This is a genomic window from Okeania sp. KiyG1, from assembly GCF_014132355.1.
Classification (GTDB): domain Bacteria; phylum Cyanobacteriota; class Cyanobacteriia; order Cyanobacteriales; family Microcoleaceae; genus Okeania.
This window is the reverse complement of sequence record NZ_BLZO01000053.1, coordinates 57,672-115,342: the sequence shown is the minus strand read 5'-3', so window position 1 is coordinate 115,342 and position 57,671 is coordinate 57,672. Positions and strand designations below refer to the sequence as shown.

At 36.2% G+C, this 57,671-nt stretch carries 40 protein-coding genes and 1 tRNA gene; 26 read left to right on the top strand and 15 right to left on the bottom strand.

The genetic code is table 11. From position 1 onward, the window contains the following. Window positions 1-58 precede the first annotated feature (58 nt). Window positions 59-2,551 carry a dynamin-like GTPase family protein gene (locus tag SAGCYANO_RS09885; RefSeq protein ID WP_202219914.1) on the bottom strand — a complete coding sequence of 831 codons (2,493 nt, stop codon included), beginning with the start codon at window positions 2,549-2,551 and terminating at the stop codon, window positions 59-61. Window positions 2,552-4,566: 2,015 nt separating this feature from the next. Here SAGCYANO_RS09885 and SAGCYANO_RS09875 point away from each other — a divergent pair. From SAGCYANO_RS09875 to SAGCYANO_RS09865, 4 genes are all read left to right on the top strand, one after another. Next, the gene (locus tag SAGCYANO_RS09875) at window positions 4,567-5,268 is read left to right on the top strand and encodes a glutathione S-transferase family protein (RefSeq protein WP_237396028.1); all 702 of its coding nucleotides are present in this window, start codon (window positions 4,567-4,569) and stop codon (window positions 5,266-5,268) included. Between the two features lie 781 nt (window positions 5,269-6,049). Beyond that, window positions 6,050-6,739 carry a glutathione S-transferase N-terminal domain-containing protein gene (locus tag SAGCYANO_RS09870; RefSeq protein WP_202219912.1) on the top strand — a complete coding sequence of 230 codons (690 nt, stop codon included), beginning with the start codon at window positions 6,050-6,052 and terminating at the stop codon, window positions 6,737-6,739. A 1,179-nt stretch (window positions 6,740-7,918) separates the two neighbouring features. Next, entirely contained in the window at window positions 7,919-8,086 is a 168-nt protein-coding gene (locus SAGCYANO_RS50190; RefSeq protein WP_375339910.1) for a hypothetical protein, read from the top strand. A gap of 3 nt (window positions 8,087-8,089) precedes the next feature. Further along, the gene (locus SAGCYANO_RS09865) at window positions 8,090-8,803 is read left to right on the top strand and encodes a formylglycine-generating enzyme family protein (protein WP_375339909.1); all 714 of its coding nucleotides are present in this window, start codon (window positions 8,090-8,092) and stop codon (window positions 8,801-8,803) included. 807 nt (window positions 8,804-9,610) lie between these two features. Here the strand turns inward: SAGCYANO_RS09865 and SAGCYANO_RS09860 are convergent. The 7 genes from SAGCYANO_RS09860 to SAGCYANO_RS09830 form a co-directional block, all read right to left on the bottom strand. After that, entirely contained in the window at window positions 9,611-9,760 is a 150-nt protein-coding gene (locus tag SAGCYANO_RS09860) for a hypothetical protein (RefSeq protein ID WP_202219911.1), read from the bottom strand. Between the two features lie 1,833 nt (window positions 9,761-11,593). Continuing rightward, entirely contained in the window at window positions 11,594-12,604 is a 1,011-nt protein-coding gene (locus SAGCYANO_RS09855) for a DnaJ C-terminal domain-containing protein (protein WP_202219910.1), read from the bottom strand. A 447-nt stretch (window positions 12,605-13,051) separates the two neighbouring features. Further along, complete coding sequence (gene dnaK, locus SAGCYANO_RS09850) at window positions 13,052-15,067, bottom strand: molecular chaperone DnaK (protein WP_202219909.1); 2,016 nt, start codon at window positions 15,065-15,067, stop codon at window positions 13,052-13,054. Window positions 15,068-15,485: 418 nt separating this feature from the next. Then, window positions 15,486-15,665 carry a transposase gene (locus tag SAGCYANO_RS09845; RefSeq protein ID WP_255502519.1) on the bottom strand — a complete coding sequence of 60 codons (180 nt, stop codon included), beginning with the start codon at window positions 15,663-15,665 and terminating at the stop codon, window positions 15,486-15,488. A gap of 264 nt (window positions 15,666-15,929) precedes the next feature. Beyond that, entirely contained in the window at window positions 15,930-16,283 is a 354-nt protein-coding gene (locus tag SAGCYANO_RS09835; RefSeq protein ID WP_202219906.1) for a transposase, read from the bottom strand. A 147-nt stretch (window positions 16,284-16,430) separates the two neighbouring features. Further along, window positions 16,431-16,610, bottom strand: coding sequence for a hypothetical protein (locus SAGCYANO_RS44490; protein WP_237396032.1), 180 nt, complete (start codon window positions 16,608-16,610; stop codon window positions 16,431-16,433). Beyond that, window positions 16,571-16,825 carry a helix-turn-helix domain-containing protein gene (locus SAGCYANO_RS09830; RefSeq protein WP_202219905.1) on the bottom strand — a complete coding sequence of 85 codons (255 nt, stop codon included), beginning with the start codon at window positions 16,823-16,825 and terminating at the stop codon, window positions 16,571-16,573. The genes SAGCYANO_RS44490 and SAGCYANO_RS09830 overlap by 40 nt, the downstream gene beginning before the upstream one ends. A gap of 594 nt (window positions 16,826-17,419) precedes the next feature. Here SAGCYANO_RS09830 and pds point away from each other — a divergent pair. Both pds and crtB read left to right on the top strand, forming a co-directional pair. Then, window positions 17,420-18,877 (top strand): 15-cis-phytoene desaturase, encoded by a 1,458-nt coding sequence (gene pds / locus SAGCYANO_RS09825; RefSeq protein WP_237396025.1) that lies wholly within the window; start codon window positions 17,420-17,422, stop codon window positions 18,875-18,877. Further along, window positions 18,861-19,799: a 15-cis-phytoene synthase CrtB gene (gene crtB / locus SAGCYANO_RS09820; RefSeq protein ID WP_202219904.1), complete on the top strand. Its 939-nt coding sequence runs from the start codon at window positions 18,861-18,863 to the stop codon at window positions 19,797-19,799. Before pds ends, crtB begins: the two co-directional genes overlap by 17 nt. Window positions 19,800-20,843: 1,044 nt before the next feature. On the opposite strand, the gene SAGCYANO_RS09815 is transcribed toward crtB, so the two are convergent. The 6 genes from SAGCYANO_RS09815 to SAGCYANO_RS09790 all read right to left on the bottom strand — a co-directional run bounded on the left by SAGCYANO_RS09815 (window position 20,844) and on the right by SAGCYANO_RS09790 (window position 30,651). Beyond that, entirely contained in the window at window positions 20,844-21,317 is a 474-nt protein-coding gene (locus tag SAGCYANO_RS09815) for an RNA-binding protein (protein WP_202219903.1), read from the bottom strand. 710 nt (window positions 21,318-22,027) lie between these two features. Continuing rightward, entirely contained in the window at window positions 22,028-23,230 is a 1,203-nt protein-coding gene (locus tag SAGCYANO_RS09810; RefSeq protein ID WP_237396023.1) for a transposase, read from the bottom strand. Window positions 23,231-25,187: 1,957 nt separating this feature from the next. Next, window positions 25,188-26,981 (bottom strand): M48 family metalloprotease, encoded by a 1,794-nt coding sequence (locus SAGCYANO_RS09805; RefSeq protein WP_202219902.1) that lies wholly within the window; start codon window positions 26,979-26,981, stop codon window positions 25,188-25,190. A 293-nt stretch (window positions 26,982-27,274) separates the two neighbouring features. Then, complete coding sequence (locus SAGCYANO_RS09800; RefSeq protein ID WP_202219901.1) at window positions 27,275-27,754, bottom strand: tetratricopeptide repeat protein; 480 nt, start codon at window positions 27,752-27,754, stop codon at window positions 27,275-27,277. Between the two features lie 926 nt (window positions 27,755-28,680). Next, window positions 28,681-29,028, bottom strand: coding sequence for a hypothetical protein (locus SAGCYANO_RS09795; protein ID WP_202219900.1), 348 nt, complete (start codon window positions 29,026-29,028; stop codon window positions 28,681-28,683). A 915-nt stretch (window positions 29,029-29,943) separates the two neighbouring features. Next, window positions 29,944-30,651, bottom strand: a complete 708-nt coding sequence (locus tag SAGCYANO_RS09790) for a sulfotransferase (protein ID WP_237396022.1) — start codon at window positions 30,649-30,651, stop codon at window positions 29,944-29,946. A gap of 1,221 nt (window positions 30,652-31,872) precedes the next feature. Here SAGCYANO_RS09790 and cysS point away from each other — a divergent pair. The 9 genes from cysS (at window position 31,873) to SAGCYANO_RS09745 (ending at window position 46,618) form a co-directional block, all read left to right on the top strand. Next, entirely contained in the window at window positions 31,873-33,342 is a 1,470-nt protein-coding gene (cysS, locus tag SAGCYANO_RS09785; RefSeq protein ID WP_202219898.1) for a cysteine--tRNA ligase, read from the top strand. 309 nt (window positions 33,343-33,651) lie between these two features. Further along, entirely contained in the window at window positions 33,652-34,761 is a 1,110-nt protein-coding gene (locus SAGCYANO_RS09780) for an AI-2E family transporter (RefSeq protein ID WP_202219897.1), read from the top strand. Between the two features lie 13 nt (window positions 34,762-34,774). After that, window positions 34,775-34,945: a hypothetical protein gene (locus SAGCYANO_RS09775; protein ID WP_202219896.1), complete on the top strand. Its 171-nt coding sequence runs from the start codon at window positions 34,775-34,777 to the stop codon at window positions 34,943-34,945. Between the two features lie 1,047 nt (window positions 34,946-35,992). Then, window positions 35,993-36,370 carry a response regulator gene (locus SAGCYANO_RS09770; RefSeq protein ID WP_202219933.1) on the top strand — a complete coding sequence of 126 codons (378 nt, stop codon included), beginning with the start codon at window positions 35,993-35,995 and terminating at the stop codon, window positions 36,368-36,370. After that, window positions 36,367-37,425, top strand: coding sequence for an adenylate/guanylate cyclase domain-containing protein (locus SAGCYANO_RS09765; protein WP_202219895.1), 1,059 nt, complete (start codon window positions 36,367-36,369; stop codon window positions 37,423-37,425). Before SAGCYANO_RS09770 ends, SAGCYANO_RS09765 begins: the two co-directional genes overlap by 4 nt. Before the next feature lie 425 nt (window positions 37,426-37,850). Then, on the top strand, window positions 37,851-38,381 hold the full coding sequence (locus SAGCYANO_RS09760; RefSeq protein ID WP_202219894.1) for a Ycf51 family protein: 531 nt from the start codon (window positions 37,851-37,853) through the stop codon (window positions 38,379-38,381). Between the two features lie 685 nt (window positions 38,382-39,066). Continuing rightward, window positions 39,067-40,383, top strand: coding sequence for an AAA family ATPase (locus SAGCYANO_RS09755; protein ID WP_202219893.1), 1,317 nt, complete (start codon window positions 39,067-39,069; stop codon window positions 40,381-40,383). A 1,294-nt stretch (window positions 40,384-41,677) separates the two neighbouring features. Continuing rightward, window positions 41,678-44,041: a tetratricopeptide repeat protein gene (locus SAGCYANO_RS09750; protein ID WP_202219892.1), complete on the top strand. Its 2,364-nt coding sequence runs from the start codon at window positions 41,678-41,680 to the stop codon at window positions 44,039-44,041. Between the two features lie 1,038 nt (window positions 44,042-45,079). Continuing rightward, window positions 45,080-46,618 (top strand): carboxypeptidase M32, encoded by a 1,539-nt coding sequence (locus SAGCYANO_RS09745; RefSeq protein WP_202219891.1) that lies wholly within the window; start codon window positions 45,080-45,082, stop codon window positions 46,616-46,618. Between the two features lie 519 nt (window positions 46,619-47,137). On the opposite strand, the gene SAGCYANO_RS09740 is transcribed toward SAGCYANO_RS09745, so the two are convergent. Then, window positions 47,138-47,317: a hypothetical protein gene (locus SAGCYANO_RS09740; RefSeq protein WP_202219890.1), complete on the bottom strand. Its 180-nt coding sequence runs from the start codon at window positions 47,315-47,317 to the stop codon at window positions 47,138-47,140. An 88-nt stretch (window positions 47,318-47,405) separates the two neighbouring features. On the opposite strand from SAGCYANO_RS09740, the gene SAGCYANO_RS09735 reads away from it, so the two are divergent. The 11 genes from SAGCYANO_RS09735 to SAGCYANO_RS09695 all read left to right on the top strand — a co-directional run bounded on the left by SAGCYANO_RS09735 (window position 47,406) and on the right by SAGCYANO_RS09695 (window position 57,582). Further along, complete coding sequence (locus SAGCYANO_RS09735) at window positions 47,406-48,662, top strand: RNA-guided endonuclease TnpB family protein (RefSeq protein ID WP_202219889.1); 1,257 nt, start codon at window positions 47,406-47,408, stop codon at window positions 48,660-48,662. Beyond that, the gene (locus tag SAGCYANO_RS09730; protein ID WP_202219888.1) at window positions 48,662-49,591 is read left to right on the top strand and encodes a peptidoglycan-binding protein; all 930 of its coding nucleotides are present in this window, start codon (window positions 48,662-48,664) and stop codon (window positions 49,589-49,591) included. The genes SAGCYANO_RS09735 and SAGCYANO_RS09730 overlap by 1 nt, the downstream gene beginning before the upstream one ends. 236 nt (window positions 49,592-49,827) lie before the next feature. Then, on the top strand, window positions 49,828-50,019 hold the full coding sequence (locus SAGCYANO_RS09725; protein ID WP_202219936.1) for a hypothetical protein: 192 nt from the start codon (window positions 49,828-49,830) through the stop codon (window positions 50,017-50,019). 144 nt (window positions 50,020-50,163) lie between these two features. Next, a complete protein-coding gene (locus tag SAGCYANO_RS44485; RefSeq protein WP_237396020.1) occupies window positions 50,164-50,364 on the top strand; it encodes a hypothetical protein in 201 nt (66 codons plus the stop codon). A gap of 134 nt (window positions 50,365-50,498) precedes the next feature. Further along, a complete protein-coding gene (locus SAGCYANO_RS47455; RefSeq protein WP_255502517.1) occupies window positions 50,499-50,624 on the top strand; it encodes a hypothetical protein in 126 nt (41 codons plus the stop codon). Further along, the gene (locus SAGCYANO_RS44480; RefSeq protein WP_237396019.1) at window positions 50,611-50,871 is read left to right on the top strand and encodes an IS200/IS605 family accessory protein TnpB-related protein; all 261 of its coding nucleotides are present in this window, start codon (window positions 50,611-50,613) and stop codon (window positions 50,869-50,871) included. Before SAGCYANO_RS47455 ends, SAGCYANO_RS44480 begins: the two co-directional genes overlap by 14 nt. Beyond that, a complete protein-coding gene (locus SAGCYANO_RS44475; protein WP_237396018.1) occupies window positions 50,847-51,056 on the top strand; it encodes a hypothetical protein in 210 nt (69 codons plus the stop codon). The genes SAGCYANO_RS44480 and SAGCYANO_RS44475 overlap by 25 nt, the downstream gene beginning before the upstream one ends. A 344-nt stretch (window positions 51,057-51,400) precedes the next feature. After that, window positions 51,401-51,562 (top strand): hypothetical protein, encoded by a 162-nt coding sequence (locus SAGCYANO_RS09715; RefSeq protein WP_202219887.1) that lies wholly within the window; start codon window positions 51,401-51,403, stop codon window positions 51,560-51,562. Window positions 51,563-52,032: 470 nt separating this feature from the next. Further along, on the top strand, window positions 52,033-53,376 hold the full coding sequence (locus SAGCYANO_RS09710) for an RNA-guided endonuclease TnpB family protein (RefSeq protein WP_202219886.1): 1,344 nt from the start codon (window positions 52,033-52,035) through the stop codon (window positions 53,374-53,376). A 510-nt stretch (window positions 53,377-53,886) separates the two neighbouring features. Then, window positions 53,887-57,207 (top strand): ammonium transporter, encoded by a 3,321-nt coding sequence (gene amt, locus SAGCYANO_RS09700; RefSeq protein WP_202219884.1) that lies wholly within the window; start codon window positions 53,887-53,889, stop codon window positions 57,205-57,207. A gap of 293 nt (window positions 57,208-57,500) precedes the next feature. Next, window positions 57,501-57,582 (top strand) — tRNA-Leu (locus SAGCYANO_RS09695). Window positions 57,583-57,671: the final 89 nt, after the last annotated feature.

Sequence of the window (57,671 nt, the reverse complement as noted above, 5' to 3'; positions counted from 1 at the left end):
CTATAACTGTAGGATGCTTCAACAACACACCCTACATTTCTCTGAAATAAAACTACCCCTAACTATTCAAATTCATCTGCTGTCTTAAATCATCAAGCGGGGATATTTCTGCACTCTCCAATAATTTCTCATTTTCATCACTTACCGCATCCAAATCATCCTCACCTTTCCCAAAATTAAATCCAGAAATAATTGGCAACTGCCGCTCATTCAATAACATCGTCTGTAAACAACTATTAATATTAGAAACCGCTTGATTATAAACCCCAATCTTTTCCTTAACCTCAGTTTGTAAACGCAAATTTCGTTGAATTTTATCCCCAGCTTCGGTCTCCAAACTTTTCTCTAAATATTCCCGCGCTTGATTATATTGCTGCATAATATCTTCCCCTTGTTTTTCCGCCATAGGTAATAAATGAGTCTTCAAAGTTTGATTCACAGTTTGCCGAAAAGTCTGCCGAATTGTCTTAGAAACTTTCGGCTCAAAATCCAACTTCAACAATTGTCTAATTGCTGGTTCCGCCTCTACCATACTGCTACAGTCAAAACTTTGAGAAGTCTGTAATAAAGTCTGTCTAAACTGATAGATAGAAAAAGTTCCTTCATCATAAAAACGAGGACTTTCTCGCACAAACCTGTCACATTCTATCCGCGCCGCACTTATTAATGCTGTGGTAACTGCTTTTTCTACTTCCTTTAAATGTTGTTCAATACCTCCATCATTCCCCAACAAACGATAAAGTTGCCGATAATATTCTGACTTACGAACTCGGTCAATTAAACGTTGAAAAAATCCACTTACCACTGACTGGGTAGAATCAACTAAAATATCCTCCAATTGATTCGCTAAATAATAAAGTGCTTCGACCAAAACTGCTAATAAAGGTGCCGTTGCATTCCGTGGATGATTAATAGTTGCCCGACTATAAGCAGCTTCTACAGAAAAAGTATCTAATAATTCATCTAAACGACGAATCATCCGAGATTGGAGTTGATTAAAATCTGCTTCAAAACCATCACATTTATTTGTGACTAGGAAATTTACTTCCTCAGAAATATGCTCGCTAAACTCCTCCCCCACTTCCTGAAGTTGAGAATTCAACAATGATAATTCCTGGATTTTCATTGCCTCTATTTCCTGGGGTTGACTTGCCAAATTTTGTTGAGTAGCTAAATAATTTTTCTGTAATTGAATACAGATATTTTGTAAATCATCTGCCAAATTGGCAAATAATTGTGGACGTTTTTCCTCCTTCAGATACCGAGTAATTCCATCCCTAAATTCTTCTATTCCACTATCTTTGATTAATTGTTCGATTAACGGTTTTCCCCACTCACCTAAAATCCGGACATAATTTTCATTAGGTGACTCAAAACCATTAATACTTATCCGAAAATTACTCGGAAGTTTGCGAGAAGTCCCACAATAATTGTTAAAAGCATAGACAAACTGTGGTGTTTCCTCCTCCTCATCTAAACCTTTAACACTATTAGCAAATATACTATCTAAACCAAAGCGATCGCCTGCACTTGCTTCTTTAATTGAGCTGCCATAAAAACCTAACAACCCACTGGTTTTATAAATCCTTTCCGTCTCCCGAAAATCAGAAATAATCAAACTTTCTAATCGTTGTCTGAGTTGAGAATTGTACCAAGTTTCATCAATACGATTAAACACATAAAAAACCCGGTCTCTAATACCAGGATTTTCTCGCATTTTTTCCAGTAATTCTGTTTCTTCAGTTGTCATATCTCCCGCAGCAGCAGCTTTTAAAACACAAACAACTGCAGAAGTTTCTGGGTTTTCTATTTTGTCATAAGTAACTTGAGCATCTTTTTCTACAGGCGCATCAATTCCTGGGGTATCAATAATCACATTTCCATCTTCTAAAAGAGGATGATGACAATAATATTCCACCCGCTTCAACACAGCACTATTCATCCCCCGTCGGGCATAACTTGCTGCTTCTTTCAAGTTAGAAAAATTAAACTGCTCCATAGAATAAATAGCATTTTCGGCAGAATGAATACATTCTTTATTAACCTCAAAACCATCTACTAATAATTTCAATGCTTTTGCTTGTTTAGCCCGCTCCGATTTATTTTCGCCACCTTCATTTTTAATAATTGCGTCGCATTGTTCCCGGATAATTTCGATGACTTCTGGTTGTTGAATTTTAGCACTGGGGTCTAAACCTAATTCCTTTCGTAAAATTGCTACTTGTTCTTGAATTTCTGCCCCGCTTAAAAATGTTAAAACTACTCGTTCTTTTTCAGGTTCAGCATATTCAATATAACATTCTGTTCCTGTGGCGTGACCTTCTGCACTATAAAGTAATTCTCTTCCTAATAAAGCATTAATTAACATCGACTTACCCGCACTAAAAGCTCCCGCAAATACTATTTCAAATTTGGGAGAAATTACTTTATTTAAAGAAGCACGAACTGCTGTTGTATCTTGTTGCCTAAGAGTAGATTCTTGATGCAATAATTGAAGTAAACTTTCTACCTGATTTTGTAAGTCTTGACATTGGGTGGGAATTATATTCATTTTGTCTTGATGATGTGAGCAAGTATTTGTGATTTTATTATTGATTATTTGTTTCTACACAACAATAGTATTTTCACTGATTAAAATTTTATTTTGATCGGGACAAGGCTTTCATTAATTGATAATTGATAATGGATAATGGATAATTACCTCTGTTTCAAACCGTTACGGAATTGAATATAAGGAAATATTACTTCTTTTTTTCCCCTTGTAGAGCGACAGCTCGCGGTGCAGCCAAGGGGAGGCTAATAAAGCTGAATAATTAATAATTATTAGTGATTAATTATTCGGTAATTTTAGGGATAAATTCAAAAAATTATTAGACTTATCCGAAAAAGAATAGACTTTTTGCAGAAGTAGGCAACAGTGAAGAAAATTTATGAAAAAAGGCACAAAAAATTCTCTACATCTGTAATTTATACTTCTATGTCTGTGAGTAATTGTCAAGCCAATTTAAAAAAAGAATGCTACAAAAAGGTGCATCTCAATGGGAGAGACTTAAAAAGAGTTTCTCTAATTCATTTTAGATAGTTATATAGCAACGAACAAGTTGCTTAGGACTTATGTTGATGATGAGCTTCAGACAGGGAAATGCTTTTCTCCTGTTCCCAGTTAAGTGTTCCCTGTTCCCTGCTATATTTATTATTTTTACTTTTTTATTCAATACTTCTTTCTTCTTCCAAATTCTGTCTTCCCTCTGACTTACGAAAGTTCCATACAACTACCATTCTTAAACAATTAATAATTACCTCTTCTGTAATAGAAAGATTGGCTAAAAAAAAATTTTTTCTTCTCTTGGTCGATTGGATATGGCGAGGTCTCCTCGCCATCCCTCAACCGCTTTTTTCTCCATGAATGGAGAGGCTCTATACTACCAAGCGTGAAAAAAGAATGTTACAAATAATAAGCAGTATTAAAATAATTTGTAGGAAATATCTATTGGACGAAAAAGATAAATTACTACATAAAAAATGGTATAAAATCTATTCATTATGAGTCGGTATTCGCCCTCCTGGAAGGGGCGCGGGTGGGTTGACTTTTAAGCAGTAACCTAAATATTTGTAGCAAAGATTTATCAAACTGGTATACCTTAATTTTTCGGTAACAAACAAGGATATAAAGCGCTAGAAACAACATTTTTATCAGAAAAAAACTCAATCTATATTTACATCTCAAATAAAAACACTATATTGGCGATCGCCATTTTTATCGGCAATATATTGGCACAATATTCAGCCAAAAAAAGCGGAAGCTCTGACCCAGCAAAACTGCCGTTTGCCCTGAAGTAGTAGGGAATAAAAAATATATTTGTTTAATTGAGCAATGAATCTAAAAATAGTTTCTCCTACCTGTTTGACCTAACCATCAAAATTAACTGTAATTTTGATTGAATACTGATTAATTATTATTGTTAAATATACTCAAATGACTGACCATTATTTAACCGATAAAAATGATTGTTAGAAAAATTTTGCTAAAAACAATACTAGCATCTCTAAAATTATCTCTATTTTTCCATTTATCATTTATCAAGAATAAGAAAGCCTACCTTCTGAAAGGCGAAATCAACAGAAATAATACTATAGCCTTTCTCAAGTTACTGAGGTACAGTTGCTTTTCTTTCTTACCTGATGGAGCTATTCCCTACAACCTAAAATTTTCTACCTCACGCTTTTTGATAATTGCTATAGTCAGTTTTAAGTAGTAGAAAAATCGAAGATTGCAAAAATTAGTTAATTATTGCTGTAAAAATAACTCGATATTGACAAAAATATTATTTATTAACAAGCCAAAATCTAGCCGGGAACAGGGAACAGTAGGAAAATCATTTCCCTATATAAAGATAATTGTCAGTCTATATCCTAATCGCTATGACTATTGTTTTAAGTAGTAGAAAAATCAAAGATTGAAAAAATTAGTTAATTATTGCTATGAAAATAGCTCCATATTGACAAAAAAATGACTGATTAACAAGCAAAAAATCTGTTATATTTGATAGAGAAGTTGTAAGTATTATGGCATCTATGAAAATCAAAATGTATGACCTAGTGGGGGCAGAAAATAACAGAGCTTTTAGCCCCTACTGCTGGAGAATTCGTATGGCTCTAGCCCATAAACAACTTGAAGTAGAAAGAATTCCTTGGCACTTTACTGAAAAAGAAGCGATCGCTTTCTCAGGTCAAGAAAAAGTACCTATAATTGTTGATGGCGAACAAGTAGTTTTTGACTCTTGGAATATTGCCAATTACTTAGAGAAAACTTATCCAAATCAACCTTCTTTATTGGGTTGTTCCCAAGCAAAAGCCCAAGCTTTATTTATCAAAAATTGGGATGAAAAAGTTTTGACCCCAGCCTTACTACCAATCCTCATCTACAATGTATTTGAACATATAGATGCCAAAGATAAAGCTTATTTTCGAGAAAATCGCGAACAAAAATTAGGCAAAACACTAGAAGAATTTAAGGAAGTAAAACAATCTCAAATTGATAATTTTAGAACCATCCTCTCTCCTTTAAAAGAAACTTTAAATCAACAGCCTTTCCTGGCAGGGGAAAAACCAAACTTTGCCGATTACATTATATTTGCTAGGTTTCAATTTGCTCGTTCTATTTCCCCCATAAAATTATTAGAAACCAACGACCCTGTTAATATGTGGCGGGAAAAAATGCTCGATTTATTTAACGGTCTGGCACGTCAAAGTCTTGGTTACAATTAACTAGCTATCAGCTATTAGTTGTCAGCTATCAGCCTAAAAATTTGCGCATATAATTAGGTATCTGTTTGCGGAGCAGTCCGTCAGGAAAAGCTTAGGTTTAAAGTAAGCATTGAGCTATTAGTAATCAGCTCTCCGCTTTGTAAGCATTCAGCAGTCAGCCATCAGCTATTAGCTATGTGTTATAAACTAATTATCATACTAGAAGGGAATTATCTACCAAGTAGAATTAAGTAGTCGTGTAAAAATAACTTGAACAGTTTTTTTAATGGAAGCTATATTTCACAATTTATCACAGATAAAATTTGTACAACTTATTCTTACATGGCTCCTAAAGTTCATTAATTAAATTGCCCATAACCTAACCTCAGTTATTGTTTGAATATTTTCATGCATCTGATTGTTGTTTGCGGAGCATGACAAACGGAAATGCGAGCTAGCTGAATGCTTACTAGCTTTTTAATGAATGAAGCCAGCTTTATTTTAACTTCTACTACATTTTTAACCAGAGTATTGAAGTACAAGAAAGACTCGCTTGAGTTGTGGACCCATGCAATTATGTGGTAAGAAATGAGTTAATAATTCATCGCTGATAGCTGAATGCTGACGGCTGAATACTTACGGTTTAAATATCCGACTTCTATTAATTCGCTTAATTTTAGGAAGGGTTTAAATCCCCTACTAAAAAGCTGACTGCTGATTGCTGAAGTCCTGTTTGCGCAGCATTCCGTCAGGAAAGACTTTTTAATAGCAAACTTCAAAAAAATTGGAGCTTTTTTAAATTATGACTATCGACTTATATTACTGGCCTACTCCTAATGGCTGGAAAGTTTCTATTATGTTAGAAGAAACAGAAACTCCCTATAACTTAATTCCAGTTAATATTACCGCCGGAGACCAATTTCAGCCAGAATATTTGAAAATTAGCCCTAACAATAAAATGCCAGCCATTGTTGACCCCAATGGACCCAATGGCAATCCTATTTCTATCTTCGAGTCAGGAGCTATTTTGCTTTATTTAGCTGAAAAAACAAGTCGTTTTATTCCCCATAACCCAAGCGATCGCTACACAGTAATTCAGTGGCTAATGTTTCAAATGGGAGGTGTTGGCCCAATGTTAGGGCAAACTCATCATTTTCGTCAATATGCACCGGAAAAAATTCCCTATGCAATTGAAAGATACACCAATGAAGCATCCCGTTTATATGGAGTATTAAATCGACAATTATCTCAAGTAGAATATGTCGCGGGAGATTATTCTATTGCTGATATGGCAATATATCCTTGGATAGTACCCTATGAAAAACAAGGACAAAATTTATCAGACTTTCCTCATTTAAAACGATGGTTTGAAACTATTAGTCAGCGACCTGCAGTGACTCGTGGTTTAGCAGTTTTGAGTGAGAGTCGGACAAAGAAGTTTGATGAAAAAGCCAGGGAAAATCTTTTCGGCGCTCGTCAATTTCAGCAGTAATTAATTATTAGTTTTTGTAGGGTAGTTCAACAATAAATAATTAATAATTATGGTTTGCTGAAAAAGTCTGATGGTAATGATAGGCAACAGGCAATAGCTCCTTCATTAATTGATAATTGATAATGGATAATTGATAATTACCTCTGGTTAAAACCGCTACGGAATTGAATATAAGGAAATATTATTTCTTCTCTTGGTCGATTGGATATGGCGAGGAGACCGCTCTTATCAGAGCCGCTCCGCTTTTAGCGCAGCTTTGCGATAGCAAACGCCATCCCTCGACCGCTTTTTCCCCGATCAAGGGGAGGCTTCAAGGCGCGAATTATTTAATTATTAATTATTAATTATTAATTATTAATAATTCGGTAAAGCAACAGTTTAGACTATCTACTACTGCAAAATTTTCGGCATTTTCAGGAAAAAAATATTAGCATTTTTATACTACAAGAACAAAAAAATGCACTTTTTCAGCAATATTTAACCCTGGAATTATTTAGATTATTTTGAAAAAATAATGTTACGAATAATAAGCGTGATTAAAAGATTTTAAAGGAGATGTCCCTTTGACATCAAAGAGAATTTCCTAGCTCAAAACTGGTATTGAAGTAATTCATTCTGACTCCTGACTCCTGACTCCTGACTCCTAAGAAATATCCTAACTATTTGTAGCAAAAATTTATCAATTTGGTATTACAGGTATTGATTACAATTATATTCAGCAAGCCCTAATTACCTCTTCTTTTCAAGGAGAGGTAATAATTAATTATTTATTGTTGAATTTTCCCCTACTCCCCCGCTTAAGAAAATGTAGCAAACATTTATCAAATTGGTATTAGCTAAAATTCTGGGTAGGCTAATTAGGGTTTGCGCTCAAAAGTCTTTTTTAAGGAGTAGGGGAGTAGGGGAGCGGGGAGTAGGGGAGCGGGGAGTAGGGGAGTAGGGGAGTAGGGGAGAATTTTTTGCCCAACTCTCGCCCAAAATACGCTCTTTCTTTGAGCATGAAGGGCTGAAAACCAAGGTATTTCAGACCTAAAAAATCTAAAACCTTTACCTGTAAATGCTTTGAAATTTATTCAGCAAGCCCTAATTATCAAAAATATTTCAAGTCAAGATTTTGAAGCTTTGGTTTATCCAAAAAATTAAATTATATGCCCTACTACCTAGTTTTTCTCGTAGAACGTGGCACAGTATTATGTAATATTTTTACCAGTTCAATTTCATAGCTATTCTAAAGAAGAAGTATTTAATTTTGAGGTAGTTACTATCAACGACTCTGGCAAAATTATTAACCGTACCCAGGGAAATGCCAGGCAAAAAATAGAAAACTTGGGTAATCATATTCAATGAGAAATGGTTTATATTCCTGCAGGCAGTTTTCTCATGGGGTTGCCCGAAGATAAAGCAGAAAGACACAGTGATGAAAACCCTCAACATTCACTCACCCTTCAACCTTTTTATATGAGTAAATATCCCATTACTCAAAACCAATATCAAACCATTATGGGAGAAAACCCTTCTCACTTTAAAGGAGGAAACCGCCCAGTAGAAACTGTGAACTGGTACAACGCTAAAGAATTTTGTCAAAAGCTATCTCAAAAAACTGACAAAATTTACACACTGCCCAGTGAAAGTCAGTGGGAATATGCCTGTCGTGCTGGGACAACTACTCCCTTCTATTTTGGCGAAACTATAACGTCTGACTTAGTTAATTACCACGGTAATTTTCCTTATGGCAATGCCTCTAAAGGAAAATATCGAGGAGAAACAACTGATGTGGGAAGTTTTCCTCCCAATGCTTTTGGTTTATACAATATGCACGGAAATGTATATGAGTGGTGTCTGGATGTTTGGCATGATAATTATCATAATGCTCCTACTGATGGAAGTGCTTGGGAAAGTGGGGGTAATAGTACTGGAAAAGTGCTCCGTGGCGGTAGCTGGAATTACTATTCTTGGTTTTGCCGGAGTGGGTGTCGCGACTGGGTCAATGGCGACTGCTGTAGCGACTACTGGGGTTTTCGGATTGTCTGGTTTGCCTCTTTGGTTTTTCCTGTTCGTTCCTAAGATTCTTCCCCTTTGTCCTTTTTTCCTATTTTTTCTTCCTTTCCCGAGTTCGGCGGTCGCGATTTTTTTTAGAGATTTAGGAGTTTTGGGAGGGGTGTAGGAAAAAAGATTGCTTCGGGGGTCTTATGGCTAGGCGTGAGAAATTATGGTGAAATATTTCCTCGCAATGACAGCCGAGCTTTGGCTTTTTAATTTAATCCCTAGAAGTAATCTCTAAGCAAAGCTAATAGGGTAGCCAAATACTTATTGTTTTATATTCATGGTTAACCTATTTAGATTTTCCGAACCTACCTTGACTTCCGTAAAAGTAAAGTACCAGCTAATAGGGGTCTGTCTACTTATACTAGGTGAAGTGTTGATAATGTCAGCATCTAGCTCGCGCACCGAAGCAAAATACTCCTACTGCTGAAAAATTGAATTTTAACAAACCACAGGCAAGTTTCTAATACAGATTTCCACCTCATTACCACAAAACGCTCAATCTATCAACCTACCGAAAAATGAGGAGAGAAAAATTAGTCATTCATCGTCAAATAAATTCAGGCGATCGCCTCTAAAAACAACGACACGATAGGTATTTGCAGCCTCAAAATTCTTTTAAGCAACACTTACCCTTGGATTTTACTACCATTTAGAGTATCACACAATCGAGTAAAAGCGCTAAAAATATTGAAACTTCGTTAGCTGATTGGGAAAACTTTTCTCCGATTTTGTCAGAGGTTGATGACAAAATTAAAAATTTTCAAACTAAAAGACTAAAAGCTATAACTAAAACTTACCGAATAATTAAGGTTTAAAGCCTCTCCTTTAAAGGAGAAACAAGCGGTCGTTTGCTTTTGCTTTTGCTTTTGCTTTTGCTTTTGCTTTTGCTTCGCAAAGCTGGCGCAACGCAAAGCTGGCGCAACGCAAAGCTGGCGCAACGCAAAGCTGGCGCAACGCAAAACTGGCGTAACGCAACGCTGTCGCGTTTCGCGTATCTCGGAACGGAGTTCTATCTTCGGAGCGCACCCGTTGGGTGGGATGGCGATCTTCGGAGCGGGTCTGCAAGAACAAGTCTCGGAGCTGTCCCACCATCGACCAAGAGAGAAAATATTTTCCTTTTATTCAATCCTCTTCCTTTTAGGGAAAGGTAATTATCAATTATTCATTATCAATTATCAGTTATTGAGATACCAGCCTAATTTTCGGACATAAGCAGTTTTTTTGATTTACTCATCAAAATTTTTCGGTAAGTGGGAAACTAACTTCTTTGACAGCACTTTTTAGGAAGCGTGAGGTAAAGTTTATTAATTCTCTGTTGCCTTCCGGAGCTGTTGCCTAAAGTCCTAAAATTTTGTACCTCACTAACTCCGAAACTGCTGTAAGAGCTGGAGAGACAAGATACCTGTTTATCAACCCACATTCCGCACCAAAAAATGTAGCAACCGAAGAAGGAGTCAGCAGTCAGGAGAGCTCGAGACAGAATTTTAGAAGAAAATCATAGCTGCCGCGATTGAGTAATCAAATATAGCAAGTATTTATACGTAAATTTTTTACTCGGAATTTGGTGAACGAAAAAAGTAATTGAGATGATTTGCATAGTATAAATACTTACCAAACTACAGATTTATATACTACTTTTAATGATACGCTCTTGAAGTGCGGAATGTGGGTATCAAAATAATATGGGTTTAAAACCCCGCCGGGAAATGGCGAAATATTTTTGGAGAGTTGCTCAAATCCCCGTTACAGAAATAACTTCTGACTTCTGACTTCGTTAAATGCCGATAATTCAACTGAAATATAGTTTTAGTGGTAAGCGAGTTAACGGGACTTTAGCAAAAAAACGCCTTAAAAAAAGCCTTAAACTCTTGCTATGTAATACTTTAACGTCAAAATAGCTTATTTCTTGATATATCTAGATTTTCCTGGGTCATGCTACGCAAAAAGCAATTTTTAGCCTGAGTTTCGTATTTTCCTTGCTACCGTTGAGTTTGAAGCCATTTTCACCGTCAAAAATATCAAAGTCTCGTTAAGCGTGGTTTGTACAAAATTCTCAATTCTTTTCCAAAACTTCCTTCCGCTTCAAAAAAAATCATCCTAAATAATAGACAAGTAATAGAAAGATTGCCCGATCGCTTCCTACTTCCTAACTTCCTATGACTATATATAGTCAAAATATTTAACTTTGTCATTTTCTGAAGCTCAAAAAAATTAGGAGGAGAATGAGGTTGCATCCACTCAAAAACCGCGATAGGATATATATATTGGGGTTCGTTCGCCCCTACGCATGACTTTTTATTCAACTAAAAAAGTGAAACAGATTTTTATTTGCTCTCAAAAATTCCTCCCGACCCTGAATCAGCAGATAAAGCGCGGGACTCCTCTTGAAATTTAAGTTGAACCTAGTCATTTTCTGAAGCTCAAAAAAATTAGGAGGAGAATGAGATTGCATCCACTCAAAAGCCGCGATAGGATATATATATTGGGGGTTGTTCGCCCCTACGCATGACTTTTTATTCAACTAAAAAAGTGAAACAGATTTTTATTTGCTCTCAAAAATTCCTCCCGACCCTGAATCAGCGGATAAAGCGCGGGACTCCTCTTGAAATTTAAGTTGAACCTAGTCATTTTCTGAAGCTCAAAAAAATTAGGAGGAGAATGAGGTTGCATCCACTCAAAAACCGCGATAGGATATATATATTGGGGTTTGCTCGCCCCTACGCATGACTTTTTATTCAACTTAATAAGAAAAAGAGACATGAAAAATAGTTATAAATCTTCAAACCAACCGCACAGCTAAAACTCAAATCAAACAGGCAAATCCTTCCTCGGCTTAAACCTCTCAACCTCCCGTAACTTCTGATAAATCTCCAACTCCTCCTGAGTTGGCTCCTTCGGAGTCACAATCTTAATCTCCACCAACTGGTCCCCACGCTCACCCCTCCCATCAGGATACCCCTTACTCGCAAGCCGCAAACGTTGACCAGAAAAAACCCCCGCCGGCAACTTCATCTTCACCCAACCATCCAAAGTCGGCACCTCAATATCCCCACCCAAAACAGCCTCCACAGGAGTAATAGGCAACTCACAAAAAATATCCGGTCCCTCCAACTGATAAAAATCATGAGGAGCGATCGTAATCTTCAAATACAAATCTCCCCCACCCAGACCTTGATTTTTCAGACGAATTCTTTGACCATTAACCATCGCCATCGGCATATTCACCTCTATCGAACGCCCATCCTCCAAACGTATTTTTTCAACCCCTCCCACATAAGCCTTTTCCAAAGGCAAAGTCAATCTAGCCTCAATATCCTTTTTTATTTCCCGTTTTACTTCCCGTTCTGCTGCCTTATAAGTATTCTTTTTCTGACCAGGACGATAAACATTAGAAGTCTGAGTTTTTGGTACTGTCGAAGCAACTGGAGTTCTAACTTCACGGCGACGACCTAATAGTTGGTCTACAAATGTATTAAAGTCTGAAAAATCACTAACATCTGAATTTTTTTCATTTCTTCGCCCATTTTCATCACGATTATCCCAATTCCTAAAATCAGGAACTCGTATCCCTACCCTACCCCCAATTCCTTTAGGTTTCCAATATCGAATAAACTTATCGTATTCTGTCCGTTTTTCTATATCCGATAAAATATCATAAGCTTCATTAATATCTTTAAATTTTTCTTCTGACTCTTTATCACCAGGATTTACATCTGGATGAAACTGTCGCGCCAGTCTCCTATATGCCTTCTTAATTTCATCCACCGAAGCATCTCTAGAAACATCTAAAATCTGATAATAATTCCGAAAATTTTGCATTTGCTAACTTAAACTTATAAGTTTTAACTATCAATATTTTCTATAACTTTTTGAGGCAAAACGGTAGGATACTTAAGAATTCTTACCGAAAAATTCTGGGTATGCGCCTCCCCTTTTAAGGGGATAAAAAAAGAGAAGATTCCAAATTTCAAGCCTCATTATTGCAAAAGGTACTGTTAACAAAGTTCCGACCACAGGAGGCTAACTGATAACTGAAGTCCGCAGTTGCGACCTTATGAAGCTAACTGTTAGCGTAGCTCCGACCTTATGGGACTAACTGATAACTGAAATGACCTTCTCACTTTTAGAGAAAAATAATAGAAAGTCACTAATTTACCCAGAAAATTCTCCAATCTTCACAACTCATTCACAGTAATAAATTCACTTTTAATTTTAGCCATATCTTGCAACTAAGTACAAAACTACCCCCCGTCAAATCCAAAATTGTTACAACCAATCATCATCATCATTCCAATCATCACTCTGATAATAACGATTAGGTCTAGTCGGTCTGCTATAATTAACTCGATCCGAAGACCTACGATCTATCCTACTATCATAATCATAACGTTCCCTGCGATTGCGGTCTTCTCCAGAAATACTCCGACGTACAGACCCAAAGAAATCATCATCCTCAGATTCAGAAGTATAAATTGAAACTTCACGATTCAGATCGTACAGAGCATCCTGTAAATCAACTCCCACCCGATCAATACCCCGCTCATCATCCCTCTCCAGACTATCCCGTAACTCTCTAATCAACATCTCAATCCGTTGACGACTCCTAGCAGCAAATTGCATACCATAATCTAAGGCCACCTCCCGGAGCTGTCGTTCAGCTTGAAAGGCCAAAGCCTCTGCACGATTACGCTTTTCTACTTGCTCCCTTCTGAGTCGGTCTGTTTCAGCAAATTTTTCAGCATCCCGAATCATCTGATTAATTTCTTGCTGAGTTAAAGTCGATGCCCCTTGAATAGTAATACTTTGAGCCCTACCAGTAGTTTTATCCATTGCAGTCACCTGCAAAATACCATTAGCATCAATATCAAAAGCCACCTGTACCTGTGGCACACCCCGTGGTGCAGGAGGAATACCCGTCAACTTAAATTTTCCCAGAGACTTATTCTCCGCCGCAATTTCTCGTTCTCCCTGAATAACATGAATCTCAACTACAGTCTGGTTATTTTCTGAAGTAGAAAAAATATCAGAACGTCGCACCGGGATAGTAGTATTCCGAGGAATAAGTTTTTTCATCACCCCACCAATAGTTTCTAAGCCAAAAGATAATGGAGAGACATCCAACAACAGCACATCTCGTACATCCCCAGCTAAAATTCCGGCCTGAATAGCCGCTCCCACAGCCACAACTTCATCAGGATTAACCCCTTGATTTGGTTCTATATCTATCAGAGAACGAACTAAATCTTGGACAAAAGGAATCCTAGTTGAACCACCCACTAATACTACTTCATCAATCATAGAAGGATTAATACCTGCATCTTTTAATGCCATTTTTACAGGGCGTCCAATTCTGGGAATTAAATCTCCACAAAGTCCTTCAAATTGAGACCTAGTCAGCCTAGTTTCCAAATGTTTAGGACCATCTTTTGTGGCCGTAATAAAGGGTAAGTTAATCTCCGTCACTCCGACCCCAGATAATTCTATCTTAGCTTTTTCCGCAGCCTCCATCAACCGTTGTAACGCCTGGCGATCGCTCGTTCTTAAATCTATTCCTTCCGTCTCTAGAAATTGTTCTGCCAACCAATTTACTATCCGTTGGTCAAAGTCATTACCCCCTAATTGGGTATCCCCACTCGTGGACTTAACTTCAAATACTCCATCTCCTACCTCTAATATTGATACATCAAATGTACCTCCACCCAAGTCGAAAACCAAAATTACCTGATTCTCTGTATTCTCTAACCCATAAGCCAAAGATGCAGCCGTTGGTTCATTGAGAATTCTTTTGACTTCTAGACCCGCAATTGTCCCTGCATCACGAGTGGCCTGTCTTTGAGAATCATTAAAATAGGCTGGTACGGTAATTACTGCTCCTGTAACTTCTTCTCCCAAATAGCGACTTGCTTCATCTGCCAGCTTCCGTAATATCATTGCTGAGACTTCTTCCGGAGCAAAATCTCGTTTCATCCGAGGACATTTAATTTTGACATTGCCATATTCATCCCGGCGAATTGTATAGGGAACCCGCTTTGACTCTGGAGATAGTTCAGAGTATTTACGTCCAATGTATCGTTTGACCCCGTAGAAAGTGTTCTGAGGGTTCAGAACAGTTTGTCTTCTGGCCATTTGTCCTACTATTCGTTCTCCTTCCTTGGTGAAGCCAACTACAGATGGAGTTGTCCGCATTCCTTCTGAATTAGCTATCACTATAGGTTTTCCGCCTTCCATGACGGAGACTACGGAGTTTGTTGTACCCAGGTCTATGCCGACTACTTTGCCCATGGCTTCGTTTTCTCTATTCTGTCCTTTTGTTGATTATTCTATCCTGTCAAATTTCTTAAGCTTTGAGGATAGCCTCACCGCTCAACTAAACTTACTCAAACTTACTCAAAAACCTGAAAACTTAGTTATTTGTAGTGGATCGACTTACTCTTTTTCCACTAAATTTCGGTTTTGGATCTTCTTGTGTTGGCAAATCATCCCCATCTAAAAAGCTTGAAGGAATAATTAAATATATTTTTGCCTTCTGTCTGCCTATAAACTTGAAAATGGAGTGACATACTCCCACACTAAGCTGACGCGCATTGTGTGGACTTCTCGTTTCGCTGCCCCGGTATCCCGTCGGGCAAGCGCGTGCTTTAAAGATGTCTGGGCCCTACCCCCTATTTTTTATATTTATCGCTGCATTTCCTAGGTTATGCTACGCAAACAAGTCGCGGTCAATCACAACACCACAATGTGGGCAAGAATGAGTTCGTATATTTAATTCTTTATCGACTTTTTCCCCACAGTTTGAGCATTCATGGCTAGTATTTTTGGGGTTCACTGCTATGGTTTTCACCTCCAGCATTTGCCTCCTGGGTCGGAGCTGCGCTAACAGCTTTAACAGTTAAAATATACAGGAATTGACCCCCAAATCGCATCGTTAATTGATTTACTCAAACGAGTCAATGCTTGCCCTTTAATGTTTAAGTTTGCCTCCGGCACGCCGCTCCGCGTCTGGGCGATAACTTCGGATGAGTGATAACAATTCATTGGCTGTTTTAAAATGAAAATCTTTACGTTGATCGGCAACTTTTTTATGTTGTTTAGCTACAGCTTTGACAGCTTTGAGCCTCCTTTTACTTCCTTTTTTCTTTCGAGATCAACGTTTTTGTAGAGTCTTTAATCTCTGCTGAGATTTTCGATAGTATTGAGGTATGGGGATAGACTCTCCTTCACTTGTTACTAAGAATTTATTCAGCCCCATATCAATTCCTAGAGTGTTTTTTAATGTAGGTTCAACTTTACTTGTTAAAGCTGGAACTGATTTTTCTTCTAGGGATAAAGTTACATAATAACCATCTGCTTTACGACTCATTGTCACTATTTTAATTTGAAAACCATCAGGTAACGGTCGATGTTGAATCAACTTTATATTGCCTATTTTAGGTAAGTTGATTTTATTTCCTTGAATGCAGTCAAGTTTTATTTGAGCATAACATTCATCTCCGTTCATTAATTGATAATTGATAATGGATAATTGATAATTACCTCGGGTTTTAACCGTTACGGAATTGAATATAAGGAAATATCCTAGCACTTTTTTTCCCGTTAAAAGGGTCGGCTTCAAGGCGCGAATTATTTAATTATTAATTATTAATTATTAATTATTAATTATTCGGTAACGTCCAATTCCATTAAATCTTGGTTTCCCTAATTTATGTCCATTTTTGTCGGCTTTCAACCATCTATCAAAGGCAAGTTTTACCCGTTTTATGCAATCCTGTAACACCTGAGAGTGAATTAGCTTGTCGGAAGGAAACTTGTCTTTAGTATTGACCAAATCTTTTTTGAGAGTAATAATCTGGATGGTCTCTTAGTTGAGGAATTGGCATGCACCTTGGGACAGGCGTTAACAGGGCAGCGATTTTCTGACCACCATGAGAATCTTTCACCCAACCGATAGTTGTACTGCCGACGCAACAATTCCAACAACATTTCTATTGTGGCTAACTGTTCTTTATTAGGCCTTAATTTATATTGGTAGGCAGTCCCCATGGTGGAAAATTTCCTGGGTTATGGCAAGATAATCATACAAGTTTTTCAATCAGGGCAAAAGCTTCTGCTAAGATGTCGGCAAATTGAATGGCCATCTAACCCATTCAATTTGCTGCCGATTCATCCGCAAAATCTGGATATTATGGTGTGAGGCTTCTCGGCGATTCAGCTAAGGTTAATTTTTGTTAGAGGTACAACTACAATCGAGACTTCCTTGCTAAAACCCTCACATATATTGAACTTATAGGATTTGTATTCTGCTCTCTACCCCCTTATGTATTACTTGGCCTTTGTTTTCCATATTATAAATTTAATTTTTTTTAGCGATCGCCTCTGACCCTTAGTCTGTTAATCTTAATCTGTTATTGATATTCAAGAGCAAATTTAAGTATATATTTTAAGTTTTATTAAGATATTTAGATTATATTACTTATTTTGCTGTAACATTACCACACTTGTCTACTTTTTGTCAAAAGTATGTAGAGCAAAAACAAAAAATAACAGATGAGATGTTGCTGAAATTTGTAACAACTTGTAAAGTATTAATAATAATAAAAAAAAGTAAATTGAATTAAAGAGGTTTTTACCAAGTAAATGCGAGTTGCGATCGCGGGAGCGGGACTAGCCGGTCTTTCTTGTGCCAAATATCTAACAGACATGGGTCATACTCCAATAGTCCTAGAAAGAAGGGACGTTCTTGGAGGAAAGGTAGCAGCCTGGAAAGACGAGGAAGGAGACTGGTACGAAACCGGTCTACATATATTTTTTGGAGCCTATCCAAATATGTTGCAGCTATTCAAAGAACTAAATATAGAGGATAGACTGCAATGGAAACAGCATACAATGATTTTTAATCAGCCAGAAAAACCAGGAACATACTCTAGATTTGATTTTCCTGATATTCCAGCACCTTTGAATGGAGTTGTGGCTATTCTCCGCAATAATGATATGCTAACCTGGCCAGAAAAAATTAGATTTGGCATAGGTCTGATTCCAGCTATGCTTCAAGGCCAGGAATATGTAGAAAAAATGGACAGATACACCTTCTCGGAATGGTTGAAAAAACAGAATGTTCCTCCGAGAGTAGAGAAAGAAGTATTCATCGCCATGTCAAAAGCGTTGAATTTTATTGGACCAGAGGAAATATCCTCAACTGTAATTCTCACGGCTCTAAACCGCTTTCTCCAAGAAAAAAATGGCTCTAAAATGGCCTTTTTAGATGGTTCGCCGACAGAGCGATTATGTCAACCTCTGGTAGATTATATTACTAAGGGAGGTGGAGAAGTAGAGTTAAATGCACCGCTCAAAGAATTTTTACTGAACGATGATGGTAAAGTCAATGGATTTCTAATCAGAGGATTAAATGGAGCCGAAGATCGAGTAATAACTGCTGATGCTTATGTATCAGCAATGCCAGTCGATCCCCTAAAAGTAATGTTGCCCAAACCTTGGCAGCAGATGGAATACTTCCAAAAGCTCAATGGTCTTGAAGGTGTACCAGTAATTAATCTACATCTATGGTTTGATCGCAAACTCACAGATATAGACCACTTACTGTTTTCACGCTCACCTCTACTAAGTGTCTATGCAGACATGAGTAACACTTGTCGCGAATATGCTAATCCCGATCGTTCCATGTTGGAATTAGTATTAGCACCCGCCAAAGATTGGATTTCTAAATCCGACCAAGAAATAGTCGCAGCGACAATGGCAGAGTTGGAAAAATTATTTCCCCATCACTTTACAGGAAATTCTCCAGCTAAGTTGTTGAAATCTCACGTTGTCAAAACGCCCCGCTCTGTATATAAAGCTACCTCCGGTCGCCAAGACTGTCGCCCTTCCCAAGTAACACCAATTGCAAATTTCTTCCTTACAGGAGACTATACTATGCAGCGCTATCTAGCCAGCATGGAAGGAGCTGTACTTTCTGGAAAGCTTACAGCGCAGGCAATTACTAAGGCAAGCTCCGCTAACGCTTCTACTAACCTTGAATCTCATGCAAACCTGCAACCAACAACTCCAAAGCCAGCAAAGAATGCTGCAACGGTCTAAATCTTCTCAGCGCATGACTCGTTCATCTCTGGTATCACTAGAAGAGTCTTATGAGCTGTGTCGTCAAGTCACAGCTACCTATTCTAAAACTTTTTACATGGGTACTCAGTTAATGCCAGAAGCTAAACGTAAGGCGATATGGGCAATATATGTCTGGTGTCGTCGTACAGATGAACTGGTCGATGGACCCATGTCAAGTACTACAACTACAGAAACTCTCCAAGAGTGGGAAAAACATCTAGAATCTATCTTTGCTGGCTATCCACTAGAAGATACAGATGTAGCTTTGGTAGATACTCTATCCAGGTTTCCTTTAGACATACAACCATTTCGAGATATGATAGCGGGTCAGCAAATGGATCTTTACCGCAGTCGCTATGAAACATTTGAGGAACTGGAGCTTTACTGTTATCGAGTGGCAGGTACAGTTGGTTTAATGACTATGCCAGTTATGGGAGTCGAGCGATCGAGTTTTACTGCTCCCTGGAATAGAAACCAACAGATGAAATCTCCTACATCAGAGGCGATCGCTTTGGGAATTGCCAATCAACTTACCAATATTCTACGAGATGTAGGAGAAGATGCTCGTCGGGGTCGGATTTACATTCCTCTAGAAGAATTAGCCTTGTTTGATTATACTGAAGAAGATTTATTGAATGGTGTAATTGATCGACGCTGGCGAGAATTAATGAAGTTTCAGATTAATAGGGCACGCAAGTTTTTTATTGATGCAGAAAAAGGTATTAGGCGTTTAAATCCTGATATTCGTTGGCCTGTTTGGTCAGCTTCCATGCTTTACAGTAAAATTTTAGACGCTATTGAGCGCAATCAATATGATGTGTTCAACCGTCGAGCTTACGTTTCTACCCCTCGAAAGTTAGTATGTTTACCCATAGCATTACTTAGATCGAAAGTGTTATAAGTTTTTCTTTTTGAATTTTGGCGTTGGTAATTTGAGGTATGATACCATGTCCAGATAAGAGTGCGATAGAACTCCGTGACCTTTACGCAACCAAAAAACTTTCTCCTTCTACTCGGGGTTTCTTCTTCTTTCTCCCCTCCTGTGAGGGGTTGGGGGTGGGTTGACTCCTGACTCCTGACTTCCCCTCCTGTGAGGGGTTAGGGGTGGGTTGACTCCTGACTCCTAAAGAGTTAGGATTAATATCATACACGCGCTTTACCAACGCCTGAATTTTTTCTTATAACTTATGGTTATTTTGAATCATCTATAACTAATCAACTGAAACCTTTCTTGTCTTAGTTAAAGATTAAACTATCAAAAATTTTGAAAGAGGACTCTCGTTATAATCGTGCTGATTTAACGGCGATTCGGTATTTCAAAGTGGTAAGTTTATTGAGGGGTAAATTACAGCGGTTTTCATTTCAGTAGACCACAGTAGGGGCGAATGGCATTGGCACTTAGACGTTGTATGCAGCGTCCTTACTGTGCTTTTGGTTATGGCGATGTGGTTCATCAATGAGCAAAAGCGCTGTAAGGAAGCATCAGTTACAGTGCTTAATCGCCGTGGGGCACACGGTTAAAGAAAAGCGCACCGCCTGCGCTGAGGTTCCCGAGCGCGTAAAGACAGAGTAAGAAAGCTTGTGGAGATGGTAGTAGCGGGGGTACAACTCAACTTGTTTGATTTGTTACCAAGCTTACGAATCTGGGAAACAAGAATCTCCCGTTATAATTTTTGATTTAACGGTGAGAGTGTCAAAAAAAATAGCCTTTGATTTATTTATTAAATCGAAGGCCTCAAAGTTACTGTATAAACTTAAGATTTTATGGTAAGGGTGCTGTCACACACCCTACTTAATCTTTTGTTTACAAACAGTCTATTAATTATTTGTTTGGCGTTGGTGATTTTCGGTTCTCCTCCCAGGAGGGGAGGGGCGAGGGGTGGGTTGACTCCTAAGTAATTAAGATGAATATCATACACGCTATTCAGCAACGCTGTTTGTTTTTTTAAGAATTAGTGGTAGCTGCTAAACGCTGCTTCAATTCTGCTAACGCATCTGCCCAACGGGGGTCTGGCTGAACTGCTTCATTTCCACTAGAACTAGAAGTACTGCTGGTAGTTTTAGATGCTCCTTTATCCTTTTCACGACGAGACTTTTTAGCCTTGCCACTGCTTTTGTTAGCTGGTTTTGACTCATCCTCAGTCTTTTCTGACTCGTTCTTATTCTTAGAACGGGGCAAAGCCTTTTCAATTTTCAAAGGACTTTCTTTAAACTGATGACCATTGTACTTTTCAATAATTTGGTCAGCTTGTTCATCATTTTTGACTGTGACAAAGCCAAAACCACGACACTTTCCAGTTTTACGGTCTGTGATTAATTTAGCGATCACACTATCACCTTCTTCGGCAAAAACTTCTTGCAGTTCTTGACGTTCCATTACTTCTTTAGGTAGATTACCTATATACAAACGAATTGACATACTAATTTCCTCCAGACTGTGAGTTGCTTAATTACAATAAAACAAAAACTTTGTAAACTGAGGTTGACTGAACACAAACAAAAGAAAGAAGAGGGCACTCGAAAAAACCGATCCTGACTCTGAAGTGCGAAAAACCTGAGACAAATATTACTATTTACTCTTAATAATAAAGTGAAACAATCTCTCATTTTCCAATTTTGTTAACTTTAGCAGATAATCTGATTCGATCGGGTTGTTCTTAAACTTTTTAGTCAAGTAATTTTCGGTCTGACTAAAAATTTATGGGGCTGTTTTTGCCATTCTTTTAAAGCTGCAAAATAACTACTCCAAGCTGAGTCTAATCTTCTGATTATTTGCTGACTAACTTTAGTTGGTAAAGCTTGATAATCATAAGTCTTAGAGACTAGATGATACAGTTGATTAAAACTTAGTTTCTTTTTGTTTTCAAAGAAATATTGGCGCTGGATGGTAATTTGCTAAATTGAACAGATTTTTTGACAAAAAAGCCTTCTGGTCACAAGCTGACCACAAATAATGTGATTTGCTAATAACATGACGTTCAACTAGCTTCATAGCTTAATTGTAGCTGATAACGACTCAATGGATAGACAACTGAAACTTACTCATTTTAGTTTGATAGCTATAGTTATGAGTAAGTTTAATGAACTTTAGAGAAGTTTTCGCTTGCTGCATTTACCGCTCAACTAAACTTACTCAAACTGAACGAGAAGGTCTGAAAGTCTAGTCATTCGTAGTGGATCAACCACTACAGGGTTAAACGGCAAACCCTTTATTCCTTGGTCTAAGACATCAGGAATTACTTTTTTAATAATGTTCAACGACCCATTTACATCTGCATTTAATAATTTATTTTCTCTGGTTTTATACAACCCTCTTGTTACTCTTTTTCCACTAAATTTCGGTTTTTGTTCTCCATATTTCGGTAAATCATCCCCATCTAAACAGCTCGATTGAGATGTATAGGATTCTTCGGTAATTATTACTTTTATTCCTCTTAGTTGGGCTTTATACCTTAACATCTCTATTAACCTATAGTGAGGGATATTCACAAATTGTTGATTGTTCTTTTTCCCTAATTTTATCTCTTGTTTCCAAGTCTGATTCTGCCCAATAATTAAGGTTCCTATTTCATGGTTGATACACCAATCTATTACTCTTTTACTTGCTGTATGGAGATAGTTTTCTACTCGACAATTTCGTTTGTGAGTTAATTTTTTTAACCGATGAGAATTAGTTTGATTGTGGCTATTTAATTGAGATTGTAAATAAGAGCGTTGTTTATTATAAAAGGTGTTAATTGCTTTTAATGGTCTGCCTTTAATCAACAGAGGTGTAGTTCCTGTTTGATTTGTAGTTACAGCTATTAAATTATTTACTCCTAAATCTACTCCTGCTATTTGTTGATTTTCTGTTGTTGACTCCGATTTTTCATATACTATTTCTATGATGTAACAGCTACTTTTGGGGATAATTCTGGTTTCTATTATTTCTGTCTGTGAAGTGTGGATTTTTATTTCACTCATTGACAGATGACAAATTCCTTTTTTTAAGGTTTTTTTGTATATTGATTCATCAGGATAGGGCAGAATATTTCGGCCTTTTGTTTTATGTTTATATTTGGGGATTTTTGGTTTCCCTAAAAATTTATTTGACTGTTTTTGCCACTCTCTTAAAGCCGCAAAATAACTACTCCAAGCTGAGTCTAATCTTCTGATTATTTGCTTACTTACTTTGGTAGGTAAAGCTTGATAATCTTCACTTTTAGATACCTGGTGATACAGTTGATTAAAGCTTAGTTTCTTTTTGTTTTCAAAGAAATGTTGGCGATAATAATAGTTAGCTAAATTGAATAAATTTTTCGACAAAAAGCCTTGTGGTCTATTTCTGACCACAAATAATGTGATTTGGTAATAACATGACGTTCAACTAGCTTCATATCCTAATTGTAGCTGATAACGACTCAATGAATAGACAACTGAGCAAAATTACTCATTTTAGTTTGATAGCTATAATTATGAGTAAGTTTGATGAACTTTAGATAAGTTTTTGCTTTCTGTATTTACCCCTAACTTATAAATATAACTTTAAAGCCTGCTAAGTTCAAGCAATTTAATTGTTGAATAGTATATTTATTTTTAGTATAGTCCATACTGTTGAAGACTAAATCTTAACTTAACAATAATATTTACCTTATTTTCTCAGCAAACCGGAAATGTTCATGTTAGATATTTGATTTTTTAACAGAAAATATTTTATCTGACCAGTATAAACTTATCATAACCATAAGTCAATAATCTACATTTTTTGAAAAATTTGGCTACTAATATTTTCTTACCAAAAATTCGGTTTACACCCCTATCCTCAAAGAAAAGCTTTATATTATCGTCAAGGATAGCTTGAATTTTGTGAGTGTTTTATTAAGATTAAAATTAGGATTGATATACCTAAATCCAAGAGTCTGACAAAGATGCATCAAGACTTATTGGTCGTGACAATCAAGAAAAACATACTTGACTTAATTTTTAATATAGGAGTCAGTTTGTTCAAGATGAGATGCACTAGGGCTAAAACTCAAAAGCTAGAGAAAAAATGACGTTATAATATTGTCATGGAATGATGAGGATAGAACTCAAGCTCAGGAAAAGACAGATTAAATTAGAATAATCGCACAGTCACACATAATACCGCAAATATGCAAAGTCAAGAAAAATAAAATAGCTAAACTATTAAGAAATCTCCACTTCTGCGATCGCGAAGGTTCTTAATTTAAAAAAAAACAGTCACAATAACTAGCTGGCAGAAATTACTGTGGTGAAGTTCTCCCTAGTTAAGCTAGCGCTATAACGAGGGCTTACCTCCCTCATCGAAAAGGTTTCCTGCTTCCAAGGTTGAGCATCCTCTTTTCCGACCCAGGCCGCAACAATTAGAAGCACCGCCGTTTTGTACTGTCCAGTTCTGTATTCACCTAGCTAGCTTCAAGATTTTACCGACAAATCGGAAATTACTGGGACTTCACCAGTTGAACCTCATATCTTGAGTTTTCTCGGTTCTGCAATTAGGTGCGTATTACCGCTACTCGATTTGGACATTAACTATAGCACAATTCTTGTTACTTTACTGTAGAGATGAGTTTTTTTGCTAGTTGCACCCTCCTCTGCCGTTAAATCGAAGATGATAACGGGACACCCCTCGCGACATTTAGTTAGGATATTGAGATTTACCATGCAAGAAGTTTACCGACTATGAATTTTAGAGATTTGCTGCTGATTAACTAAAACTATCATATACATACTAAAGCTATACTTACTATTAAATAGCATAAGTTTATAGTTCATAAAAATATAGTCAAATATGACACATCCTTATTTTGCAGGTGTTACCATGACTGGGTGAACTACAACACCCTCTATCCCATAGCTAAAAGCATTTGGGACTACTTTTTCTTTTCCTCTTTGCATGATTATCTCCCTGATTCAATTTCTACTTGGTCATAATACAGAGGCTTGGACGTAGGTTCTGATGTGTCTAGAGGTAGCGTGTCAGTCCAGGAATTTCACCCTATTGAACTCAGATCGTTGATTCTTGAGGCTATTTGGTTTTCTATTATCACAGATATTGTTAGATTATATCAATAGTTGCCCTAATTTCTGGAGACCATATGACTACATATAACTATATATGACTATATTTGTGTTGAATATTTATGATACATTTCAATATATTTAATATCGCCACAGGTTAATATAAACTTATATCCTGAAGTTACTTTTAGTTAAGCAAATTTAAATTAATAGATAAACATAACATTGTTTGTTTAATAGTGCAACCTTTCTTCACATAATCCGATCATTAAAATCTGCCTACATATATCATATAAACTCCCCATACAGAAAAAATACAAGCTAGGACAGTTGACCAGACTGGATGGTCATTATTAATGGTTTGACCATTATCAGTTTTTAAGCGATCGATATCTATCCAAGGAATGACCCCTCTCCTCCACCAACCAGTAACAGTTATAGACTTACCAACAAGACCGCCAGGATTAGGTAGTGCAGGCCAGAAGTTACCAATAGGACCTAATTGAGAAGAATAATGTAACTTTATCAGTCCTTCTGTTGTTTGTAGAATCAAATCTTGTCCCAACAAATTACTTATCCCACTCTTGCCAATAAGTCGGCCTTTGAGCTGAATTTGCTGACTATCTAATGGCAAAGCTTCCGGGTCGGTTAGAAATTCTAGTAAATTAGGATTTTGCCGGATTTTAGCTGGTTTAATATCGGGAAAAAAGTGATTAATCCTAATAAAAATACCAATACTAAAACCTATAGCTAAAGAGCCAACTAAAATCGAAATATCTCCCCATAACCAATCAAGTCTCCAAAGACCAACAGCAGATGAAATTCCACCTATTAACCAAAATAAACCAGCAAAAAATAAACCTATTAACATTCCGAAAAAAGGCGCTCCCTGAAGCAAAAGTTTTTGTAAATCAAAATTTGGTGGAGTTAAGTATTTCTCTTTTTGATTCTGACTTAACTGATTTTTTGCAATGGCATTAGCATTGATATTTTCTAAATTTATTTCAGTTTCTAGCTTCCAGAAATTAGCATATAATTCTAACATTTTTAACCGATCGCCAAGCAAAGGGTGAGTATTATTAATTGTTAACCAATGACGATATGGGTTAGTAATATCCCAGTTTAAAATTGATGCAAAATTACTATGGGAGCAAATACTCCCAACAGTAATAGCTTGATTTATTCCCACTGGCATCAAGAGTTCAAAAATCTCTAATAAATTTCTAATTTTGCCTTGATTTTGTATATCATTAGCCATGCCAATTGTAATTTTAAGAATAGATCGTGTCAGACCATTAGGGTTTCCTGTTAAATTACAAGCTAGGCGATCGCTATAATAAATTCTCCGACGAGATAACCATAAAATCGGCAATTTTAGCAACCGATATAAGCCATAACTAAGAGTGGAAATTATTGCAGCAAAGACTCTAAAACCGGATACTAAAATAGGTAAACAATATTTGAGAAATTCTGGTAAAAAATCGGGTAATCTGTGGTCTACAAAATCTAATAACCAATCAGCCCAAAAGGTTAATTGCCAATAAATAGTGTAGGGAATTTGAAGTATCAAAGTAGCCATAGACATTAACCAAAAGGCTCCTGTTTTAACATGACTAATTTCCCTGGCATAAATAGTGGCAATTTCATCTTCTGTTAAATTATCTAACAATCCCTGACTAACAACTATTCTGAATCTGAAAATACAAGCTAACCATCCATAACTGAATACTATGGGAACATCTATTGGTAAAATCTTTAATTTAATTTTTTGTATTTTTCGTTTTTTACAAAAGTTACTGAGTAGTTGATTGGCTTCTTTACTATAATTAATTAGAGTTGTTGTTGGTAAGTTTTGGAGACCATAACCAAGGGTTAATAATCCATCAATTAACCAGGGAGAGAAAATAAATAATACTGTGAGGAAAATTATAAAATTTCTAGTTGGGTCTCGGTAAAAAATTTGAATCGGTTGGAAATAAGGCAGCCAAACTAGGAAATCATTAGTAATATCTAAAGTCAACTTTAATATGGTCAGACTTAGCCAATATAGACTAGCACCCACAACTATTTTTTCTAGCCAAAAAAGTGTTAAGTTAGGAGATTTAAGTTGACGACCTCCTTTTGCTCTTCCTGCTTCACGCCATATTATTTTTTGTGAGCGTTCTTCTGTATTTATAGCAATATCTGTTGATTTTTTATGGGATTTATTTGTAGGTTTTGAATTGGAGTTATTAATTTCAGTTGATAAAGGTTGTGTTTTATTTTTTTCTGTATCTATATCATTTTTCTCATTTTGATTTGACTGAGGATGTTGTACAAAATCTGAGGGTTGACTAGAATTTTTTACTGAGCTATTTATGTTCGATAAATTAATATTTTTTGAGATGGTTGTTGATTATTTTTTGCCGAGGCATTTTGCTCTGAAGTGGGATTAAATGGAACAAACCCTGTTTGAATATTTTGTTGTTGATGTGGAGGTGGTAATGGTGGAGGTTTAGGAGCAGGAACAGTTAATTTTTTAGGATTTTTTGGCGGATATTGCTTTAATAATTCTTTGAGATGACGATGAGCAAAAGTTTGAATTTCATCATTAGATATTTTTGTTAAATTACGGCATAGGGTAATGGCTTTCTCTATTTGTTTAGTTTGTTCATAAGCTACTATTAAACCCATCTTTGCTTTTAACTTTTGCTTTAGGGGTTCTTGTTGAGAAATTATTTCTAGATGAGCGATCGCCTGTGGATAATTTTTTTGTTTAAGAGCAAGTAAGCCAGCTTTTAAGGATGGTTTTTCTGGCACAGAATCACCTGTAGCAGAGGATTTATTATCTATCATTTTAATTTTTGATATTAATATTTTGGATAACTAATTAGTCACTTGCAAAAAGTAGAACCACTTTACCCGTTTATTCTTTTCATGTCTTTCTTTAATTTGAAATTAGGCTTAAAATTTGCTGGCTCTACTCACTCTTTTTTAGTAAACATTTTCTTTCCGAAGGAAAGCTAAGATAAATGGAATGCTGCCTCTTATACTAAGAGTGAAAAAAGGGCATTGCACAGTGACGAATGATTTTAGATTTTTGATTGAATTGGGTTTGGGATTTGAGAATTACTAGAATGATTAATATTAGATTTTTTTAGTCACAATCTAAACTAATTTTTGGCAATATCATTCCATGATGTGCAACCCCTCAAATTTTTTTCCTTCTTCCTTCTTCTTGATCATTCCATAATGTGCAACCCCGAAAAAAGAATGCTTTTCTTAGGTGAAAAAATTATTAAGTAATTAATATAGTAAGAATGACCTTTTTGATAATTATTAACCACTTAATGTGTTAATTATTTATATTTTCTTTTGTGGGTTTAATACCCCACAATTAACAGGAGTGCTTAAAATTGTTTGGGGTTATAATACACGGGGGTGGCGTGTCGAAGACTATCCATAAGTAATTATACCAACTCCCATGCATTAATGCTATACTTAGGTAGCACTTCAGTTATTAAGTAATAAAAAAAACGAACATTTTTTTTGCTAATTTTAGCCAAGTTAATGTTAATCTAAACCTCATCCTTAAGGGTGGGGTCTTGTGTTTACTTCTCCCTGTACGGACATTGCATACAACGTCCGTACCTACTCCTCTATTCAAAAAAACGTAGAAAAGTTTTTGAGAAATGGTATTAGACCTTCTGCCTTCTGCCTTCTGCCTTCTGCCTTCTGCCTTCTTCAATTATTTAAGTTTGCTGACGAGAAATTATAAATATTCACCCCTTTTTCGTTTTCATTATTCCCAATTTTCCCAGTAATCCACCTAAATAATGCTTCCAGGTATAAGGTTTAAAGACAATACATCTTTTTAAATGGGGAATCCAAACTCTATGTTTATTACCATTTAAGTTAATTAAATAAGCAATATTTTCTATATTCCGGGAATAACCATGAAGAATTTTAACTGGTTCAGCAAAGGCGTTAATAAAACAAAATCTAGCATTCCATTCACTAGGCAAAGGGTAAAGTCTTGAAGAGGAATTGAGTAAAACTTGGGCGAAAGATGTTTGGTCACTTTCTCGCAACTTACTATTAGATAAAAGCTTACCTGTATAGAGGTCCATCCATTCTTTAAATAACCGATCATTTGCTTCATTTTTTTTAAAAAGAATTACCCCTGTATTTAATGGTTTACAAGGAACTTTTTGACCTGATTCTAAAATTGGATAGTAAGTATCAACTGGAGCAGGAACTAGGGCAAGATCAAAATATTCTAAGATGTCAAATCCATTTTCACAGTCACTGGCAAAAAAAGTATCTGTATCAGCAAAGATAGTCTTTTCATACGGCGATAAAAAATATAAATGTTTGACCTTGAATAATAACCCTTCATTTCTACAGGTTACTTGTTCATCTACTCGAATAATTTGGTCGAATAAATCTTTATCTTCAGGGTCTTGATTACAAGCTAGAGAGATTTTTATAGATGGATTAATCTTTTTAAACTTTTAGCAGAGTCGCAAGCTTCATCAACATATTTTTTGCCTGCAGCAACGTAAAAAACGCCAGAATTTGAGTTAGTCATTAGCTTAGAACCTAATTTGATTTGATTAAAAAGTAAATCTGTGAATACTTTTCCCGATCGCCCTCAATAAGCAGTAATTTTTATAGTTTATATCCCACTCGTTTGGGGGATTTACCAAACAATATTACTACTGTCTAAATTGTATAAGTTAATATATTGATTAGGCTAATGAAAAAAGCCGAAAATTAAGAGGTTGCTTCTAAATAAAAGATTAAGTAGAGTGTGTGACAGTACACTTACAATTTCTGGAATAATAGTCCATTTTACTTTCTTCGTACCCTATGGGGTCTAATATTTATTTGACAAACACTCTTTCAAAGAAATTAACTTAAAATAATATTGCTAATTTTTGCAATTACACACTACTTATAGAAATTTTTTTACAGTTCTGCATAGCTATATTTCTGCATTATAGGCTGACAAATTACATTGATTTTCTGTATTTCTTCAGCATTTAGTTTTCCCTGTAAATTGCTAGCTCTAGTTGTATTAATTGGTTTGTCAGTCCGCGTACCTCCTGCCAAAGATTTCCCAGGATTTTTTGATAAAAATTTAGTAAATCATCGCTCCATTCAATTTCCAAAAAATTAGTTATTTTCGCTAATGTTTCTTTTTGATTTTGAATTAGCTCTTCATATTGAAACTCTAAAACATCAAATCCATGACTCTTGAGCAAAATCGGGTATTGATTTTTATATAACCAATAAATCCCAGCTAATTCAACTTTAGATAATTCAGATAAATGCCAATTTTCTAACTCTTTACCAAAAAAAGGTTTGAGTCTTTCTATTTCTGTTATAACACATCGATCGATCCAATCCCCTTGCGAATTAACTAGATTGAGCATCGAAGAAATAGTGCTATGAGGATTTCTAATCGGCCATAATATTTTTGAATTAGGATAAAATCTTTTTAAGAAATCTAGTTTATGAGAATGCTCTAGCATCTTAAAACATAAATAATGACGGGCTATCTTATTAATAGCTAGCCTTTGAGCTGAGGGAAAAGGATATGGGCTAGGAAATTCTGTTTCGTCTACACAAGTAATTTGAGGATGTGCATTAAGAATGGATAGCAATAAGGTTGTACCACTTCTTTGACAACCAAAAATAAAAAATAAGCTCCCAGAAAATATTGGGCTAAAGTATCTTAAAGTAATCATATTTCTGAGATGATACTTAAATGGTGAAATCATATTTAGATTATATTTAACTAAACATTAATATCGTCAAAGGCAAATAATTTCTATGGACTAACCAGACTTTTAAACTATTCTATTCAGGTGGTCATTTCAGTTATCAGTTATCAGTTAGCCTCCTCCGGAGGAGCTACGCTAACAGTACCTCTGTAATAAGGAAGCTTTAAATACGGAATATTCTTTTTTATCCTCTTAAAATAAGAGGATTCAGACCAAAATTTTTCGGTCATGCAAAATGAATTATACCAATTACCATAAACTTTACTATACTTGTGTTTTCTATTTATAAATATTACTTTTTGGAGCAAATACTTGATATTTGGTAACTTTGGTTATTACGGAAAGTTATTTTTGCCAGCTTATAAGTATAGTAAGACTTTTGAGCATTGGTATTACACATACTCTAAAGCTAAAAAAACTGATGCTTTCATTAATGGATAATGGATAATAATTACCTCTGGTTAAAACCGTTACGGAATTAAATATAAGGAAATATCCTAGCACTTTTTTTCCCTTGAAAGGGTCGGCTAATCAAGCTGAATTATTTAATTAATAATTAATAATTAATTATTCGGTAAAAATTACAGAGAATAAAATTAGGTAATTAATTTTGCTTAAGCACTTAAATTGTCTAGGTGTTCAAAGGTAATTCAAAAGTAGAAACCGAGGGACAACTACTTATTCTCAAAATTATTAATTTGAGTCAATATTATGTAAGCATTTCCTGCGGAATGCTCCACAAACAGCCGTCAGCTATCAGCTAGCCTTCTGGGTCAGAAATCCGGACTTCAGCTATGAGTTATTAACTGATTATCACACGGTCAGGAAGAATTAGTATCCAAGGAAAATTAAAACCTATGAATAAATTGGTCGCCTTTAGCTAAACTTAGTAATTTATTACCTTTAAAAGATTTTTCGCAGCATTCCGCAGTCAAAGCTAAATGCTGACAATATTATTATAAACCATTTACATATTATATAATTCTTATAAGCAGCAAATCAATGTCTGGAGTAAGGTAAAAAACAGAAAATTTAAGGAGACTAAAAAAAAACACCTTTTGAAAGACAGATTTACTATGACAACAATTGTGGAGATTAAAAATTCATAATTCAATTAACGCCAAAATCAAAAACAGCTATTCTCCTTATAATTTAAAATTAGAAAAAACTTGTTGAAATTACTTTATGACCCTGAAACTATACAACACCCTGACTCGTCGCCAAGAAAATTTTGAATCCCTAGAACCAGGCAAAGTTAAAATGTACTGCTGTGGTGTTACAGTGTACGACTACTGCCATTTGGGCCATGCTCGTTCGTATATTGCCTGGGACATAATACGTCGATATCTAATGTGGCGGGGCTATCAGGTACGATATGTGCAAAATTTTACTGATATAGATGATAAAATCCTTAATCGGGCCAGAGAAACAGGTACTTCTATGGAGTCGGTGGCCGAACGCTTCACTGAGACTTATTTTGAGGATATGAAGCGGTTGAATGTGCTAGAAGCGGACGAATATCCTCGGGCAACCCAGACAATAGATGGAATTAAACAGTTAATCAACGACCTGGAAAAAAAAGGTTTTGCTTATTCTGCAGGAGGGGATGTCTATTATCAGGTGCGGGAATTTACCGAATATGGGAAATTATCTGGCCGTCGTTTGGAGGAAATGCAAGCTGGTGCAAGTGGCAGAGTTGAAGGAGAAAATTTAGAGACCTCTAAAAAGAAGGACCCATTTGATTTTGCCCTATGGAAAGCAGCAAAACCGGGGGAACCTGCGTGGGATTCTCCCTGGGGAAAAGGAAGACCAGGTTGGCATATTGAATGTTCGGCAATGGTGCGAGAGTGTTTAGGAGAGACTATTGATATTCATGGTGGTGGAGCGGACTTAACTTTTCCTCACCATGAAAATGAAGTTGCTCAGTCGGAAGCAGTAACTGGAAAGTCTTTAGCTAAATATTGGTTACATAATGGCTTTGTCACAATTAATGGGGAAAAAATGTCAAAGTCCCTTGGTAACTTTACCACGATTCGGGATTTATTAGACAAACCTGTAGACCCAATGGCTGTAAGAATGTTTGTTTTGACTGCCCAATATCGAAAGCCTATTGATTTTACCCCTGAAGCGATCGCTTCTGCTGAAAATGGTTGGAATACGATTAAGGAAGGTATATTATTTGCTTATCAATATGGTTCTCAGTTGGGATGGGAAACGCCAGAAAAATTATTATCTGAAAAGACAAATTTATTAACTTCTCAAGTCGAACAATTTCAGAAAGCAATGGATGATGATATTAATACTCCTGGTGCTTTAGCTGTTTTATTTGAATTAGCTAAGGAGTTACGTCGAGAGGGTAATATATTAGTACATGAAGGTCAAACTGAAACATCTTTAGAGGAATTACAAAAACAATGGATAACTCTTGTAAAGTTGTCACAAGTATTGGGTTTAGAATTTCAACCAAATGCAGAAATTAATGGTGAAGTTGGAGGTTTAAATGACGCTGAAATTGAGTCTTTAATTCAGCAACGTTTAGCAGCAAAAAAAGCTAAGAATTATTCTGAAGCAGACCGTATTAGAGATGAACTACAAAGCCAAAGTATTAAACTAATAGACCAACCTGGTGGTGTAACACGCTGGCATCGAAATTAGTTAATTTACAGGGAATAGGGAGTAGGGAGCAGGGAGTAGGGAGTAGTAGGGACTTTGCACGCAACGTCCATACAAAGTAGAGAGTAGGAAAGAACATAGTTTTTCCTGTCCTGAGTATGGGTGTTAAATAAGCTTTCATTATTTGGACTCTGAAATACTGTGCCACATTTACATGAGACTTCTTGCAAAAGTGTTAATTAAATCAATTAAAAATATGAAATCAACAATTTCATCTCTCTATTCCCTATTCCCTATTCCCTATTCCCTACTCCCTACAAATATCAAATTTTCACTCGACAAATTATTAAGATGAAACCCGAACAAAGGATTTCTATTTCCCTATCTAATATAGTGTTAATTATTAGTAGTTTTTTACTACTAATTCTGCTATGGCAAGTGCGAAGTCTCATTGTACTTTTAATGGTTGCAGTAGTTTTAGCTGCATCAATTTCACCATTAGTAAACATCACAGAAAAAATGAAATTACCCCGTTGGTTAGGGGTAGTTATAGTTTATTTAACCCTGATTTCTGGATTGATAAGTGTTGCTTTAACTATTGGTCCACCAGTATTCGATCAAATTGAAAGGCTTTTACGACAATTACCATTATTTTCTGAAAGCATCAGCGATATTTTTGAGGATTTTGTAAGTTCTTTAAATCAAAGTCCTCCTGATTGGATTAATCAAATTTTTGATACTAAATCTGTCGCCAGTTGGGTAATTCGTTCTAGTCAACAATTATTACTACGTTCTTATAGTTTAACTAAAGGTGTATTGGGAGGAGTAGTTAGTTTAATATTAGCTTTATTTATTTCAGGTTATATGTTAGCAGATAGCAAAACCTTGATTAATGGTTTAGTAAAACTTTTTCCTCAACCTTGGGATACAAGACTGGAAAATCAAGTTTTTCCTGTTACTCAAAGAATGGGAGGTTATATTAGGGGACGTATCATAGTTTCTGCTATTTTAGGTATAGCAACTACCACTGGTTTAGGATTTTTAGGATTGCAAGATTTTTCTCTAGGTTTAGGAGCAATAGCTTCTGTTACAAATTTAATCCCTTTTATTGGTCCGATTTTAGGTGCTATCCCGGCTTTAATTGTTGCTATTGCTAAAGGTGGATGGTTATTTTTATGGGTAATAATTTTGTATTATGTTATCCAAAACGTGGAAACTTATGTACTCGATCCTTTACTAGTTGGTTCTTCTGTTGGAGTACATCCTTTATATCAATTACTATCAGTTTTAGTGGGGATTCAATTATTAGGAATTATCGGTGCTTTGATTGTTCCACCTTGGTTCGCTGGTAGTGCTGCTTTGGTAGAAAATTTATATTTAAAACCTAAATTAGAAGCAGAAAATATGCAATCTCTTGTTACGAATAATGGCGATCAAAATTCACCGCCCGTGACTTCTTGATTTTAGTTTTGAAGTGTTATGGCAGAATAAAGAAGGAAGAAGGAAGAAAGAAGAAGGAAGAAGGAAGAAGGAAGAAGGAAGAAGACGTTTAGTTATCTATAGCAATCCTAAATCATTTGTGAGAATTTTATTGCTTCGGTTTTTCTCTTTCTCTGTTCTCTATTCCCTACTCCCTACTCCTTAAAATCTATAATATCTCACAATTAAAATAAAATTCCTGTAGTATAGGGTTTTTATTTGAGATGTAAATTATAGATGGAGTTTTTTTCTTAGAAAAAAAGCAGTTTCTCTATCGCTTTATATTCTTGTGATTTCTACTATTTAATTCTGTTTTCTCTCCTTTATTATTCCTTCCATACCTCCATACCTTTTTCATATCACTTGGTTTCCACGTTCCAGAGAAAAACACTATATTACCGAAAAATAGTGGTCTAAAGTCTCCCCTTTTAAGGGAATAAAAAGCGGTGGATCTTCGGAGCTTCCCGTAGGGTGGGATGGCGTACTTCGGAGCGGGTCTGCAAGAACAGGTCTCCTCGCCATATCCATGAGACCAAGAGAAAAGAGAATTCTGTATTTTCGTAGCCTCCTTATTGCAGAGGTACTGATAACTGATAACTGATAACTGAAATGACTTTGAGGATTTAAAATTAATAAATTGGTAGTACTAAACAATTAATAAATTTTGAACTTTAGCTCCTGAAAATTCAATTCAAGGAATATAGTAATCAATAAACTTACATCTTTAGGGCTACCTATAAAATGATCTATTGCTATACTAGCAGTCATCGTAGAGATTGTGCAGAAGATATCAGAAAATTAGAATATCCTTGAATTGGAGTAAGATTTTCAGACTTTTTACACAGAGTTAAGTAAGATTTACAAATCATTTAGGATTACTATATAATTGAGCGGCTATACTTTGTTTGCCACATAGTCTTAAATATCTTTATGAAAATACTCAAGATTATCAATCCACATATTTTAGGTGTAGCAAGCAATATAATATAAAAAAGTAGTAAATATTGACAAGGATGTGGTCAAGAAAGTATTTTGCTCTCTGAATAATTATGTGATAGTTCTATATTTTTATAACAAAGCAGCTCTTAACTAGGGAAAATCAGGGGGTAATAAATAGTTTTTGGTATCTTCTCCTGCAGAAAAAAATGTCACTCTGTTAAAAGAAATTTCAAGGGAGGTAGAATGCCGATATTATTTCACAAAGAAGGAAAAAATGGTTAAGATTCTCTTAGTTGAAGACAATGAGATGAACCGAGATATGTTGTCTAGGCGTCTCATGCGTAGAGGTTTTGAAGTAATTATTGCTGTTGATGGAATTGAAGGTGTTGAGATGTCTAAATCAAAATCACCAGATTTAATTTTAATGGACATGAGTTTGCCAGTTTTAGATGGGTGGCAAGCAGCAAAAAAAATTAAAGATAACTCAGAAACTAGCCATATTCCTATAATAGCAATGACTGCCCACGCTATGGCAGGAGACCGAGAAAAATGTATTGCTGCTGGATGTAATGATTATGATACAAAACCAGTAGAACTTCCCAGACTATTAGACAAGATCAAACATCTTACAGGTAAAGAACCAAGGAAATGAAGCATGGCCAGGGAAAGATACTGGTTGTAGATGATAATCAAGTCAACCGAGAGCTTTTAGTACGACGACTTAAGCGAGAGGGCCATTCAATCAGTGCTGCGATTAATGGGTTTCAAGCTCTAGAAATAATACAATCCCAACCGTTTGACTTGGTACTACTAGATATTATGATGCCACAAATGAACGGTTATGAAGTCCTGGAAACTCTCAAGTCTGACCCTAAACTACGGCATATCCCAGTAATTATGATTTCAGCAGTGGACGATATTGAGAGTATAGTCCGTTGTATTGAATTGGGAGCAGAAGATTATTTGTCCAAGCCTTTTAATCCTATACTGCTAAAGGCGAGAATTAATGCTTGTTTAGAGAAGAAAACACTTCGGGACCAGGAGCGGGCCTATTTAAAGGAGTTGGCTGAGGAAAAACAAAAGTCAGAAAGGTTGCTATTAAATATTTTACCTGAAGCAATTGCCCAACGCTTAAAACAGGGAGAGGGAACTATCGCCGATAGCTTTAGCGAAGTAACCGTTTTATTTGCAGATTTGGTAGGCTTTACCAAAATATCGGCCAACTTATCTCCCGCCGAATTGGTAGAGTTACTCAATAGAATTTTTTCTGCTTTTGATGAATTGGCGGACAAGTATGGACTAGAGAAAATTAAAACCATTGGTGATGCCTACATGATAGTAGGTGGACTACCAATTCCAAAAGAGGATCATGCAGAGGCGATCGCGGATATGGCCCTTGAAATGTTAACCAAAATCCAGGAAATTTCTATAAAAGAAGGTAAGTCTTTGCAAGTTCGTATTGGTATTAATACGGGAGCAGTGGAAGCAGGAGTTATTGGGACTAAAAAATTTGCCTATGACCTTTGGGGCGATACAGTAAATACAGCCCACCGGATGGAGTCTCACGGTATTCCGGGTATGATTCAAGTAGCCCAGGCCACTTATGATTGTTTAGGGGATAAATACAGATTTGAAGATCGAGGGACAATTGATATTAAAGGTAAGGGTAATATGAGGACTTATCTACTTCTGGGTAGAAAAGATTAGAATTTAGAATTTAGAATTTAGAATTTAGAATTTAGAATTTAGAAGGAAAGGCAAGTACATCATTATATTTATAGTCAAACTGTGTTTTTAGTTAAACCAACATTTCTAGGTAAAGTCTTTTCAGCAGGGAATTTATTAGAAGTTAAAAGTTAAAAGTTAGAAGTCAAAAGTTAGAATTCAAAAGTCAAAAGTCAAAAGTGAGAAGGAAGAGCCTATATATCATTCCATCCAACAGTACGCGGTGTGTCAGATGCAAAATTGACAATTATTCTAGAAATAGTAAGCGTACTGTCACAGACTCTACTTAATTTTTTGTTGACAAACAGTCTTTAAGAAATACTATCAAAAATTGAATTGAGCAGTTTACTAATTACTAAGAACTAATTAATATAAAATATAATTATCAACTGAAAAAAACTAGAAAAATGTTATCAACTACAGAAATACTGATTGGTGCTAAATGGTTTGGTATTGCTACTATTGGATTTTTTATTCTGACAATTATTGGCTTTATTTCTAAATGGGGATTTAGATTTAGATTAGTCGGAGTAACTGGTTTTATGGGGGTGCTAACTGCGGGTTTATTTGGTTTAAGTTTAGGATTATTTACTCGTGTAGAAATTCCGGGTGCTGTTCCATATTCATTGGTTTATGATAATGGGGGAACTCAAACGGTAATAGCTGTTTCTCCTAACATTACAGAATCAGAATTAACAGCAACAATAAAGCAAGCTGCTGGAGATTTATTTTCTCCTGGTCGTCTGGGTAGTGGAAGTAAATTAACTATTAGAATTAGAACAATTATTCATCCAGAAGCAGGAGTTTCAGAGCCGCTTTATTTAGGGGAAGTAAAACGTTCTCTTTCTCAACGGGAAGATGAAAATCTAGATATTAAAATATTTCCAGAAATTTTGGCAAAGTTGGAAAGTTATCAGATTCAAAATGTGGAAAGCTAAATTTAATAAAAGGTAGGAAAGTAGGGGAGTAGGGGCGAATGGCATTCGCCCTTACTGCAGTAGGGGAGCGGGGAAGTAGGGGAGAAGAAAAACATCAATAATTAATACCAACAGGACTGACGCAAATTAACCTTGAAAACGAGGTACTGATAACTGATAACTGATAACTGATAACTGATAACTGAAACGACTTTTAGGTATAGCAGTTGAAGGAAAGGTTATACCATTTATCCATGAAGTTGCACTTAATATAAAGATGAGAATAGTCAGTTTAATAAGGTCTGAGCAACAATTATTAAGCGCATTGTTACAGAGAAATGGTATTAGGACAAATCGACAGCTTAGAACTCAGACAATGTAATACCGTTTCACGGAAGTTATAAGTCAAAAGTCAAAAGTTAAAAGTAAGATTTTATAAAATCAAAACTTTAATTATGCAGTAATTTCAGGAAATTATTTAACATTTAAAGTTTGAAATTATTTGTGAAATTTTTAAAGTGAATTGGTATAAGATTTTTACCGAAATATTGTGGTTTAAAGCCTCCCCTTTTAAGGGGATAATAAATAAAAATTTTCATGATTAGTCAATCCTCTTCTTTTCAAGGAGAGGTAATTCTAAATTCTAAATTCTAAATTCTAAATTCTTGAATTCTTCCTTCTACTAACTTCAGGAGATTTTTAACAGATGGTTAAACAGGGAGATTTATTAAAAAGATTATTCAATGCTTTTAAGCCTTTTGAACCTTTGAAACCTGGTAGTCCTGTATATGTTGATTGTCGGGAAGTTCGTGGGGATGGAGATGTTATTATTGATTTAGCTGAGAATATTAAATTATCTGATAATAATACTTATCAACTTTATGCCGGACATCGAGGTGCGGGTAAATCAACGGAACTTTTACGACTCAAAGAACACCTGGAAAATAACGGATATTTTATTGTTTATTTCGCTGCGGATGAACAGGATATTAATCCAGAAGATACGGAATATGCTGATATTTTGTTGGCTTGTACTAGGCATTTATTGGAACATTTGAAAGATGCTAATCCTAAGCCTCTACTTGATTGGTTAAAGGGGCGGTGGGCAGATTTAAAAGATTTGGCAACTACGGAAATTTCTTTGGAAAGTTTGGCAGTTGAATCACAAATTAATCAGTACGCTAAACTGACGGCAAATATTAGAGCAGAACCGACTTTAAGGAGAAAAATTAGAGAGAAAATTAATCCTTATACTGAGAGTTTAATTGAGGCTCTGAATAGTTTTATTCGTGATGGTAAAAAGAAACTTGGTTCTGGTTCTGAACTGGTAATAATTGCTGATAGTTTAGACCGAATTGTACCAATTGTTCAGCCGGACGGACGTAGCAATCACGATGAAATTTTTGTAGACCGCAGCGCTCAATTGAAGGGTTTAGATTGTCATACAATTTATACAATTCCTATTTCAATGGTCTATTCTAATCAGGCGCCTAATCTCAAAGTTGAATATGACGATCCACAGGTTTTACCGATGATTATGGTGGAGACTCGGGAGGGGGAAGTTTACGATTTGGGAGTGGCTACAATTAGGGAAATTATTGATAGACGAGTTAGTGAAGTTAATCCTGATTTATGTTTAGAAAGGGATGTTTTTGAAAGTCGAGAAGTTTTAGATAGACTTTGCTTAATGAGTGGGGGTCATGTCCGGGATTTAATGTTATTAATGCAAAGTGTAATTAAACGTGCGGGAGGTAAATTACCGATTTCTGCCAAAGTGGTACAAAGAGCTATTACGGAAGCAAGACTTCCTTATAAAAGATCGGTTCAACAGGAAGAATGGCAAATATTAGTTGATGTTTTTCGCTCTAAAAGTATATTGAATAATCAGCAACACCGGGATTTATTGTTTAATCGTTGTTTGCTGGAATATACTTTCTTGGATGAGGAGGGAGAAAAGCAAACTTGGTATGATGTTCATCCTTTAATTAAAGGAGTTCGTGAATTTAAAGAGTTGTTGGAATGAAGTTTTAAAGAAGTCAGGAGTCAGATTTAGATTCCCCCCTAACTCCAGATCCCCCCTAACCCCCCTTAATAAGGGGGGAACTGCTTAATAAGGGGGGAACTGCTTATGATTAAAAAAGGGGGAACTGCTTAATAAGGGGAGAGATTTCAAAGTCCCCCTTTTCAAGGGGGATTTAGGGGGATCGTAAATGTACCTAATCTTTATAAGAAATGCGATGCTCAAATAAATTAATTTTTACCCACCAGAGCATTTTTCGCAACAGGATTTATCGAATTTATAGGGGGAAGGTTTCAAAGTCCGGAACCGCTTAAAAAAGGGGAACTGCTTAATAAGGTGAGAGGTTTCAAAGTCCCCCTTTCCAAGAGGGATTTAGGGGGATCGTAAATGTAACTCATCTTTATGAGAAATTCTATTTTAGATCCCCCCTAACCCCCCTTAATAAGGGGGACTGCTTATGCTTAAAAAAGGAGAACTGCTTAATAAGGGGGGAAGTTTCAAAGTTCCCTTTTCAAGAGGGATTTAGGGGGATCGTAAATGTAACTCATCTTTATGAGAAATTCTATTTTAGATCCCCCCTAACCCCCCTTAATAAGGGGGGGACTGCTTATGCTTAAAAAAGGGAGAACTGCTTAATAAGGGGGGAAGTTTCAAAGTTCCCTTTTCAAGAGGGATTTAGGGGGATCGTAAATGTAACTCATCTTTATGAGAAATTCTATTTTAGATCCCCCCTAACCCCCTTAATAAGGGGGACTGCTTATGCTTAAAAAAGGGAGAACTGCTTAATAAGGGGGGAAGTTTCAAAGTCCCCCTTTTCAAGAGGGATTTAGGGGGATCGTAAATGTAACTCATCTTTATGAGAAATTCTATTTTAGATCCCCCCTAACCCCCCTTAATAAGGGGGGGACTGCTTATGCTTAAAAAAGTTGGAACTGCTTAATAAGGGGGCAGTTTCAAAGTTCCCTTTTCAAGAGGGATTTAGGGGGATCGTAAATGTAACTCATCTTTATGAGAAATTCTATTTTAGATCCCCCCTAACCCCCCTTAATAAGGAGGGGACTGCTTATGCTTAAAAAAGGGAGAACTGCTTAATAAGGGGGGAAGTTTCAAAGTCCCCCTTTTCAAGAGGGATTTAGGGGGATCGTAAATTTTTATCCACCAAATAATTTTTAATAACAGAAATTTTCAAATTTATAGCGGTTTTTACAAAAGTAGATTACAAAACTTCTGCCTTCTGCTTTTAAGCGAAAATCTCTATATTTTATGTTAATGAAAACTACTATAAGGAGTTGCTGCAATGAAGGGAGAAAAAGTTGTTTGGGAAGAGGATATACAGTCAACTTTTGCTGAGGAATATCAAGACCTATTGAATGTTGTCAGGTTTATTGAAGGTTTTGGTTTATTGTTTGTAGAATGTTCGCCTCCACAGGGAACGGAAATTATTGAAAAAATTCGGCAGGATATTCCTCAAGAAAGGGTGGAAGTTTTGCGTTTGGATAAGACTACTTATAATTTTTATAGTCTGGTAAAGGAATTGCCAAATTTAGCAGAGATTGATGTTTTGTTTGTGACTGGTTTGGAATATTCTCTCTATCAATATGAGGAGGAGATGAAGGAAAGGGGTTGGGATAGTAATGAGATTATTTCTATTAGTAGAAGGGGAGTACCTCCTGTTTTGATTAATTTGAATCAGCAGCGAGAAAGATTTAGGGATGATTTTGATATTTGCTTTGTGTTTCTGTTACCAAGGTTTGCTGTAGATTACTTGATTAAACGTGCGCCAGATTTTTTTGATTGGCGTTCTGGGTTATTTCTGTTTCCTATGAATGAGGAATATTTACGACAAGAATCTTTAGATGTTTCAGCAAAAAAGTTAGATGATTATAAAGAACTTACAAGGCAAGAGCGTAAGTATGTATGGTTGAGAATTAAAAGTTTGCTTGATGATGAGAGACTTCCTGGTGAACAAAAAGCTAATTTGTTGGTGATAAAGGCTTTATTGGATAGAAAATTTCAGCACAATGAAGAAGCAATATTAGCTTGTGATGAAGCATTAAAAATTCAATACAATAATTATGAAGCTTGGAATAATAAGGGAAATGCACTGAGAAATTTAGAAAGATACGAAGAGGCAGTTGTTGCTTATGATCAAGCTCTAGAAATTAAGCCAGACTTTCATGAAGCTTGGGATAATAAAGGCGATGCACTGAGAAATTTAGAAAGATATGAACAGGCATTGGCTGCTTATGATAAAGCTTTAGAAATTAAACCAGATTATTATTATGCTTGGTCTGGTAAAGGCATTGCATTAGAAAATTTAGAAAGATATGAGGAGGCAATTGTTGCTTATGATAAAGCTTTAGAAATTAAACCAGATTATTATTATGCTTGGGATAATAAAGGCGATGCACTTAGAAATTTAGAAAGATATGAACAGGCAATTGCTGCTTATGAAAAAGCTTTAGAAATTAAACCAGACTATCATTATGCTTGGTTAGGTAAAGGCATTGCATTAGAGTATTTAGAAAGATATGAACAGGCAATTGCTGCTTACGATAAAGCTCTAGAAATTAAACCAGACTATCATTATTCTTGGAATGGTAAAGGCTATGCACTTAGAAAATTAGAAAGATATGAAGAGGCAATTGCTGCTTACGATAAAGCTCTAGAAATTAAACAAGACTATTATTATGGTTGGTATTGTAAAGGTAATGTACTGAAAGAATTAGAAAGATATGAACAGGCGCTGGCTGCTTATGAAAAAGCTCTAGAAATTCAGCCAGACTATCATTATGCTTGGTATGATAAAGGCATTGCACTGTTTTGTTTAGAAAGAGATGAACAAGCGCTGATAGCTTATGAAAAAGTTCTAGAAATTAAACCAGACTCTCATTATGCTTGGCATGATAAAGGCAATGTACTGTTTTGTTTAGAAAGATACGAACAAGCGCTGGCAGCTTATGAAAAAGCTCTAGAAATTAAACCAGACTATCATTATGCTTGGTCTGGTAAAGGCATTGCATTAGAAAATTTAGAAAGATATGAACAGGCAGTTGCTGCTTATGAAAAAGCTCTAGAAATTCAACCAGACTATTATTATGCTTGGAGAAAAAAAGGTTATGCACTGAGAAATTTAGAAAGATATGAACAGGCGCTGGCTGCTTATGAAAAAGCTCTAGAGATTAAACCAGACTATCACTATGCTTGGTTCGGTAAAGGCAATACCTTCTTACAGCTAAAATTTTATCAACAAGCAATAGCTGCTTATGAAAAATCTCTAGAAATTCAACCTGATTATAAAAGCTCTATTATTAACCTTGGCTTAGTTAAGTATGAAATAGGAAAGATAGATGAAGCTATAAAAAACTGGGAAGCTGCCATTAAAATAAATAACCAAGATTTAGAACCTCAATTAGCAATAGGAGTAGCACTATACAAAAAAGGTGAAATTTCAGCAGGTTTATCAATGGCTGAAACGGCATTAAAATTAGACAAAAATTGGGGAAGCTTGCAACGGCTCAAAGAAGAACTTTGGAGCGATAAACTATTAGCAGATGCAGAAAAATTATTAGAAAATCCTCAGATAAAAATATTACTTTCTCAGACAGTTGAAGAAGAAAGAAGCAAGGAAGAAAAAGAGGTACTGATAACTGATAACTGATAACTGAAATGACCTCACGTCACAACCAAAACCCTGTAGGGCGAATGCCATTCGCCCCTACTGTGGTCTATCCAAATAAAAACGGCTGTATGATGGGATTATTCAATTCAGACTAATAGAAATCTCTAAAAATCCAATCAATTCCTATCAATAAATTATCAATTATTTCTCCCTGTTCCCTGTTCCCTATTCCCTTTTTCCTAAATAAGCGATCGCCACACAAAAAACTCACTCCAAACTTATCAAGAAAAAAGAATATTTCTCTCTCCTTACTTTCTCATATCAACTTGCATTAATTCAGCGTAATAAATCTAGATCCCCCCAACCCCCCTTGATAAGGGGGGCTAATAACTTTCCACCCTTGAAAAGAGGAGCTAATAATATCATATCCGTTGGGGCGCGTTTGTGTAAAACCAAAAGTGAATATCTACAGGAAATTTACGTTTTTTCATGCTTTTAAGCCTTCCTTTCTCTTCCTTCTTCCTTACCTTCACGCTTACAATACCGATGCTACCGGACATGATATAATTTTCCACCCTTGAAAAAAGCAGCTAATAACTTTACAAGAGGGAATTGAGGGGATATCGACACATAAAACTTTGATTACAGGTAACTAAACAGACATGATATTAGATATATTCATTATTCTTCTTTGCCTATTCCCTATTCCCTAAAACCCAAAACTTTCTACCTAAGCAGCATGATAATTGCTAGATTAGATAGTCAAAAAAAACAGTAGAGAAATTAACAAAACACCTCTAATTTTCTCTTAAAATTCACAGCCTAAATTCATCAAACATAGAACAAAAGTAAAAACTTTAATATACTGAAATAGAACCAACCAGAATACTCCCTATATTTATTGACTAATACAGCAGTCGAAGCAAAGCTTAGGACATTCCTAAATGCTCAAACCCAGTTAGGGATGACTTCTAACTTCTGACTTCTGACTTCTAGCTTCTGACTTCGTTATATAACACCCCACCTAACAAGTAAGAACATTAAACAAATCTACTATCCTAAAATCATCTAGTCATCATGTCAACCCTCAGTACTTGTGAACCAAAATACCTAGAACTAAAAAACCGTCTCATCCAAATACGAGACCTAGAAGCCACCGCCTCCATACTAAACTGGGACCAAACCACATATATGCCCACCGGAGGAACTTCCGCCAGGGGCCGACAAATAGCCACCCTCAAAGAATTTGCCCATGAAAAATTCATCGACCCATCCATAGGTCAACTCCTCGAAGACCTCCGCCCCTACGAACAAAGCCTCCCCTACGACTCCACCGCAGCTAGCTTGATCCGTGTTACTCGCCGAGACTACGAGCGCGCCATCCGAGTCCCCTCAGAATTTATGGCCAAATTTTGCCAACATCAAACTACCGCCTACGAAGCATGGGTCAAAGCCAAATCTCTCAAAAACTTTTCCCTAGTACAACCGTACTTAGAAAAAACATTAGACCTAAGTCGAGAACTAGCTTGCTTTTTCCCCCACAAACATATTGCCGATCCTCTCATTGACTTTGCAGACGAAGGCATGACAGTCTCCATACTTCGCCCTCTCTTCAGCAAGCTACGCCAAAAATTATTACCCATAGTTGATGCCATTACCTCCGGTCCACCCGTTAATAATTTTTACCTCCACCAATATTACCCAAAAGAACAACAACTAAAATTTGGACGTACTGTCATAGACCGTATTGGGTTCGACTTTCAAAGAGGTAGACAAGACGAAACACCCCACCCCTTTACTTCTAGCTTTTCCATTGGAGATGTCCGTATTACCACTCGCGTGTATGAAAATAACTTTACCGAAGCTCTATTTAGTACAGTCCACGAAGTAGGCCATGCTCTCTATGAACAAGGTATTGCCCTAGAATTAGAAGGAACGCCCCTTGCTGAAGGAACTTCAAGCGGTATCCATGAAAGTCAATCCCGATTATGGGAGAATATGGTGGGACGTAGTCGAGGTTTTTGGGAATGTTTTTATCCCCAACTACAGGGTATTTTTCTTAAACAACTCAGTTGTGTTTCTGTTGCAGAATTTTATCGGGCAGTTAATAAGGTTGTTCAGTCACCCATTCGTACTGATGCTGATGAAGTAACCTACAATCTCCATGTGATGATTCGATTCGATTTAGAGTTGGCCATGTTAGAGGGTAAGTTAGCTGTTTGTGACCTTCCCGAAGCTTGGAATGAACGCTACAAAAAAGATTTAGGTATAGTTCCCACTAATGATAGTGAGGGAGTAATGCAGGATGTGCATTGGTATGGTGAAATGATTGGGGGAATGTTTCAAGGCTATACTTTGGGTAATTTAATTGCTGCTCAAGTTTATGAAACTGCAGTGAAATCTAATCCCGAAATTACTGTTGCTATTGAACAAGGTAATTTTACTCTTTTGCATAAATGGTTGAAGCATAATATTTATCAACATGGTCGCAAATATACTGCTAATGAACTAATTGATAGAGTAACAGGTAAATCTTTAAGTATTGACCCATTTATTCGTTACATTCAAAATAAATATAGTGACATCTATTCTCTTAAATTAGCTCTTGTTGCTTGAGGGAAGTAAATTTTAAACAAGGAATTGAAGTTAAAATTATTTTGGAAATAATCGAAATATTTTCTACATTTCTTTGTTTTGATTATTCTTCAATTTTAACTCTATAGCAGAAGGAATATGGAAGATGGAAGAACGCCAGATTTTTCCTTCTCTGGTAGATAACTAAACGTTTTCTTCCCTCTTCTTTCTACAGCTTAAAACTCAGAAAACGCCAGGTTTTTCCTTCTCTGAAGGGCGAGGCTTGAAACCCACTTTTTCGGTCATTTCAGTTATCAGTTAGCCTCCTATCGGAGGAACTGCGTTAACAGTTATCAGTTGTCAGTACCTCTGCAATAAGGAGGCTTGAAATACAGAATCTTCTTTTCTCTTGGTTGATTGGATATGGCGAGGTCTCCTCGCCATCCCTCAACCGCTTTTTATCCTCTTAAAACTCTTAAAAAGAGGAGGAGTAACAACCCAAATTTTTCGGTGAGTTACACCCGTTCCGGACAAGATGTAGGCGCTGGGAATGTTTAATTGTTAATATCTGTACTTTGTTATGAGACCGAATCTGTTGTAACTAAATGCCTTCTTCCCTCTTCCCTCTTCCCTCTTGCTTCTTCCTTCTTCCTTCTTCCTACTAAAGATGTTAATATTAATTATACAGATGGTTAAAATTTTAGCTGAATCGGCAGCAAATTGAATGAGTTCGATGCCCATTCAATTTGCATACTATCCCAGCAAAAGCCTTCACCCTGGTTGAAAAACTTATATGATTATCTTGCAATAACTCCGAAAATTTTCCACCATGCGCACTGCCTACCAATATAAATTAAGGCCCAACTCATACCAAATAGCCACAATAGAAATGTGGTTGGAATTGTTGCGTCGGCAGTACAACTATCGGTTGGGTGAAAGGTTCTCGTGGTGGTCAGAAAACCGTTGTCCAGTTAACGCCTGTCCCTTGGTGATGCCAATTCCTCAACTAAGAGATAATCCAAATTATTACTCTCAAAAACGAGATTTGGTCAATACCAAGGATAAGTTTCCTGACTACAGGCTAATTCATTCTCAAGTTTTACAGGATTGCATTAAACGAGTGAAATTAGCTTTTGATAGATGGTTTAAAGCCGATAAAAATGGACATAAATTAGGGAAACCAAGGTTTAAAGGAAGAGGGCGTTATCGCAGTTTTACTTATCCTCAAATCAAACTTGACTGCATAGAAGAAAATCAAATTAGTTTGCCCAAAATTGGAAAAGTAAAGTTAATTCAGCATCGTCCAATACCAGAAGGGTTGACAATTAAAACAGTAACTATTAGTCGTAAAGCAGATGGTTATTATGTGACTTTATCCCTAGAAGACAAATCAGTTCCAACTTCGACAAGTAAAGTTGAACCTACATTAAAAAATACTCTGGGAATCGATATGGGACTGAAGGAATTCTTAGTAACAAGTGAAGGAGAATCTGTCCCCATACCTCAATACTATCGCTCATCTCAGCAGCGATTAAAGACTCTACAAAAACGTTTATCTCGAAAGAAAAAAGGCAGCAAAAGATGGTTAAAGGCTGTTAAAGCTGTAGCGAAACAACATAAAAAGGTTGCCGATCAACGTAAAGATTTTCATTTCAAAACAGCCAATGAATTATTATCAAAAGCAGAAGTTATTGCCCATGTAGACGCGGAGCGCGGCGTGCCGGAGGCAAACTTAAATATAAAAGGGCTAGCAAAGACTCGTTTGAGTAAATCAATTAACGATGCAGGATGGGGACAATTCCTGACTATTTTAACTGTCAAAGCCGGAAATGCTGGACAGAAGACTATAGCAGTAAACCCCAAAAATACTAGCCAAGATTGCTCAAATTGTGGTGAAAAAGTCAAGAAAGAATTAAACATACGAACTCATTCTTGCCCACATTGTGGTGCTGTGATTGACCGCGACTTAAATGCAGCGATAAATATCAAAAATAGGGCGGTAGGGCATTCCGTCCTTAAAGCTCGTGGAGCCCGACGGAATACCGGGGCTGAGAAACGAGAAGCCCACACTATAGGGCCAGCTTAGTGTGGGAGTATGTCACTCCCGTTCAATTTCAGCTCAAACCAGAACTGCAAACATCAGCAAATATTGAAGAGAGAGCCAGGATTTTTAAGCCAAAACTAAGTAATCATCACAACAATATTATTATGCGTATCCCTACTATTACTACTCTATTAAGTTTAGTAGCCCTGTTTACTTTTACTCAAGCCAAAGCTGTTGCCTCCAACAAAACAGAATCTTTAGTAACAGAAAAAAAAGAAGATTTAACTGGTAAGTCTAATTTAGAGACTGCCACTTCTGCTGAAAAAGATACTAACAGAATTAAACTGTGGCAAAGACAGAAAAATCAAAACTTTCGGATACCCTTTATTGGTAGAAATATCAGAACTTTAGGTAAACCTGCTCAACCTGAATTATTCTCCAAACCATTCTATTCAGGTGCACCTCAAAAACAGAATAATCAAAAGAATATATCACAAGGTTCTCGAGGAGCAGAAGTCTGGGCAGTACAAAGACGTTTGCAAGCTAGAGGTTTCAACCCTGGAGCTGTAGATAGTGTGTTTGGCACTCGCACCAGAGAAGCAGTAAAAGCTTTTCAAAAGTCTGTGGGTTTAGATGTAACAGGTATAGTTAATGAAGCTACTTGGACATCTCTGGCTAAACCCTCATTTGCCTCTCGTCCACATACTCAAAGACCTCAAAGACAAAAACCATCCATCTCAAGGCAAAACCCACCCATCCAAGTAGAAAAGATATTAGCAAAAGGAGACAAGGGGTCTAAAGTTAAAACCTTACAAATGCGTCTAGAAACAATGGGTTTTAATCCAGGTCCAATTGATGGAGTGTTTGGCAGAAAAACTACAGGAGCAGTTAAAGCATTTCAAAAATATAAGGGAATTAAGGTTAATGGGATAGTGGATCGAAAGACTTGGCAAGCTTTCAAGCAGAAATAAATGACTCAAACTTTTACCTAAATAACATGGGAGCATGAAAGCCATCGTCTTTTAAGCGATGGATGAAAGGCTAGGAGTCGGATTTTAAGGAGATGTATTTTATTTGACCGAAAAGCCACGTTGAAGGCCCCCGTGTTTGAACCGGGGATGAAAACAACCGAGTCGTTTAGACTAGACAACTAAAGTGGTCCTATGCTATTATTATTCAGGGGTAAGCCATCCAAACCTCGTTTCAAATGTACTCTTGCCAGCAAGTTTTAGTAAGTAAAAATCCTGAATTAATTGCTATCTTAACATTCTTATGTGAACAGTCTCACAAGCTCACTAACATGGGAATATATTATGGTCGGCAATTATTTTTTAAGTCTTACAAAACTCTGGGCAAGTTTGACGCAGGAATTAGTCTACAAAAAGAACAATCACTATAAAGTTTTATATTCGCTCTTCAGCACAACAAATATTGAGAACTGTAGCTGAATCATTTAGGTCTTCAGGATGGTTTAATAAAAGCCTATAATGAAGGGAAAATATCAGAAAGACCAAGGATTCCTAACTACAGAAAAAAAGGGGGAATGGCTACAGTAAGTTACCCCAAGCAAGCATTAAAGCTTAAAGATAATAAAATTAGAGTACCACTAGGTAATACCTGTAAACGCTGGTTTGGTCTAGATAGCTTTTTAATTCCAATGCCGAGTAATCTAGAATTTTCATCTCTGAAAGAACTGAGAATATTACCCAGAAATAGATTTTTTTATTGGGAAGCGTGTCTATGAAAAAGAAGTGGTAATTAAACCTCAATTAAATCAAGACAATGTATTAGGAATAGACCATGGTGTAAATAATTGGTTGACCTGTGTATCTAATGTAGGTACAAGCGCGGGTTGTGGATGGTAAACATCTCAAATCAATGAATCGTTGGTATAACAAACAAGTATCAACTATTAAAGAAAATCAACCGACTGGATTTTGGTCAAATAAACTAGCTGCAATTACAGAAAAGCGTAACCGCCAAATCCGATTTGGGTATAAATAAAGCAGCCAGAATAGTAATTAATCATTGTTTAAAAAATTCTATTGGTACAATTGTATTTGGTTGGAATAAAGGTCAGAAAAATCAAATAGAATTAGGAAAAAAAAGCAATTCAGAATTTGTACCAATTCCCACAGCTAGACTCAAAGAAAGAATAGCTCAATTATGCTATGAATATGGAATAATATTGATAGAAACAGAAGAGAGTTATACTTGTAGGGGCGAATGGCATTCGCCCCTTCATTTTTAGATGGTGAAAATCTACCTAATTATGGTGAGAAACCCAATGATTGGAAACCGTCAGGAAAAAGAATAAAGCGTGGTTTGTATAGAAGTGGTAATAATTGCTTGATTAATGCAGACTGTAATGGGGCTGCAAATATCATCACAAAAGTAAGCCGCAAAGCTAGGGTTAAACTTAAGCCGACTGTGTAGGGGCACTTTGACTTGCCCCCAGAGAGTGTATCTTTGGTCAGCGCTCGAAAAAACGGAGCAACATGGATTTATCCTGTTGCGTAGTATCTGCGCTTGTTTCCCCGTGACTTGAGTCCGGGGAGTAGTCAATTTCTGAGGATAAACTGCCTATCTAATCTTGAATAAATCAGAAGGAAGAAGGAAGAAAGAAGAAGCGGTGCGACCCCGCGATGACACCAGCTCGCTTGCGGAATGCTGACCAAGAGAGGAAAAAGTGAATAGGGACTCATATATCAACTAATGGTAAACACCGTGCAGAAGGCGGGGTATTAAATCCAGAAAAAAAAGATAGTTTGATCAAAAATATGCCTACTTTATATAAAGCGATCGGCGAAAAAGTAAAAATTGTCGATCGCTTTGTTTTATATTGGATAAAAATTTTTGCTAGAAGAAAAAATTTGCCTACGATCTTCCTCTATTTCCTATTACGTCAAATATCTAATTTTATCTTCATATATCAAATGTAAAAACTATTTTAGGCGCAAAATATGATATGGTGATATAAAAATATTATAAACCATACTTTCAATAATTAATAATTGATAATGGATAATTGATAATTACCTCTCCCTAAAAGGAAGAGGATTGAATAAAAGGAAAATTTTTTCTTCTCTTGGTCGATTCTTGGTCGATTGGATATGGCGCATCCCTCGACCGCTGTTTCTCCTGTAAAGCCTCTCCTTTAAACTTTAATTATTCGGTAAAACATAAGTTATACCAATTAACTAACTTTCATACCAATAATTCTATATTCTTAAACATTATAGATTTAATTCACTTGAGAATTAAGTTGAATCAAGTGAAAAATTCTCCACAAATTTATATATTTATCTGAATGTTGGCATTTATACCCGCACCATAATCTCTGATTTGGTGTCGGGATGAATGCCAACCAATACTATAGTAATACGAAGAGTGTGAGTAATAGGTAAAAACATTGAAAGCAAGATACAAATATCGCATCTATCCAAATCATATACAAGTAACGCGCATTAATCAACTATTTGGTTGTTGTCGATATGTTTGGAATCAATCATTAGCACATTGTAATCAACTGTATGCTAATGGTAGTAAGAAACCAAGTTATGTTGATTTAACTAAACAATTCATAACTAAAGCTAAACGAGAATTAGTTTGGTTAAAGGAAGTGGCATCCACTCCACTACAACAATCATTAAAAGATTTAGACCAGGCATATAAAAATTTATTTAATAGTTGTACTGGTAAGCGTAAAGGTGTAGGGGCGAACGGCCGTTCGCCCGTACAGCCACCATTATTTAAGTCCAGGAAATCTAGACAAACTGCAAGATTTGTAGGTGAAAATTATCAGGTAGGTCCAGATAAAATCTATCTCCCAAAAGTAGGAAAAATTAAAATAGTTTGGTCTAGACCATTGGCTAGTAAACCTAGTTCAGTTACTATAATTAAAGATAGTGCAGGACGTTACTTTGCTAGTTTTGTTGTAGAAACTTGTGCAGAACATTTACCAAAGCTTGGCAAATCAATAGGTATTGATTTAGGTATTTCAACTTTTGCAACTTTGAGTAACGGAGACAAAATTAATGCTCCAAAACCTCTGAAAAACAACCTCAAAAAGTTAGCTAAATTTCAGCGTAAATTTGCCAGAACTGAATCAGGCAGTAAACGTCGTGAAAAACGTAGACTAAAAATCGGTAAACTTTCCTACGGAATGCTGCGCAAACATACCAAAATTAAAGATATTAGGACTGATTTTCTACACAAGTTATCAACTGATTTGGTTAGAAAGTATGATGTTATTGTACTGGAAGATTTGAATGTTTCTGGCATGGTTAAAAAGCCTCCTACGGAGGAGCTACGCTATCGCAAATTGGCTAAAGCAATTAGTGATTTAGGCTGGAGACAATTTAGAACTATAACTGAGGCTAAATGTGAAAAGTATGGTAGAGAGTTTAAAGTCATTTCCAGATGGGAGCCTACTAGCCAAAAATGCAGTTTTTGTGGCTTTAAGGGAGGAAAGAAAGAGCTAAATGTCCGTGAGTGGACTTGCCTCAATTGCGGAACTTTTCACGATAGAGATGTCAACGCTGCTGTAAATATTTTAGAAGTTGTTCAACCGAAAACCAAGGTGGAAACAGCGAAAACAAAAGTAGTAGAAACGTCTGTACAATTATCACTTTTTAATGAAGTCGCCGAGGGTCAACCGGAGACAATTAAACGGACGAGGAGACGTGGTAAATCATCCCCTAAAAAGGATGTTCGTGTCAGTGAGTCGTCAACCCGCCCTGAATCTTTCCTGTAGGGGCGAACGGCCGTTCGCCCCTACTGTCTGTTTGATTGATGGATGGGAATCCCGCGCTGTCTCGTAGAGCAGCGTCGGGAGGATGTCAAAGATTTAAAATATTTTGCTTTGCCAAACCTCAAATATTTGCTTTATTAAATAGCCATTATCCCCAAGGCTTCCTCTTCAAAACCAACCAAATAAAAGTCTAAGACCCGAAGCCATGCATCGAAAATCCATTTTAGGGATTATTTTATTTTTCCTGACCCTAGCATTAACTATTTTACACGGGTCACTAATAGATAAATATATACAAAATCATCAATTATCAAATCAAATAAAAGAAAGTACAATACAGCAAATTTATAATTCAGACTTAGAAAATCTTTGCTTTGACAAATCCCCAGAATTACAGTTTATAGAACCCCAAAATTCCCATAAAACTCTAACTGTTATTCCTAGAAAAATCAATTTAGACTGAAAAATATATCCACTTCCTCATCTCAATCTACCTACGAACCAATTGATATTTTGTGGATATTACTTTGCTCTGGGTTAGTATTTATCATGCAGCCTGGATTTATGTGTTTAGAGTCTGGACTCACCAGGTCAAAAAATAGCATTAACGTTGCCATTAAAAACTTAACAGATTTTGGTATTTCAGTTACCTGCTTTTGGAGTTTTGGATTTGCTTTCATGTTTGGGGCTTCATCTTCTGGAATAATTGGCCATAGTAAATTTTTCCTGGCAACCGATCTACAAGCTTTTGACGCAGCCTTCTTTTTATTTCAAGTAATGTTCTGTGGTACAGCTACCACCATCGTTTCTGGTGCAGTAGCTGAACGCATGAAGTATGCCTCCTATTTATTCGTCGCCTCCCTAGTTTCAGGTTTGGTCTATCCCATATTTGGTCATTGGGTTTGGAATGGAGTTGATACTGGTATATTAATAGGTTGGCTTGGACATAATGGTTTTGTTGACTTCGCAGGTTCGACTGTTGTTCATAGTATTGGTGGGTGGGTGTCTCTAGCAGCTTTATTAGTTATTGGTCCTCGAACAGGTAGATTTCCTCCCGGTCGTCCACCAGAAAAAATTCATGGTTCTAATTTACCCCTATCAGTTTTGGGGGCAATGCTGATTTGGTTTGGTTGGTTTGGGTTTAATGGTGGAAGTACCCTGGCATTAAACGAACAAGTAGCAGGTATTATTGTCAATACAATTCTTGCTAGTGCAGCAGGAATGATTATTACTCTTGGTATTACTTGGTATATCAGAGGAATACCCAGTGTTGAGGGACTAATTAATGGTACTCTTTCTGGTTTAGTTGGCATTACAGCAGCTTGTCATGCTGTTACAGCTTTTTCTGCCATTTTCATTGGTGTTATTGCTGCCATAGTCACTATGTTGGTAGAGCAAGCTTTAGAAAAAGTTCGAGTCGATGATGCTGTTGGAGCTATTCCAGTTCACCTGGGTGGGGGTATTTGGGGAACATTAGCTGTAGCTTTTTTTGGGAAGGCAGAGGTTTTAGATACTGGTCTTAGTTTTAGCCAACAATTGACAGTTCAGCTATTAGGAATTTTTGCAGCTTTTTTATTAGGATTTTGTTTGGTATATCCAATTTTATTTATTACAAATAAGCTTTATTTCTTCCGAGTTTCAGAAGCAGATGAACGTATTGGTTTAAATGTTTCGGAGCATCAAGCTAAAACAGAAATATTAGATTTATTTAGAGTAATGGATTCTCAAGCTAGTACGCAAGATTTAAGTTTGCGAGTACCTGTGGAACCTTTTACAGAAGTAGGTCAAATTGCCGATCGCTACAATCAGGTAATGGATGCTTTGGAGGAAGTTACTGCCAGAAATGATGCCATTATTAAAGTGGCGACAGATGCCATTATTACTTTTACTAAACCAGAGCTAGAAATTATTAGTATAAATCCTAGTGGTGAGAAAATTTTTGCCTACAAAAATCAAGATTTAGTAGGGAAGCCTATTTATCAAGTATTTGACTTTACTATTAATCCATTGACTATGGAAAAAATGGATGCTGATCGTTTATTAATGGCATCAGAAGAGTTAAGAGTAGAACCATTAAAATTATGGGTTAATCCAGATTCGATCTTCTCTCAAAGTTTAGAAAGTAAAAATTATTTTTATGTCTTTGAGTTGCCAGATATTCAGCCAGAAAATTGGCAAGATTTTTTTCCTAGTTTTTTGCATTTACTAGATGAGAATTTAATAGATAGTCAAACAGAGTTGGAGCAACAAAAAAAAAGCGTTCGACAAAATGATTATATAGAATTACTGATATCTAAAATTGCTAACAGTGGAAACCTTTTTGAATTAGTTGGTGTCCGTGCAGATGGTTCTCTATTTCCAATGGAAATTGCAGTTAGGGAAGTAAAATTTAATCAAAAAACTTTCTACACAGGAACTTTTAGAGATATTACAGATAGAAAGGAATCAGAAATAAAGCTCAAGGAAAATGAGCAAAGGTTTCGGAGTTTATCTAGAGCTACCGTTGAAGGAATTATTATCCATGAACAAGAAAAAATCATGGATACAAATGTCGCTGCTGCCAATATGTTTGGATATGAGTTATCAGAAATGGTGGGTATGGATGGATGGCAATTAATCGCTCCAGAATACCACGATTTAGTAGTTGAAAAAATGACTTCTGGTTCGGAAAAAGCTTATGAAGTAATTGGAGTGAGAAAAGATGGTTCAACTTTTCCTTTAGAAGTTGAATCTAAGGTTTTTTTATACAGAGGTAATCAAAATGGAGTGGCAGCTTTAAGAGATATTACTGAGCGAAAATTAGCAGAGGCAGCATTACGAGAAAGTGAGGAAAGATTTAGAGCAGTAATGGAACAAGCAGCAGATGCTTTTATTATTCACGATTTAAAAGGAAAAATTATTGATGTAAATGAAAGTACCTGTAAAAGTTTGGGATATTTTCGTCAAGAATTATTGAATTTATATGTAGAAGATATTGAAGAAAATTTTGTCTCTCAAGAGTTTCCTAAAAAATGGAAAAATTTGATTGTTGGCAGACCAATGACTATAGAGGGAATTCATCGTCGCAAAGATAATACAACTTTTCCTGTAGAAATACGTTTGGGTTTATTAAAAGCAGGAAATGGTAAATTAATTTTGGCTCTTTGTCGTGATATAACTGAACGTAAAAAAGTAGAAACAGCTTTGCTCTTAGAACGAGAAAAGTCAGAAAAATTGTTGTTAAATATTCTACCTAAACCTATTGCTGATAGATTAAAAGAAGGAGATAGTACAATTGCAGAAGGATTCGCAGAAGTTACAGTTTTATTTGCAGATTTAGTAGGGTTTACTGAATTAGCAGGTCGTGCCACTCCTGAAAGATTAGTTTATTGGTTAAATGAGATTTTTTCCAGATTTGATTTACTCGCAGAAAAATATGGTTTGGAGAAAATTAAAACTATTGGAGATGCTTATATGGTCGTGGGTGGGTTGCCAGACCCAATGGAAAATCATGCTGAGGCGATCGCTCTAATGGCTATAGATATGATCGAGGAAGTAGCTCATTTTTCTGATGAACAGGAACAAGACTTTAATATCCGTATTGGTATAAATACTGGCCCAGTAGTCGCTGGTGTAATTGGACGTAAAAAGTTTATCTACGATTTATGGGGTGATACTGTGAATATTGCTAGTCGTATGGAGTCTCATGGTATGCCAGGTGTTATACAAGTGACAGAAGATATCTATCAGATTCTACAGCACAAATTTTTATTTGTGGAACGGGGATTTATAAATATTAAGGGCAAGGGTTACATGAAGGCTTATCTTTTGCAGGGAAAAAAAGAGTTATATTGAGGAAGGGAAAAGGGAAAAGTCAGAATTAAAGTCAAAAGTCAAAAGTCAGAATTAAAGTCAAAAGTCAGAATTAAAGTCAAAAGTCAAAAGTCAAAAGTCAGAATTAAAGGGAAAAGTCAGAATTCTAAATTCTAAATTCTAAATTCTAAATTCTAAATTCAAGCCCCCTTATTGCAAGAGGTACTGATAACTGATAACTGAAATGACGGCGGGGTATTAAACTCGCAAAAGAAAAGATAAAAAATTGTCAGTTATTGTAAAAATTTCTGATTTGTGTGTTATATTGAAATTATGCGGATGTGGCGGAATTGGTAGACGCGCTAGATTTAGGTTCTAGTTTCTTCGGAAGTGGGGGTTCAAGTCCCTTCATCCGCATTTAATTTAAGAAGGAAGAAAGCTGAAAAGTCTGAAAAAAACTTAAATTCTCTCATTTTTAATCCAAGTTGAGCTGCTCATCAGAGACT

Bases quoted from the DNA above. Each gene is read 5' to 3' on its own strand.
- SAGCYANO_RS09765 (WP_202219895.1), top strand. From the start codon at position 36,367: ATGAAGCATGGCCAGGGAAAGATACTGGTTGTAGATGATAATCAAGTC.
- SAGCYANO_RS09755 (WP_202219893.1), top strand. From the start codon at position 39,067: ATGGTTAAACAGGGAGATTTATTAAAAAGATTATTCAATGCTTTTAAG.
- SAGCYANO_RS44475 (WP_237396018.1), top strand. From the start codon at position 50,847: ATGGCATTCGCCCCTTCATTTTTAGATGGTGAAAATCTACCTAATTAT.
- SAGCYANO_RS09870 (WP_202219912.1), top strand. From the start codon at position 6,050: ATGACTATCGACTTATATTACTGGCCTACTCCTAATGGCTGGAAAGTT.
- SAGCYANO_RS09815 (WP_202219903.1), bottom strand. From the start codon at position 21,317: ATGTCAATTCGTTTGTATATAGGTAATCTACCTAAAGAAGTAATGGAA.
- SAGCYANO_RS09780 (WP_202219897.1), top strand. From the start codon at position 33,652: ATGAAACCCGAACAAAGGATTTCTATTTCCCTATCTAATATAGTGTTA.
- SAGCYANO_RS09885 (WP_202219914.1), bottom strand. From the start codon at position 2,551: ATGAATATAATTCCCACCCAATGTCAAGACTTACAAAATCAGGTAGAA.
- dnaK (WP_202219909.1), bottom strand. From the start codon at position 15,067: ATGGGCAAAGTAGTCGGCATAGACCTGGGTACAACAAACTCCGTAGTC.
- SAGCYANO_RS09800 (WP_202219901.1), bottom strand. From the start codon at position 27,754: ATGATAGATAATAAATCCTCTGCTACAGGTGATTCTGTGCCAGAAAAA.
- SAGCYANO_RS44485 (WP_237396020.1), top strand. From the start codon at position 50,164: ATGGCTACAGTAAGTTACCCCAAGCAAGCATTAAAGCTTAAAGATAAT.
- SAGCYANO_RS09750 (WP_202219892.1), top strand. From the start codon at position 41,678: ATGAAGGGAGAAAAAGTTGTTTGGGAAGAGGATATACAGTCAACTTTT.
- SAGCYANO_RS09740 (WP_202219890.1), bottom strand. From the start codon at position 47,317: ATGGGCATCGAACTCATTCAATTTGCTGCCGATTCAGCTAAAATTTTA.
- SAGCYANO_RS09770 (WP_202219933.1), top strand. From the start codon at position 35,993: ATGGTTAAGATTCTCTTAGTTGAAGACAATGAGATGAACCGAGATATG.
- SAGCYANO_RS47455 (WP_255502517.1), top strand. From the start codon at position 50,499: ATGAATCGTTGGTATAACAAACAAGTATCAACTATTAAAGAAAATCAA.
- crtB (WP_202219904.1), top strand. From the start codon at position 18,861: ATGCTGCAACGGTCTAAATCTTCTCAGCGCATGACTCGTTCATCTCTG.
- SAGCYANO_RS09715 (WP_202219887.1), top strand. From the start codon at position 51,401: ATGCCTACTTTATATAAAGCGATCGGCGAAAAAGTAAAAATTGTCGAT.
- SAGCYANO_RS09830 (WP_202219905.1), bottom strand. From the start codon at position 16,825: ATGGGGACTGCCTACCAATATAAATTAAGGCCTAATAAAGAACAGTTA.
- SAGCYANO_RS09790 (WP_237396022.1), bottom strand. From the start codon at position 30,651: ATGATTACTTTAAGATACTTTAGCCCAATATTTTCTGGGAGCTTATTT.
- cysS (WP_202219898.1), top strand. From the start codon at position 31,873: ATGACCCTGAAACTATACAACACCCTGACTCGTCGCCAAGAAAATTTT.
- SAGCYANO_RS09735 (WP_202219889.1), top strand. From the start codon at position 47,406: ATGCGCACTGCCTACCAATATAAATTAAGGCCCAACTCATACCAAATA.
- pds (WP_237396025.1), top strand. From the start codon at position 17,420: ATGCGAGTTGCGATCGCGGGAGCGGGACTAGCCGGTCTTTCTTGTGCC.
- SAGCYANO_RS09835 (WP_202219906.1), bottom strand. From the start codon at position 16,283: ATGAACGGAGATGAATGTTATGCTCAAATAAAACTTGACTGCATTCAA.
- SAGCYANO_RS09725 (WP_202219936.1), top strand. From the start codon at position 49,828: ATGTACTCTTGCCAGCAAGTTTTAGTAAGTAAAAATCCTGAATTAATT.
- SAGCYANO_RS09795 (WP_202219900.1), bottom strand. From the start codon at position 29,028: ATGGACCTCTATACAGGTAAGCTTTTATCTAATAGTAAGTTGCGAGAA.
- SAGCYANO_RS09875 (WP_237396028.1), top strand. From the start codon at position 4,567: ATGGCATCTATGAAAATCAAAATGTATGACCTAGTGGGGGCAGAAAAT.
- SAGCYANO_RS09760 (WP_202219894.1), top strand. From the start codon at position 37,851: ATGTTATCAACTACAGAAATACTGATTGGTGCTAAATGGTTTGGTATT.
- SAGCYANO_RS09745 (WP_202219891.1), top strand. From the start codon at position 45,080: ATGTCAACCCTCAGTACTTGTGAACCAAAATACCTAGAACTAAAAAAC.
- SAGCYANO_RS09855 (WP_202219910.1), bottom strand. From the start codon at position 12,604: ATGCAAAATTTTCGGAATTATTATCAGATTTTAGATGTTTCTAGAGAT.
- SAGCYANO_RS09865 (WP_375339909.1), top strand. From the start codon at position 8,090: ATGGTTTATATTCCTGCAGGCAGTTTTCTCATGGGGTTGCCCGAAGAT.